Below are 46,906 nucleotides of genomic sequence, written 5' to 3' on the forward strand. Positions count from 1 at the left end.
GCAATCTGGAATGAATTTTGGCTACGTTACTGTGAACGGAGTGAACAGTAACGATCTCATGTATATTTTCTCTCAAACTGCACATCCTATCTCCGAAACTTATTCAATGTAACTGTTCAGTACTCTTGCACTACAGTAGTATTGAATAGTTATCTCAGATTTTTTCAGGAGGGTAACTCTATGACAATTCTTAAATGTTCAGCAATGACCTGTGTTTACAACAAAGAACAGCTCTGTTCAAAGGGTGATATTGACGTGACAGGCGAAAATGCTACTTCTGCAAATGAGACAAGCTGCGGCAGTTTCCGAGAGAGAACCGGCAGTTCCATGAAAGACAGCTATACAGATGACTGTGGCTGCGACAAAATCCAGATCGACTGCAAAGCCCATAACTGTACCTATAATGATAACTGCAAATGTACAGCATCCTCCATTCAGGTAGACGGCTCTAATGCACATGCATCTTCCGATACAAGATGTGACACCTTCCAGTGCCATTGTGGCGCATAATATCAACACCATGGCAACAGGATTTTCACCCGTATATCAGGGATAATGAACTTCCCTGATCCGGTCAAAAAAAGAGACATGTCCATCTATATGGAATATGTCTCTTTTGTCTGTCTGTAAATTATTTCACTGCAAAACAGATAATCCTATCTGTTTCTTAAGAAATCCGGAATCTGGATATCCTTCTTCTGAACAGTGCTTGACGGAGTCTTAGATGCTCCAAATGGTGTGGCATTCATAGTTGGAAGGCTGAAGCTAGGCATGTTCATACCGCTTCCTGCTGCAGTTCCGGCTGTTGCTGTACCTGTCGTTGCTGTGGAAGAAGGTCTTCTTGCACCAAAGGAAGAAGCTGTGCTTCTTTTTCCGAAAGGGGTCTGCTGAAGGTTATCATCATTCAGACCTGTTGCAATCACTGTGATTCTGCAGTAGTCAGCAACTGTATCATCATACATGGCACCAAAGATGATGTTTGCTTCCTCACCTGTAAGCTCCTGTACATAGCTTGCAGCATCATTGGCATCCATAAGAGAAATATCTCCGGAAATATTAATGATAACATGTGTAGCACCTTTGATGGTTGTCTCAAGAAGTGGAGAAGATACGGCCTGCTGTACAGCTTCCATAGCTTTGTCGTCTCCTCTTGCTTCACCGATACCGATATGGGCAATTCCCTTGTCTGTCATTACAGTCTGAACGTCTGCAAAGTCAAGGTTAATCAGAGCCGGCAGATTGATCAGGTCTGTAATGCCCTGTACTGCCTGCTGCAGAACTTCATCAGCCTTCTTCAGAGCTTCCGGCATGGTTGTTCTGCGATCTACAACTTCCAGTAATTTATCATTCGGGATAACGATTAATGTATCCACTGCTTTCTTCAGATTCTCAATGCCTGCAAGTGCATTATTCATACGAGTTCTTGCTTCAAAACGGAAAGGTTTTGTAACAACGCCAACTGTAAGGATACCCATTTCTTTCGCTGCTGCTGCGATAACAGGTGCAGCTCCGGTTCCGGTTCCGCCTCCCATACCACAGGTAACGAATACCATATCCGCACCTTCCATTAACTGTTTTACTTCTTCAATGCTCTCCTCTGCTGCTTTCTGTCCAACCTCAGGCTGGGCTCCTGCACCAAGACCTTTGGTAATCTTCTCGCCAATCTGAAGTACAGTTGGAGCTTTGCACAGAGTTAAAGCCTGCTTATCAGTATTAACACCTACAAACTCTACTCCGCCGATGGCCTCTTCCACCATTCTGTTTACTGCATTATTTCCGGCTCCACCTACACCGATCACTATGATCTTGGCAGATGATTCAGCCTCGTTTGACATAATCTCTAACAACGTACTTCCTCCTTTATTTATACCTGATATCCTTTTCAGTGATTTATATCAAAGTTACATATAGATATATCATATATTTTTTTTGAGAATTAATCAACCATTAATTTTGTTTTTTTATACTTTTTTCACTCTTTTTCGGCAATTCCGGTAAATATGTTGTATCAGTGTACGGAGCCTTCTCTGATCTCAAAGTTTCCATATACTATCAATATCCCTCAGAATCATCCCCCTGATAATCACTGTTATCTTCTGTATAATCACCATATCCATCTGAATCATCTGAGTTTCCGTCGTCATATGATGAATCACTTTCTCCATCTTCTGAAGTTTCAGAACTCTGGTCATCTGCGGAACTTTCATCTCCTGAACCATCTCCCGACTCATCAGATGCCGCATCCAGAGATTCCTGTGTAGGCTTCGGTCCCACATGATTACCGGATTCGTCATACTCACCTGCTCCGGTATAATCCCCTTCCTCATCATAACCGCCATTCCAGTTCTCAATTGCTTCCTCAAGAGCAGTCTTCGGTTTTGCACCTACATAATTACCATCCTCGTCATACTCGCCGTCTCCGGTATAATTGCCATCTTCATCATAACCGCCATTCCAATTCTCAGCAGTAACTTCTTCCTGTTCCAGTTCTTCTTCAAAGGTATTGGACTCCGTAGCCACACTCTCCATATGAAGAATACCTTTTTTTCCCTGAATTTTGGGCAGAATCGCTATCACTCGGTTCATCTTCTCTTCCAGATCAGCATCTTTTCCAAGCTGAACAGTTATATCCCCATAGATGAGGCTGATAGAATAGCTGCTGTCAAACTGGATATGATCGGGGATCATATCATTTTTCTGAAAGATTGTAGACAATGCTACAGCTGTATTCAGTACAGTATCTCCTTTAATATCCAGTTTCTCATCCATCACGATGCTGTTCACCTGAATTCCGTCAAAATACGGAACCGTCTCATCTCTGTTCTGAGAACCCTCCACAAAAATGCCATTTCTGTCAAAATAAATGTAACTGTCAAGATATCGGATGCATCCGACTGTTTTTTTCTCTTTTACGCTGATACAGATGGTATTTCGGTTCAGCTGGGTAACTTTAAATGCATCTACATATGCAATGTCCTCTGTATTTGTAGTGCTGTAGAGCAGTGGTGCAAGGACCGAATTGGAAGCCATCGGTCCCCGAAGCACCATATTCTTTACTTCTTCGTCTGTATAATGGGAAGTGCCCCTCACCTCAACAGTATCTACTTTATAATAGGAAAAAAATACTATCACAGCGACCATAACTCCGGCGCCTATCATACCTGCCAGCATCTTCTTCGTCCTTTTGCTCATAGGAGGTCTTTTCCCATAATTACTTTCTCTCATAAATCCTCAAATCCTCTGTCCCCGGCTGCCATATTCTGCAGCCCAAAGTCCGTAAATCTTCACAGATATGCTCATAGCCCCTGCTGATAAACCCGGCTCCTGTAACACAGGTTTCTCCCTCTGCCATAAGTGCGGCAATGAGCAGGGCTGCACCACCTCTGAGATCTCCTGCCTGTACCTGTGTTCCCTTAAGAGTTTTTCCCCCTCTTATGATTGCCTGGTTTCCGCTTACGGAAATATCTGCGCCCATTTTTTTCATCTGAAAAGCACTGCCAAATCTCCGGTCAAAAATATTTTCCCGTATGGTACTCTGTCCCTGCGCACCTGTCAGTACTGCCATCAACGGAGCCTGCAGATCTGTGGGAAAACCCGGATAAATTTCCGTTTCTACTAAAACAGCCGGTCTGACAGCATTCTTTCCATTGACCTCTAGTGTACCACCATTTACTTGATATTGTCCACCTATTTTCCGATATACTTCCATAAACGACTGCAATTCCTCCACAGGTACATTATGAAGAATAATCTTACTTCTTGCTGCCGCAGCCGCACACAGATAGGTGCCTGCAACAATACGATCCGGAGGAATACGGTAGTCTCCGCTTTTCAGTTCATCCACTCCTCTGATCGTAATTTCACCGGTTTCCTCTCCTTCTATCAGTGCTCCCATTGTTTTCAGATATCTGCAGAGCCAGAAAATCTCCGGTTCTTTCGCACAATTATAAAGATGTGTTACACCTTTTGCAAGAACTGCTGCCAGTATTGCCTGTTGAGCAGCTCCCACACTCGATTTCGGAAACACAATATCCTGCCCTTCAAATCTGACACATTCTCCATCCAGGCCTGATGCATTTTCCCGGACATCCGCGCCAAGTGCTCTCAGTGCCATAAGATGGAGATCTATTGGTCTTTTCCCGATCGTACATCCGCCCGGATACCCTATCCTGCATTTTCTGTTTCTTGCAAGCACCGCACCTGCCAGAATGATCGAAGAACGCATTCTGCCTGTATAGACTGCAGGAATTTCTGTTCCGTCTGCGCAGGAACAATCCAGATAAAGATCATGATCGTCCCACCAGGTCACTGCACCAAGACTTTTCAAAATCTCTTCCATACAGAAAACATCTGAAATTCTGGGGCATCCCCTCAGAATGCTTAGTCCTCTGTGCATCAGAGATGCGGCTATCATTGGAAGTGCTGCATTTTTAGATCCCTGTATAAAAATCTCTCCGCTGAGAGAAGCTTTACCTGTCACATGGATTTCATCCAACCTTTTGCTCCCAAAGAGTCTCTTACTTTACAGTTTATGGCTTTTTCTATTATATGTTACGTCATTCTGAAACCTGTAATTCAATTTATCCTGTCACATTTCCCAACATTCATCGCAAGTCCCATTTCCCCAAGAAGAAACACTGCCGAAGTTCCTCCATAGCTGATAAAAGGCAGCGTAATGCCTGTATTGGGGATTGTATTGGTCACCACTGCAATATTCAAAATAACCTGAAGAGCCAGATGCCCCATAATCCCGCAACAGATAAGAGCTCCGGCCAGATCTTTTGCATGCATGGCAGCCACACCCAGCCGCCACAGAAGCATTGCAAACAGAAAAATCAGAAAGATAGCTCCGGCTGCTCCCATTTCCTCACATATAATCGAAAAAATCATATCATTCTGCGCTTCCGGAACAAATCCAAGTTTCTGCAGACTGTTTCCAAATCCTCTGCCGAATATTCCGCCGCTGCCGATGGCATACAGTCCCTGAATCGTCTGAAATCCTTTTTCATATTTCTCCGGATTTCTCCAGATTGCAAGACGTTCCAGACGATAACTCTCTGCAGCAAGAAAAACAGCTATGAAACCTGCACCTGCGCTGCCAAGCCCGATAAATTCCAGATATCCCGGATTGGATACAAAAATCAGAATTCCACCGATACCCAGAATAATGATCGCTGTACTCAGATTATTTGAACCTACAAGACCAATGATCGGCAGCAGGGTCAATATTGTCCTGCACATAAATCCAAAGCCCCTGGTTGCTTTTTTGGTACGCTCGATCTGCCATGCAAGAAAAAGGATTACAGCAACTTTCGCAAACTCTGAAGGCTGAAAAGATAAAGGTCCAAGATTCAGCCATCTTTTTGAGCCGTTGATCTCCTGACCTACAAAAAGTACTGCGCCGGACAAAAACATTGAAATCAGATATGCCACTGGTCCCAGCCTCAGAAAAAAATGATAATCAATGGAAGAAACCATATACATCACTCCCATACCCAATGCTGTGGCAAATAACTGTTTCTTAAAATAACAGGCAGAGTCGCCGAAACGTACTCTGCCATTATATTCACTGGAGCTGAATAATACTGCCAGGCCAAAAATCACAAGCAGTACTATCAGTACCAGCATCGTCATATCTGTTTTTGATAAATCTGTCGCTCTTTTTCGCGCCATCTGTTTCTCCGCAAAATTATCTATAGCCGGTCACTGCAGCTTCGTCTTTCTCTGCCGGACAGCTATAATTCTTACTTATAGATATTCTACAGATTTCTTACATATTCCTTGAACATATCTCCACGCTGTTCATAGTTATCAAACTGTCCCCAGCTTGCACATGCGGGAGAAAGCAAAACAGCATCTCCAGGCTGTGCTTTCTCCTCACATACCTTTACTGCCTCTTTCAGATCTTCGCAGAGGATGATGTCATGGAAACCATGTTTCTCGGCAGCTTCTTTGATTTTCTCCTTTGTCTGACCGATTAGCACCAGATAACGTACCTTTCCGTCAAATGCCTCAATCCATTCATCATAACCGGACTGTTTATCATAACCGCCGCCGATCAGAAGTGTCGGACGGTTCATTGCCTGGATTCCTTTAATTGCCGCATCCGGGTTAGTTCCTTTGGAATCATTATAATATACAACGCCTTTTTTCTCTGTCACATATTCGATTCTGTGTGCAACAGCTGTAAATTCACAGATGCTCTTACGGATGCTGTCCAAGGATACTCCATCGTAGTAAGCCATTGCAACTGCGGCCATAACGTTCTCAAAATTGTGTTTTCCAAGAAGCTTCAGATCTTCTGTCTTAACTACTTCGATTTCTTTTTCTCCGTCCTTCAGGATGATTTTATTTCCATCCAGATAAATTCCCTCATCCAGTTTACGTCCGCTGGAGAAATATACCACTCGTGGAGTCAGATGTTTTCCAAACTCACGCAGAACCTCATCTTCATAATTCAGCACGCATACATCTTCTGTACCCTGATTCTCAGTGATCAGTTCTTTCACACGTATATACTCTTCCATTGTATGATGACGGTTCAGATGGTCCTCTGTAATATTCAGGATTGCAGATACCTTTGGTGCAAACTCATCAATCGTTTCCAGCTGAAAACTGCTGATTTCTGCAACAGTTACAGAATTTGGCTTCATCTCCAGTGCTTTGGAAGTATATGGGGTTCCGATATTGCCGACTACAAAAACAGACTCACGTGCATCCTGCATAATTTTTCCAAGAAGTGCTGTTGTAGTAGTTTTTCCGTTTGTTCCTGTGATGGCAAGCACTTCACCGTCACCTACTCTGTATGCCAGTTCCACCTCTCCCCATACCGGAAGCCCCTGCTCATAAAAACTCTTTACAAGTGGAAGATCTGTCGGCACTCCGGGGCTTAAAACTACCAGATCAAGACTGTCCTGTACTTCTTTCGGAAGTTCTCCTGCATATACAGTGACCGGATATGTCCCATCTGTTTTATGTACAACTGCGTCTTTATCTGTTTCGGCATTTCCGTCATAGATAACCGGAAATGCTCCTACCTTTGCCAGAAGGTCAGATGCTCCGATTCCGCTTTTTCCGGAACCGAATACAAGTACCTTTTTTCCCTGTAATTCCATAATAATTTTCCTCCCTTTTATCAGCATAACGCTGAAATCTGCTTAGCCAAAATCTTACAGTGCCAGCAGTGCGACCATACACATAACCGCTGTAATAACTGAGAATACCGCAACTACACGTGTTTCAGACCATCCGCATAACTCAAAATGATGATGGATCGGTGCCATCTTAAAAATACGCTTTCCATGTGTTGCCTTGAAATAAGTTACCTGAATGATAACGGAAAGTACTTCTATCAGATAGATCAGACCCACAAGCAGGATAAATAACGGCATCTGCATCACATAAGCCGTACCTGCAACAAAACCGCCCAATGCCAGAGAACCTGTGTCTCCCATAAACACTTTTGCCGGATATACATTAAACAACAGAAATCCCATCAGACCTCCCACAACTGCACCTGTAATCGGCTCGATCCCCGATTTCATTCCAATAGAAACTACTGTAAAAAATACTGCAACGATCAGAGTCACACTGGAAGCAAGACCATCCAGACCATCCGTAAAATTAACTCCATTCACAGTACCGATCACAGCAAAGAAAAGAACCGGAACTGCCAACCATCCAAGATTCAGAAAATGTCCGCTCCAGAATGGGATTCTCATAGTCAGTGAGATATCTGTATACTTAACAATATAAAATACAAAAATCGCAGTCAGAACTACCTGAAGTAAAAATTTCTGCCATGGCAGCAGTCCGTCTGAGCGTTTCAGCACAACCTTCAGATAATCATCCAGAAATCCGATAATTCCAAATCCAAGAGTCAGGAACAGTACCGGAATGATCTTCGGATAATCCCCTACATAAAATAATGCAGTTATCGCTGTGGCGATCAGAAAGATCACTCCACCCATTGTAGGTGTTCCTGCTTTCTTTAAATGGGACTGTACGCCCTCTGTTCTTTCTGTCTGGCCCATCTTCAGTCTCCGAAGAAAAGGAATGATGACCGGTCCTAATACAACGCTGATTGCAAAAGAAATCAGCACAGGGATTACAACTTGAAATTCCATCTTACACCTCATTCATTCTTTCGTTTTTTCCTGAAAGTTTTTTACTTTCAGATTTCTTTTAGTATAAGGCTTTTTTGCTTATTTATCAACCCTGCCTGCGGAATTTCCCTAATTGCCTTCTGCAGAAAAATCAGAAACATCACTTTTTTCAATTCCAAGATATGGCAAGATATTCTCAAAAATACCACGTATCACAGGTGCAGCTACTGTCCCTCCATAATAGATTCCTTTCGGATCATGAATAATACACAGTCCCAGTATCTGCGGATCTTCTGCAGGTGCAAATCCCAAAAAAGAGGAAATATAACGATTTGCACTTCTTGGCAGTGTCTGAGAAGTGGCAGTTTTCCCACCGATGGCATATCCTTCAATTTTTGCATTTTTTCCGGAGCCCTGAGATACTACTGTTTCCAGGATTTCTCTTATTTCCTTCGAAGTCTCTTCAGAGACAATTCCTTCCTTTACCGGAAAAATCAGTTTCTCACCCTCTGTTCTGTCAGGATTTAACACTGCGACTCCAAAATGCGGTGTCACCCGTCTGCCTCCGTTTATAAGTGAACTTACTGTTGCAGCCAGCTGAACAGGCGTAATCTGAAAAGACTGTCCAAAAGAAACCGTTGCCAGTTCCACTTCTCCCATATTTTTCTTCTGATGCATAATAGTTCCTGCCTCTCCCGGAAGATCTGTCCCGGTTTTATCCAGAAGTCCAAACTGTCTGAAATACTTATAATAACGTTCTACCCCAAGGCGAAGCCCCACCTCTATAAACACAGGGTTACAGGAATTCTGTGCACCTTCCACAAAATTCTGGGATCCATGTCCTGTTCTTTTTGCACAGTGGATTCTGCGATCCTCCACCACTTTATATCCGGGACAATAAAAACGGTCCCCAGGTGAAACAACACCAGCCTCCAGTCCGGCTGCCATGGTGATGATTTTAAATGTGGAGCCCGGTTCATAAGTATCATTCAAACAGGGATTTCTCCACATCTGATTCAGTAATTCCTGCTTTCTTTCTGTATTTGTTTTTCCTGATGCTGTCTGCACTGCCAGTTCACTTTGTTCATTGTGATCTTCCGACGGTATTGTTATCCCGGATTCATTTAACTGCATATTCAGATCATCTGTCAGGGTAAAAGGATCATTCAGGTCAAATTCCGGCACATTGACACATGCATATATTTCGCCGTTCTGTGGATTCATCAGCAGGATAGATACACGTTCTGCCTGCTTTTCCTCCATTACTTTCAAAGCTGACTGCTGCGCAAATTCCTGAATATTTACATCAAGGCTGATCATCAGGCTTTTCCCCTCTATCGGTTTTTCCCTTGTCTCACCCAATTTATCAATTTCCACACCCCTGGCATCTGTTGTTGTCAGGATTTTACCCGGCTGTCCCCTCAGGATTTCTTCATATTTCACTTCCAGACCGATAATTCCCTGATTATCACCTCCCGTAAAGCCAATGACTTTTGAAGCCAGACTTCCACATGGATAGTAACGCTTATAATCCTCATCAACTTTCACCCCTGCCAGACTGCACTCTCTTATCTCATCACCTGTACTTTTTTCCACATTTGTCTTTACTATTTCTATGGAAGAGATTTTCTCCACTCTTTTTCTCACTTCTGCCTCATCTATTTTCAGTTTTTCAGACAGCAGGGCGATTACTTTTTCAGGTTCTTTAATCTGACTGTGGATCACAGAAATTGTACATACCGTCCTGTTTGATGCCAGAACTTTTCCCTTTGCATCCAGAATCTCTCCTCTGGCCGCTTTGATCTCTCTCTCTCTTTCGTGAAGTTCTTTTGCTTTCTTATAATAATAGTCTGATCTGAAACACATAAGATATACCAGTCTTCCGATAAGGCCTGTCATCATTAAAATACAGCAGAGTAATACCACCCATATTTTTCTCTTGTGAAACGTCATATTTTTTTTCATAAAAAAAGCTCCGCAGAGATTGTCATAACAATATATGACCATTCTCTGCGGAGCTATAACTATACGTTTTTATTCCAGACCTGCTTCTTCATTGGTAATACCGTCTGTCTCTTCGTCATTATCCTCAGTCGTCTCAGCTTCATCATCCTCCAGAGGTGCAGGTGCATCAGGATTGGATACTGCATCTCCTGAAGAATCTGCATCCGTACTTCCCGAAGCACTGACAAGATTTGTAGACATCTTATAATTGCCTTCCTCATCCAATATGTGATCTCCATTGGCATCCAGCAGATATCCGTTTTCATCAATCCGGTTTCCATCCCAGTCTATCAGATTGCCATCTGCATCCACTAGATTACCGTCACTGTCAAGTTCACTGTCCGATATGGAAGTACTCTTTAAATGTCCCTTAAACCCTTCCCACAATTCTGTCTCCGGCACTGTTCCATCTTCAGATTCATCCGGCACTACATTCAGATACGGAAGAAGCTCCGAAAGGATTCCCTGTGCAATATACTGCGGATAAGTACTGTTTGCCTGATCCTCTACATTCGGTTCATCTACAACTACATAAATTACCACAGCCGGGTCATCTACAGGAGCAAATCCAATAAAAGAAACCAGATATTTTCCGTTTCCTCGCGGGTATTTCTCCGCTGTACCTGTTTTACCGCCTGAACTGTAACCCTGCACTTTGGAATGACGGCTGGTACCCTGCTGTACACTCAATGCCATATAGCTTCTGATATCACTGGAAATCCTGGAGGAAATCGTCTGCTTCAGAAGTATCGGCGAGATTGTTTTTATAGTTCCACCATTACTGTCAAGAACCTTTGTCACAAGATGCGGCTGATAATAATATCCGCCATTGATAACGGAACTCATCGCATTGATTTCCTGGATCATGGTACAGGTAAAACCCTGTCCAAAAGCAGAACATGCAAGTTCTGTTTCCCCCATACTGTCCTTAGTATGGATAATACCTGCGCCTTCATTCGGCAGGTCAATCCCTGTCCTTGTTCCGAAATTAAACAGACTCTGTGCTTTGATAAACTGAGTAGCTCCCATCTTGGCACCAATCTGCATCATTGCATCATTACAGGAGTTTGCAATTACCTCTCCCAGTGTCTCTGTGCCATGTGCGCTCGGATAAACCGCACACTTGATCATAGTATCTCCAAAAGTCTGCGATCCATCGCATACAAATGTATCTGTTTCCTGTATCGCACCCTTTTCCAATGCAGAAGCCATGACGATCGGCTTTACAACAGATCCCGGCTCATAGGCATCTGTGACGCAGAAATTACTCCACATACCATTCAGAGCCTCCACTGTTTCCACATCATTCATCGCTTTGATTTCATCTTCTGTATATACAGCGGAAAGATCTCTCGGATTATTCAGATCATAACGGTCACCACCATCCATGGCAATAATCTCACCGGTGGACGGATTTTCAACAATGACACCTATATTCTTGGCCCCCATTGCCTCTTTAAATCCATTAACATATTTCTCAACAATCTGCTGTGCACCGATGTCAATGCTGGTCTGAATGCTTTTTCCATTCACCGCAGCAATAATAGTCTGCTCCACATCTGAATCATCATTGATATACCCATACTGTCTTCCGTCTACGCCTGTCAGTGTGCTGTTATAGTACCCTTCCAGTCCGATATCTGCCACATCTCTGTCCAGTGCAAAACCAATTGTATCGCATGCTGTTTCATTAAACGGGTAACTTCTCAGATAATCCTCTTCAAACCAGACGCCTTTGATATTTGCCCGTTCCTTTGCCTGCGCTTTAGTAAGACCGGAATCTTCATCCTCTGCCTTATATTTTTCAAATTCTTTCTTTTTGTCCATAGACAGCTGTTTTGTCAGTACCTGATACTGACTCTGGCTGGTTCTTGAATCGGCCAAAAGAGAACGCACTGTTTCTTCATCAATCCCCAGCACCTCATTTAAGGCACGTATTGTTGGCTCTACATAGTCCTCATCTGAATTTACAGTTTTACAGTCCAGGATCACATTATAAACTTTATTGCTGGTAGCCAGTATATTTCCGTTCTTGTCATAAATATCGCCTCTCTTTGCCGGCAGTACCTGGCTCTCATATTTCTGCTGTGCCTGACTTAACACCTGTTTTTTGTATTTGCTTCCACTGGTAGCATTAATATAAGTAATTCTCAGCACTAATATTACCAGAAGCAGTAACACAATTCCAAACAATATCAGCAGCTTTTCTTTCATGTTTTGATTTATTTTTCTCTGTGGTCTTCTTCGACTCTTTCTTCCCGTATTGCTCAATTAATCACCTACTTTGAATCTGGTATATCCTGATACTGTCTTACATAGCTGTTACCCGATGTAGAATAGGTTACTGTCTGATCATCTGACGGATATTTCATCCCCAGTCTTCCCAATGCAGTCTGCTTAATCTTATTCAGATCCACATTTGATGTCACCTGGCTGTAATATGCATCATTGTCTTCTTTTAAATCTGCCAGTTCCTCCTCAAGAGATGCAACTGTACTCATCTTTGCGGTAATCTCTGATTTATAACGAAGATATTTCACAGAGCAGAATAATATCGCCACACATACAACTGCCAGAAACGCTACAAATCCCCAGTTCATTGCAGTCGCCTTCTGCCTGTTCTTCTGTGCTTCTTTACTCAACTGATGTTTCTGCCTTGGTACCTGCGCAGGACTCGCCTGCACTCTTCGGTTTCGATTGGTCTGCTGCCTTCCCGGATTCTGTCTTCCCGGCTGCCTCTTTCTCTCCGGAACTTCTGCAAGACGTCTGACCGTATTTCCGTCAACATACATTCCTCTGTTTGTTCTGGCACTGGTTCTGCTTCTTCTTGCTGTTTCACTCCTGGTCGTTCTCGCCATTTCATGCCTCTCTAATTATAATACTCTCTCAAAAATCCGAAGCTTTGCACTTTTGGAACGCGGATTCTCTTCCATCTCTGTCTCCCCCGGAAGAATCGGCTTTCTTGTGATCACTTTTCCTTTGGATTTCTTCCCGCATACGCATACAGGAAAATCTGAAGGGCAGGTACACGGATTCTCATTTTTTCTGAAAATCGCCTTTACAATTCTGTCCTCCAGAGAATGAAAAGTGATAATGCAAAGTCTTCCGCCATCATCAAGAATATCGATCATTCCATCCAGAGAATCCCGCAGCACATCGAGCTCTCTGTTAAGCTCAATACGGATTGCCTGAAAAGTTCTCTTGGCCGGATGTCCTGACTTCACCTGCATCTTCATGGGAATGGATTCTCTGATAATCTCTGTCAGTTCTCCGGTGGTTGTGATCGGTTTCACCTGTCTGGCGGCAACAATATGTTTTGCAATATTTTTTGCAAATTTATCTTCACCGTAATCACGAATAATACGGTATAATTCTTTTTCTTCATAGCCATTGACAATATCGCCGGCTGTCTGCGTCTGGCGCTGGTCCATGCGCATATCGAGCGGTGCATCTACCCTGTAGGTAAAACCGCGTTCTTCATTGTCAAGCTGATAGGAAGATACTCCAAGATCAAGGAGAATCCCGTCGACTTTATAGATGCCTCTTGCTGCCAGTTCCTGTACCATGTAACAATAATTGCTGCGAATGATCGTCGCCTGTTTATAGGGGGCTAACCTCTCACTCGCAGCAATTATCGCATCCTGGTCTTGATCTATGCCAATAAATCTCCCCTTGGCAGAAAGTTTCCTGCATACCTCACCGGCATGCCCTGCACCTCCTAAAGTACCATCCACGTAGATTCCGTCCGGTTTGATATCCAAACCTTCAATGGTCTCTTCCAGTAATACAGATTTGTGTTTAAATTCCATCTCCGTCTCCTGTCTGGATTTACTTTGCAAGATACTTCAAACGAGACCTGTCAGATTGTGATTCCCATGTCCTGCATGCTCTCTGCAATGCTGTCCATGTCATCATAATCACAGATCTCATTCCATTTTTCTTTGCTCCAAACTTCAATTCTGTCCAGATTACCTGTCAGAACCACATCTTTCTCCAGACCGGCAAATTCGCGCAATGTCTGCGGTACAAGGATTCGTCCCTGCCTGTCCAGTTCACATGTAGTTGCTCCAGCTACAAAGAATCGTGAAAAAGTTCTGGCATTTTTATTTGTAAGTGGTAAAGATCTGAGCTTCATTTCAAAGGATTCCCATTCATCCATCGGATAAATGTAAAGACAGCCATCAAGCCCTCTTGTCAGAACAAACTCTTCCCCTAAGAGCTCCCTGAATTTAGAAGGAATGATCAGACGCCCCTTCGCGTCGATCGTGTGGTTATACTCTCCCATGAACATGTTACTCACCTACTCTCGCAAAATCTGAATCTCCCCTTCAGATTTCTCAGGTGGTAATGGACTCTGCCGTTATTCCCCACTCACCACCACTATTCACCACTTTCTACCACTTATGTGCTTATTCTAAACTATTTAGGCTGAAAAAACAAGGGGGAGAAAAAGATTTTTAAAATTTAGAACTCTGTTAACATTTATGAAACAACCTTATTTTTACGAGAAAAATGGGCTTTTATACACAAAAAGTGGGTTGAATTTCCACTTTCAACCCACTTATCTTTCAGATATATGTTTTTTTACTGTTCTTCTTTTGAATTTGTGGGAGAAGTTCCCACATCTGGCTTTACCTGTTCATCCATCTCCGGCCGAATTTCCGGTTCCGGTTTCATTTCAGAAGTCTCAGGAAACATCTGTTTTTCTTTCACTGACTCATCCAGAAATCTTTTTTTCCTCTGCCGGCGTATAGTATCTCTTTTCTGTGCCATCACTCTGCGTATGATCACTACAGGCATAAAAACAGCAAATAATATAGCGGAAATTACCAGCGAAATCCCCACTTTTGTCCCCGGAATATAAAGCTTATCTGTTCTGAACCATTCAAAGAAAAACCTTCCCAGACCATAACCTGCCAGATAGATCATAAACAATTCGCCTTCATATTTCTTTTTTCGGCGCATGGCCATCAACAGCAGAAATAGCAGCAGACACCACAGACTTTCATAAAGAAAAATCGGCTGAACCTGAATATATGAAATCCCATTTATGGTCAACAGATTATCTCTCATTGCTCCCGAAACTTCTCCTGACCGCACAGCTGAAACCGGTATCTGCATTGCCCATGGCAGATCTGTATATTCTCCGAAAGACTCTCTGTTAAAAAAGTTACCCCAGCGCCCTATAGCCTGTCCCAGAAGTATTCCGGGACACGCAATATCGGCACTCTGCCAGAATGACGTTTTGGTAATCCTGCAAAATACCGCTGCCGCAAGAAATCCAAAGAGCAGACCACCATATAAAGCGTAACCACCATTTCGAAAGTCCAGTATGGCATTCAGATTTTCTTTATAAAATCCCCATGAAAAAGCCACATAAAATAATCTGGAACCTGCCACTGAAACCAGCAGGGAGATAAGTATCATATCGAGATACCTGTTCTGATCTTCCCCATTTCGTTTCGCTTCAAGTGTCACAAGTCCCATTCCAAGAAGAGCACCCACAGCAATCAGTACTCCATATATGGTAAATTCCATTCCAAATATCTGAAATGAGCGTGGCACATAATCAAAGACCAGGCCAAGTCCCGGAAAACGTATCGACATTTCCATAAATCACCTGTTCATCATACATTGAATCGGAATAAGATCACATCTCCATCCTGTACAACGTATTCTTTACCTTCCATTCTTACAAGACCTTTCTCTCTGGCACCTGCATAGGAACCACAGTCCAGAAGATCCTGATAATTTACAACCTCAGCTTTAATAAATCCTCTTTCAAAATCTGTATGGATCTTACCTGCTGCCTGCGGAGCCTTTGTTCCGATTTTAATCGTCCATGCTCTTGTCTCATCCTCACCTGAAGTAAGGAAACTCATCAGTCCAAGGAGATGATAGCTTGCTTTTACAAGTTTCTCAAGTCCTGATTCTGTCAGTCCCAGATCCTCCAGGAACATTTTCTTCTCATCATCATCCAGTTCAGAGATCTCTTCTTCGATTTCTGCACAGATAACGAAAATCTCACTGTTCTGCTCTGCCGCATATTTGCGCACTGCCTGTACATGGCTGTTGCTTTCACCGTCATCAGCCAGATCTCCTTCTGCTACGTTTGCTGCATAGATCACAGGCTTCCAGGTAAGCAGATTATAAGTAGACATCCAGGCTTCTTCATCTTCATTTTCCATTTCCATAGTGATTGCCATCTTGCCATCTTCCAGATGTGTTTTTACCTTCTGAAGGAAATCAAGCTCCTTGGCAGCCTCTTTGTCCATGCGTGCTGTTTTTGTAACTTTTGCAATTCTTCTCTCAAGGATCTCAAGGTCTGAGAAGATCAGCTCCAGATTAATAGTTTCAATATCACGGATAGGATCAATACTTCCATCTACATGGATAACATTGGAATCTTCAAAGCAGCGGACTACATGAACGATTGCATCTACCTCACGGATATTTGCAAGGAACTGGTTTCCAAGGCCTTCTCCTTTGGATGCTCCCTTTACAAGTCCTGCAATATCTACGAATTCAATTACAGCAGGTGTCACTTTCTTAGAATGATAAAAGTCTCCGAGAAGCTTCAGTCTCTCATCCGGCACTGTAACAACACCTACATTAGGGTCAATGGTACAGAACGGATAATTTGCAGATTCTGCGCCTGCCTTTGTCAATGAATTAAATAATGTACTTTTTCCAACATTGGGTAATCCGACGATTCCTAATTTCATATCTCTAAATATCTCCTTTAAATGTATTGATTTTACGGTATTTTCAGATGTTTTTACTGTACTTTCATTATTCTAGCATAACCACTTATTATGTGCAAGTGCGGTATTACCGCGACACGCTTAATCCCGCGACATGATCATAAGCAATGTTCCAGACTGATAGGTAACTTTTGCCTTTTCACTGACAATCTCATTACTCACTGTCAGTCCACTGTCTGCTGTTGTCAGGCGATAATGGTCAAGTGAATATTTAAATCCCTCCAGCGTCAGTCCTGTAACATCTCCTCCAAATGGAAAAAATGACACATATTTTCCAAACTGTTCTGACTTTTTCAGAACTGTTCCGTCTGAAATAAGCTTCATATAATTATACCGATCCACAAGTGTTACTTCTGACCCCTGGTTTTGTGCCAGGACAAGGAGTCCGAAATTCGCCATCAGATGATCTACTCTGTTTCCTGTCACACCAAAGATCACTATCTTTTTCGCACCGGTCCTGATCGCATAATTCATGGCAGACTGTGTATCTGAATCATCTTTTTCCGGTCTCAGGCGGATAACTTTTATTTCTTTTTTCTCATTTCCAAAACCTTTTTGCAATTTCCACTCAGTCATTCCCCCATAGGGAATTTCACTGTCCATACTTCTTTCTTCATGAATTTCCAGAAATTTTTTTCCATCTTCAGACAGACTATCAAAATCTCCAATAACTGCATCCGGCAAAAGCTGATGCTCCAGAAAGAATTCCAACCCTTTATCAGCTGCGATCAGACAAGCTTCATTCTTTTTTAAAAAATCGAGGGCAAAATCACTGTGGATATTGCCCCCGCTTACAATTATCGTATCTATCATGCTCTTCCTCAGTCAATCCTTCTTATGATCTCGTCCATTCGTTCTCTGGCATGCTTTACATTTCCTGCCAGATCATCTTTGAAAACATAAGAACCTGCTACCAGCAGATTCGCACCTGCTGTGAGCACTGTTTCCATTGTCTCATCATTGATGCCGCCGTCAACCTGAACATCTACATCCAAATCCTCGGCCTCGATCAGTTCACGTACTTCCCTGATCTTCTCCGTACATTCTTCCATATACTTCTGACCGCCAAATCCCGGCTGTACAGTCATGATCAGAACCATATCCACATCGCTGAGCATATGGCTTATATCATTTACAGGTGTAGCCGGTTTGATGGAAACCCCCACCTTCACACCTGCTTCCCTGATCTGTTCAATAGTTCTCTCAAGATCTTCACATGCCTCCGCATGTACTGTAATGGAATCTGCCCCACATTCCACAAAATCTCTGATATATCTCTCAGGCTCTGTAACCATGAGATGTACATCAAAAAACAACTTTGATTCCTTTCGGATAGACTTTATCACCGGCATTCCAAAAGAAATACTCGGTACAAAATCACCATCCATAACATCAATATGAAGCCATTCAATCCCCTCTTTTTCCAGGGTTTTGATCTGTTCGCCCAAACGGTTAAAATCTGCCGATAAAATAGAAGGGCACAACTGATACATAATTAGAATCTCCTTTTCTCTTTTAATTCATTATAAAGTCCCAGATAATCTTCATAGCGAAGCTGGCTGATCTTATGCTCTGCCAATGCTGCTTTCACGCCACAGTCCGGTTCATGGATATGTCTGCATCCCTGAAACCTGCACTGTTCTTCATATCTGCGAAATTCTGGAAAATATGCCTTAAGTTCCTGTTCTTCTATATCTGTCAGATATAAAGAAGAAAATCCCGGTGTATCCATCAGATAAGTATCATGTCCCACCGGTATCACCTGAGAATGACGCGTGGTATGCTTTCCACGTTTCAACTTCTTACTTATCTCCCCGGTTTCCATCTGTACATTTTCCTGCAGTGCATTGGTGATTGAAGATTTTCCTACACCGGAAGGTCCTGCAACTACAGTTGTTTTTCCTTTCAGGATCTCATGTATCTCATCCAGTCCCTCTCCATTAAAAGTACTGGAAAAAATCACATCATATCCACAGCTCTTATAAGTTTCATATAAAAACTCCAGTTCTTCCTGTTTTGCAAGATCTTTCTTGTTAAAACATATAACAGCCGGAACATTCTCTTTCTCCATCATGATCAGAAAACGGTCAAGCAGCATAAAATTAGGTTTCGGACTCTCCATCGCAAAAATCACAAAAGCCTGATCCACATTGGCAACGGCCGGACGGATCAATGAATTTTTTCTGGGAAGGATGGCAGTCACACTGCCTTCCTTCTCCTGTTCATCCAAAACCTCTATCTCCACATTATCCCCTACAAGAGGTTTCTGTTTATCTTTTCTGAATATTCCCTTTGCCTTGCATTCATAAATCTCATCATTTTCTGCATAGATGTAATAAAATCCTGCAATTCCTTTGATTATCTTTCCCTGCATGGATCATTCAGCCTTAGCAAATGTAATAGAATAATTTCCGAGTTCCTTATAAGTGCCGTTAATCTGTTCAGACAGATACAAAGTACCCTCGCTGATACCAGGTGCACCTGTGATATTCAGATCATACGGGAACTGGATTACCTGATCTTCCAGAACAACTGAAGCAGTCGGTGTTCCGTTTACATTCTGGATCAGTTCCAGACGTACCGAACCTCCGGAATATCCTGACGGAGTATTCAGAGTCTGTGTACATTTCCATACTTCCCCGGCTGCTGCCGCCGCACTGTTATCTGCTGTCTGTGCCGGAGCATCAGATGATGCAGCAGTATCTGCGCTGTCACTCTGAGCCGAAGGTTCCTGATCTCCGGTACTTACTGTGATCACAACATTTACATTATCCGGATCTTCCCAGTTTCCGGCTTCCGGTTCCTGTGAAATTACTTCTCCTTCTGCCACCTCTGTACTCTTTTCCTCTTTTACTTCCACATTGAGGAACTTGCCAAAAGTAGTAACTGCATCATTCTTTGTCATCCCGACAACACTTGGAACCTCCACACTGTCTCCATAGTCCACGCCTCGACTGACAAGCAGTGTTACGCTATCCCCTGCTGAAACAGAGTTTCCGGCTGCCGGAGTTGTGGAGACTGCATATCCCGGATCTGTAACCGGAGTACCATCATCATTTAATTCACTGTATTCTTTCTGTATCTCAACAGTTAATCCCATATCTTCCAGAGTCTGCTGTGCGTCTACTCCGGTCTGTCCATCCACATCCGGAATTGTGATCTTCTGCGCACCCTTGCTGATATAATACTTAATGGTCGTATACTGCTCTACTTTACTTCCCTTTGGAATATCCTGTGAAGAAATGGTTCCTTTTGCCTGATTTGAAGCCTCCTCGCCCATAGGCTGAATACCCAGTTTCATATCTTTTGTGATATTCTTTGCTTCATCCTCTGTTTTTCCTACCAGATTCGGCACAGTTATCATTCCGTCATCATCTGATTCCGATGTATCTGAGGCCTCAGTTTTTTTGTCTGTATCATTGTTACTTCCAATAAGTCCGGACGCCTTTCCTGCGACCAGAATGATTGCTATCAGAATCACAACACCCATCAGAAGCATTACAATAGTCAGCCCATGTCCGCCTCTTTTTTTCTTTTTCTCAGGCTTATCTGATTTCTTCCCGTGCTTTTTCACTTCCGGCTCATCATCATAATCTGTTTCATTGATTTCTTCTTCCAGAGCCTCAGGTTCTGACTTTGCGATCTGCTTCGGCATATGTTTGATCTCGCCAAGCTCCTTATCTGAGATCACAACTGTTTTTGCTTCGTTATCCACAGACGTCAGCGTTACGAAATCTCCCTGTGGATCGATCAGAGAATGCTTCAGATCTGCGATCACATCCTCCATATTCTGATAACGGCGATCCACGCTTTTCTGTGTACATTTCAGAATGATCTGCTCCAGACTGTGGGGAAGCTCCGGTGTATAAATACTTGGAGGAACAATCTCTTCCTGAAGATGTTTGATAGCAATAGCTACTGTGGTATCTCCGTCAAAAGGAACCTTCCCTGTAACCATTTCATACATTGTGATACCCAGTGAATAAATATCACTCTTCTCATCACTGTATCCGCCTCTGACCTGTTCCGGTGAACTGTAATGAACAGATCCCATTACATTTGAGCTTATGGTATTGGAAGAAGCGGCTCTTGCAATACCAAAATCTGTTACTTTTACCTTTCCATCCATGGAAATGATAATATTCTGCGGTTTTACATCACGATGTACAATCCCATGGCTGTGTGCAGCTTCCAGTCCCATGGAGACCTGGATTGCAATACTGGTTGCTTCTTTTACAGAAAGCTTTCCCTTTTTGGAAATGTACTCCTTGAGAGTAATTCCCTCAATAAGCTCCATAACAATGTAATAAACTCCGTTATCGTCACCAACATCAAATACATTCACTATATTCGGATGTGTCAGGACTGCTGCAGCCTGAGCCTCACTTTTAAACTTGCGGATAAACGTCGTATCCTCTCTGAATTCCGGCTTAAGAACTTTTACAGCAACAAACCGATTCAGCTTATGGTCTTTTGCCTTGTATACGTCCGCCATTCCGCCGGTACCAATTTTTCCTAATATCTCATAGCGTTCTGCTATGATCATTCCCGTTTTTAACATGCTTTCACCTCGTCTGTGAATGGTTCTACCAATACAATTGCAATATTATCCTTGCCGCCATTGCGGTTTGCTTCTCTTATAAGTATCCTGCCTTTTTCATCCAGATCTGTAGATGTGTCAGAAATGATTTCCCTCAGCTGGCTGTCCTCAACCATGTTGCTGAGCCCGTCCGAACACATCAAAACTACATCTCCGGGTTCCAGTTTCAGATCAAAGAAATCAATATCCACTGTTTTCTCTGCTCCAAGTGCTCTTGTAATGATATTTTTCTTCGGATGCTTCCTTGCCTGTTCAGGGTCAAGTTCTCCCATTCTTACCATCTCCTGCACCAGTGAGTGATCCCTTGTTATCTGCTGAATCTTCTCTCCGATCACATAAAGTCTGCTGTCACCTACATTTGCCACATAAGCGTAATGTCCTACGATAGTAGCTGCCACTATCGTTGTTCCCATTCCTCTGAGTTTCTCATCCTGCTGTGCCTGGGCAAGAATCTCGGTATTTACACATTCAATGGCATGACGGATTACCTTTACCGGATTAAAATCCGCATCCTGCCGGATTTCCTCCACCATAGATGTAACCGCATGAGAGGATGCATAATCACCTGCATTATGACCACCCATACCATCTGCAACAACAAACAGATTCGGAAGATTTCCAACCGGGTCAGCAGTTGCGAACACATAATCCTGGTTCATCTTCCGCTTTTGCCCGACATCAGTAGCTGAATATATCCTCATGTCACTTCTCGCTTTCTGTTTTTTCCATATAACTTTTTCTTAACTGTCCACAGGCACCATCAATATCACTGCCCATTTCTCTTCTAATAGTAACATTTATTCCACATTTTTCAAGTTTTATTTTGAAATTCTCCACAGCCTGTCTTGTTGAACGCACAAAGGAACGTTCCTTAATAGGGTTTACCGGGATCAGATTTACATGGCAGTTCATATCTCTGATTCTGCCGGAAAGTTCCCTTGCATCCTCATCGCTGTCATTAACTCCGGCTACCAGACTGTATTCAAATGTGATCCTGCGCCCGGTTTCTTTAAAATAATAACGGCAAGCTTCCAGAACCTCATCCATGCTGTATTTGTTTGCGATCGGCATCAGTTCCCGTCGCTTCACATCATTAGGTGCGTGAAGGGAAAGTGCAAGTGTCATCTGAAGCTTTTCTTTTGCAAGGTCATAAATCTTCGGAACCAACCCACAGGTAGATACAGTCAGGTTTCTCTGACTGATATGAAGTCCTCCTTCTTCTGTCAGGATATGTATAAACCTGAGAAGATTTTCATAATTATCAAGAGGTTCCCCCGTTCCCATGACCACAACATTGGAAACTCTTTCTCCTGTCAGAGCCTGTATCCTGTATATCTGATCCAGCATTTCTGACGGGAGAAGACATCTGGTCAGTCCTCCTATGGTAGATGCACAGAATCTGCATCCCATGCGGCATCCCACCTGAGAAGAAATACAGACAGAATTTCCATGTTTATACCGCATGAGAACACTCTCTATCACATTTCCATCACTGAGACGGAACAGATACTTCTGTGTACCGTCAATCCGGGATGTCTGTACATCTACCATCTTCAGTGCTGTGACAGGATATTCTTTCAGTTTTTCCCTCAGGCTTTTGGAAAGATTTGTCATCTCATCATAAGAAGTAACAAGGTGTTCATGCAGCCAGCTGTAAATCTGCTTCGCACGAAAAGGCTTATCTCCCAGAGTGGTCATCAGTTTCTTTAATTCGTCGATCGTCATTGACTTAATGTCTGTCATTACTTATTTTCTCCTGAATTTTGCAATAAAGAAGCCATCTGTTTTGTGTACTCCCGGCAGAAGCTGAAGATAACCCAGAGCTGTTGTCTCAGAATGTAGTTCTTCCGGAAGATACGGATCAATACTCTCCAGTTTGAACGGATGATTATTCATAAACCACAACATGTTCTCTTCATTCTCTTCCTTTGCGATAGTACAGGTACTAAATACCAGCACTCCGCCCGGTTTCACATATTCTGCCGCATTGTCAAGGATTGTTCTCTGAAGGATTACAATCTCTTCCTGCTTCTGTGCTGTCACCCTGTATTTGATCTCCGGCTTCTTTCCAATTACTCCATATCCGGAACATGGGACATCTGCCAGAACGACATCTGCCTTGAGTTCTGAATCTACATCAAATACCGTAGCATCCATCACATGAGCCTGCACATTAATGCAGTCTGTTCTGTGAATATTCTCTTCGATCATATTCACTTTGTACTGGCTGATATCGCGTGCATCTACTGTTCCGTAATCTCCCATTTTATCTGCAACATGGAGACTCTTTCCACCAGGTGCTGCGCACATATCTATCACATAATCCCCTTTTTGCGGATCTGCAATTTCTGCCACCAGCATTGAGCTTACATCCTGCACCTGGATTTTCCCCTGTATAAATGCATCCAGTGCAAGAATATGGTTATAATTTGAAATTTCATATGCATAGGGAAGATAAGGTGCAGGTTTCACTTCCACTCCCTGATCGACCAAGCTCTCATAAATCTCTTTCTGTGGATATTTATGAGTTCTGCAGCGTACTGTAATCGGTTTCTCAGTGAGAAAATCTGTAAGGATCTTTTCTGTTTTTTCTTCCCCGTAATCCTCAAGCCAACGGTTTACCAGTGTTTCCGGCATAGAATATCTGACAGACAGATATCTGACCGGATTTTCTTCCCTTGAAGGAAGTTTCAGATTTTTCCACTCTCTGGCAATCGTACGAAGAACACCGTTTACAAAAGGTTTCAGGCTGTAAAAGCCTTTTCTCTGTGCCAGCTTCACCGCTTCATTACACACTGCGCTGTCCGGCACACTGTCCATAAACCTGATCTGATAAACTGCACTTCTCAGGATTTCCCTGATCACAGGCTTCATTTTATCTACAGATACTTTTGAATATGAATCAATAATATAATCTATTAAAATACGATATTCCAGTGTTCCTTCGCAGACTCTGGTAATAAAAGCTCTCTCCTGTCTTGGAAGGAACTGATATTTGGAAAGAGCATTGCGGATAGCGATATGGCTGTGTTTTCCCTCTTCCTCGATTTCCAGTAATATCTGTAATATCAGTTCTCTTGTATTTATTCCATTAGTCACGGTCTCTTCCTCCGGCAAGTATGATCAGTCTTAAAAGCTGCAGGATTGATGAAGCAAGTGCTGCAACATAGGTGAGTGCTGCCGCTGTAAGAACCTTCCTTGCACCTTTTACCTCATCGTTTCCAAGCATTCCTGAACTTCCAAGCATTTTCAACGCTCTTGAAGAAGCATTGAATTCTACCGGAAGAGTTACAAGCTGAAAAAGAACCGCAAATGTAAACAAAATGATTCCAACAGTCAGCAGTGGACGGATTGAGAAAATCAGTCCTGCCAGAAACAATGGCCAGGAAAGTGTTGAACCGATGTTTGCAACAGGCACAATTGCAGAGCGAAGATTCAATGGCACATAGTTAGTCGCATGCTGAATAGCATGTCCACATTCATGCGCAGCCACCCCGATTGCAGCCACAGATGTTTTATCATATACATCCTGGGAAAGTGCCAGTTTCTTACTTCCCGGATCATAGTGGTCTGTCAGGCTGCCGGATATGGGTACTACCGTAACATCCGTAATTCCCGACATACGAAGAATCCGTCTGGCAGCATCGGCGCCTGTAAGCCCCGATGCACTGCGCACTCTGCTGTAAACAGAAAACGTACTCTTTACCTTTGCAGATGCCAGTAAAGACAGCACCATTCCGATAATGAGCAGTAAATACGTAGGATCAAAATAATAATATCCGTACATCTAATCACTCCTTATGATCTGTAAAAACAATTCCATTTTCAATGTGATATCCCCGGAGAAAGGCTTCTGTTTCCATACGCTTCTTACCTTCCAGCTGTACCTCTGTAAGAATCAGCACTCCTTCTCCACATGCTGTATGGATCCCCTCTTTATCTGCCAGGAAGATTGTTCCCGGAACAGCATCTGTTTTCTCAGTGCTGACTTTACATTTCCACACTTTCAGAGTTTTTCCATTAAGAAATGTATAAGCACTTGGCCATGGATTCAGGCCGCGTACAAGGCGTTCCAGTTCTTCTGCAGATTTTCTGAAATCCATCAGTCCCATCTGTTTGGTGATCATAGCCGCATAAGGTGTAGGACTCTCCTCCGGCTGTTTTTCAAACTCCGCAGTTCCCTGCTCAATAGATGGAAGTGTCTTGATCAGCAGATCCGCACCGGCCTGCGCAAGTTTTCCAAACAGGCTTCCACCTGTTTCTGTCGGAGAGATCGGAATTACTATCTTTGAAATCATATCACCGGTATCAAGACCTTCTCCCATCTGCTGGATCGTTACACCTGATACTTTTTCCCCGTCGATCACAGCCTGCTGGATAGGCGCTGCTCCTCTGTATTTCGGAAGAAGAGACGCATGAATATTGATGCATCCAAATTTCGGAAGCTCCAGGATTTCTTTTGGAATAATCTGTCCATATGCAGCAACAACTATGATCTCAGGATTGATTTCTTTCAGAATCTCCAGAAATTCAGGGTTATTTCTCACTTTCTCCGGCTGATATACCGGAATATCGTGCATAACGGCTTCTTCTTTTACAGGTGTTGGCAATAATGTCTTACCTCTGCCTTTTGGTTTGTCAGGCTGGGTCACTACTGCTGCCACCGCATATCCGGCTTCTGTCAGTGCATGTAATGACGGCACTGCGAAATCCGGTGTTCCCATAAATACTATCTTCATTTGATTATCACTCCTCATCCTCATCATAGGAAACCTGATGAAGTTCTCCTTCTACCAGTTCTGTATACATATGTCCGTCCAGATGATCGATCTCATGGCAGAAAGCACGCGCAAGAAGACCTTCCCCTTCATATTCTACTTCATTCATATCCTCATCCAGAGCTTTTACCTTTACATAGTTCGGACGTGTTACCTGACCAGCCATTCCAGGTACACTTAAGCATCCTTCATCACCAGTCTGTTCGCCTGATGTTTCAAGGATTTCAGGATTGATCAGCACGATAGGACCCTCTCCTATATCGATCACAACAATACGCTTCAGCATACCTACCTGTGGTGCAGCGAGGCCAACTCCCATTGCATCATACATGGTTTCAAGCATATCCCCGATCAGATCATGAATACGTGGTGTCATTTTTTCTACCGGTCTGCTGACCTTTGCAAGTACTTCGTCGCCCTGTAATCTGATTTTTCTAAGTGCCATTTCTTTATTCTCCTCTTCTTTGATTATGATGTTAGAATCAAAAGATATTTTGCCCCTAACCTGATATCTTGATTATTGTTATATCACGATTTCAGAAATTACTGCCTTCCGGATTTCCCTTCTGCAGCAGATTACTTCAGTAATGAGATTTTGAAAAAATCTGCCATAATTAACTGAAATCAAATTGTATGTATATTTTCCGGAAACCGGAATTTATCTCTATGTATTTCTCCAGCTGGTCTTTGATATGTACCAGCGTTTTATGATCTTTATGTTTTAAATAGATAACCTGTCTGTAAATATCCTTAACTTTTCCAACTGACGCATATGCCGGGCCAATGATATGCAGGTCATTTTCTCTGTATATCCTTTCTATATAAAGTTTCAGATAATACATTGCCTGAACCAGTTTCTCATCTTCCGGACCTGAACCCAGAACTGCCAGCATATGTGCCGCAGGCGGATAATCCAGAAGCATACGGTAACTCATCTCTTCCTCATAGAATGCCTGATAATCCTGCACTGCCGCCGCCTGAATACTGTAATGATCCGGATGATAGGTCTGGATCACTGCCTCTCCCGGTTTTTCCCCCCGTCCTCCCCGGCCGACTGCCTGACAGAGAAGCTGAAAGGTACGTTCCGCACATCGATAATCCTCTGCATTCAGCGAAAGATCCGCTGCTACTATTCCCATGAGTGTGACATCCGGAAAATCATGCCCCTTAACGATCATCTGCGTTCCGATCAGTATATCTGCCTCATGAGCAGCAAAAGCTGCAAGGATCTTTTCATAGCTGCCCTTGGTTCTTGTTGTATCAAAATCCATTCTGAGAGTCCTGACTTCTGGAAAATCTTCCCGCACTACCTTCTCGATCTGCTGTGTTCCTGCCTTAAATCCGCCAATATAAGGCGATCCGCACACCGGGCATATCCGGGGTTTTCCTGTCTCATATCCACAGTAATGACATAAAAGCCTTTCATTATTATGCTCCGAAAGAGAAACATCACAATGCGGACACTTCATCACATGTCCACAGGACCGGCAGGATACAAAACCTGCGTATCCTCTTCTGTTCAGAAAAAGCATTACCTGTTCTTTTTTCTCAAACCGGCCTTTCATCTTTTGCCGGAGTTCTCTGCTCAGTACAGACCTGTTTCCTGCTTTTAATTCCTCACGCAGGTCTACGATAGAAACCCGGGGCAGAGGTCTGCTTCCATATCTTGTTGTCAGCCTGACCAGACTATATTCCCCATTCATTGCCTTACTGTAGGCTTCCACTGATGGAGTAGCTGAACCCATTACCACATTTGCATGTTCTAAAACAGCTCTCCTGATTGCAGTTTCCCTTGCATGATAACGGGGTGTGCTTTCACTTTTATAGCTTGATTCATGTTCTTCATCAATAATGATCAGTCCCAGACTGGCAAATGGCGTAAACAGCGCAGATCTGGGACCGATCATCACCTGGACTTCTCCCTTTTTCGCACGTTTAAACTGATCATAGCGTTCTCCCTGAGACTGTCTGGAATTGATAACTGATACTTTATCCCCAAATCTGGCATAAAATCTGCGTACCGTCTGATATGTCAGAGCAATCTCCGGGATCAGCACGATTGCTTCTTTTCCCTGAGAAAGCGTCTGCTCGATCAGCTTTATATACACCTGGGTTTTCCCGCTCCCTGTCACTCCCTCGATCAGTACAGGCTTCGGCGATGGTTTTTTCCACTCTCTCTGTATCTGCTTTACTGCCGCTTCCTGTTCATCTGTAAGCGGCATTCGCCTTTCTCCGGAAATATCACCTGTATTCAGTGAAGTTCTCATTATCTCATCATATTCTATGCGGATAATCCCCTGCTCCTGAAATTTCTTTACAACAGCAGAAGTTGTCCCCAGTTCTTTCGCCGCATGTGTATAATCCAGTCTTTTTTTCTCCAGAAGTTCCCTCAGAAGTCTTGTTCTGGCTTTAAACCTTGTTTGTTCAAGTTCTTTCAGCAACTGCGCTCCCGCCTCTTCGGAAATATCCAGGCATATATATTTTTTCTCTTTTGCCTTGATTTTCTCCTGGATAGGAAGTACTGTCCTGAGAGCCTGGATCATGGTGGAACCATAATTCTCTCTCATCCAGGCTGCCAAAGCGATCAGTCTGGATTCCGTAGTCTCTTCTCCACTGCAGATTTCACTGATTTCTTTAATCTTTTCGGGAGCAATTTTAGGTTCATCTGACAATCCGATCACATATCCTGTACGCACCCGGCCGGCATTTCCAAAAGGGATGGCTGCCACCATCCCTGCCTTTATTTTCTTCTCCAGCCTTTCCGGTACACGATATTGAAAACTCCGATCCAGTTTATCACTGGAAATATCAATTATTATATCAGCATATATCATGAACTTATTCCTGTTTGACCCGCTACCTATTTACCAGCAAGAATATCTGCGATCAGGACACGTTCATCCATAGGATATTTCTTTCCTTTAATTTCCTGATAATCCTCATGTCCTTTACCTGCCAGAACTATAATATCCCCTGGCTCTCCATGATGGATTGCATAAGCGATGGCTTCTTTTCTGTCCGGAATCTCTACATATTTTCCATCGGTTTTTGCCATACCGATCTTAATATCATTGATGATCGCCTGTGGTTCTTCATCACGTGGATTATCAGAGGTAATGATGGTAAGGTCTGCAAGCTTTCCGGAAACCTCTCCCATCTCATAGCGGCGAAGCTTAGATCTGTTGCCTCCGCATCCAAACAGACATACCAGTCTGTGAGGATGATATTCTTTCAGAGTGGTCAGAAGACTCTCCAGAGCCATGGCATTATGCGCGTAATCGATCATCAGAGTAAAATCATCGGATACTTTTACCATTTCAATACGGCCTTTTACCTTAGCTACTTTTAAGGCTTTGAGAATGTTCTCTTCCGAAACCTTAAAATGACGGCAGATCGCAATTGCTGTCAGTGAATTGTAAATGCTGAATTTACCGGGAATATCTATCTCCACATGAAAATCCAGAAGTCCTTTCAGATGGTAGGAAATACCCAGATATCCTTTACCTCCGACCAGCTTTGCATCTTCCGCACGAAGGTCTGCTTCCGGTGAAAATCCATAAGTTTCCAGGCTGCATGTATGACCTTCAATAATCTTCTCAAAATGTTCATCATCTCTGTTTACAATTCCTACCCTGCACTGTTTCAGAAGCAAGGACTTGCATCTGAGATAATCATCAAAATCCTTATGTTCATTTGGTCCGATATGATCCGGCTCAATGTTTGTAAAAATACCAAAATCGAAAACAAATCCCTGAGTTCTGTGAAGCATCAGTCCCTGGGAGGAAACTTCCATAACCACACAGTCACAGCCGGCTTCTGCCATCTCATGGAAATATTCCTGAATCACATAAGACTCCGGTGTTGTGTTCTTTGCAGGGATCACTTTGTCACCGATGATCGCTTCAATGGTTCCGATCAGTCCCACTTTATATCCGGCATTTTCCAGAATAGATTTTACCATATACGTAGTGGTTGTTTTTCCTTTTGTTCCTGTGATACCGATTGTTTTCAGTTTCTCTGCGGGATATCCGAAATATGCGGCAGAAATAAACGCCATTGCATATCGTGTATCTTTCACAAGAATGACTGTCACATCTTCCGGTGCTTCCACAGCTTCTTCCACGATCAGAACCTTTGCTCCTTTTGCAACTACATCCGGCACAAATTTATGGCCATCCACCACTGCACCGCGGATACAGATAAAAAGAGAGCCCTCTTCTACTTTCCGGGAATCATAAATCACATTTTTTACTTCCTGGTCTGTACTGCCCTGAAGACATGTATATTCCAGCTTTTCCAGTAAGGATATTAATTTCATTTTAATCCTCCATATCATTTCCTGCCTGCCTGAATTTTATACAGCCTCTACGGCCATTTCGTTACTGTTCACTCCGTTCACAGTAACTTAGCCAAAATTCATTCCAGATTGCCTGCGGCAATAGAATTTTGGCTTGTATGTCTCGGGATTTTGGCATATTCATGCCAAAACACCTCGCGGGATAGTGATGTGTGAACAGTAACGCAATTTCTTTAAAGTCAGGCAGAGGTGTTTTACTAAAGCGTATATTCTATATAAGAATAGCACACCTCCCCTGTCGTTTCAACGTTGTTTCTCTACTTCTGCTGTTTTTTTGTCTTCCTGTAACAGAATGCACTGACTCCGGACATGATTGCAAAAATCCCCAGTACAATATACAAAGCCGTTTCTGTCTCATCTCCTGTACGTGGTTTGGAAGCAGTAGTATAAGCACTTCCGGACTTTGAGTCATATCCATAACTCTGGGAAGCCAGAGATGCCGGTTGCGGCGTAACTGTAACAATATTATCAGTTTCCTTTAATTCTACGTTTGCCTTAGATGTCATTGCCTGTGTACCAGTCTCATCAGATGTAACGATTACCTCATTGATCAATTCCTGACTTGCCATATATTGTGGAACAGTCACTGTGGCGTAAAGTGCAAAAGCCTCTCCCGGTGCGATCTGCGGAATCAGAGCCTGTGTGCCTGTGCTGTTTAATGTTACGCCCTCTTTCCTGACAAAGTTTGCCTGAATACCGGCATTTTGGAATCTTTCTGTACTGAGAACCGAATGAAGTGTTCGCTCACCCGTATTCCTGATGCAGATCTGATATGTGATCGTATCTCCCGGATATGCCTGTGTTCTGTCCGCAGTTTTCTCCACCTCAAAAGCCGCCTTTAATGCAATGACTTCTGTTTCGACTGATTTCTGACATCCAATACTTTCTTCCTTTCCCGGATATTTCGCTTTTACAGTTACTGTATGAATAAGCTCTCCTGCCTGCTCTTCTGTAAGCTGTACTGTCATCTGAAGATTTCTGATTTCTCCTGCCTTAAGACCTGAAATAATTCCCTGCATACCATTTGCAGTAAATCCCTCTTCCTGTTTCCATTCGGCTTTTATATTATCCTGAGAAAAAACACTGGATATCTCTATATTTTCCAGAGGTAATTCTCCTGTATTCTCTACAGACAATATATAAGTAAGGTTCTGCCCTGCACGTACCTCTTTCGTCTCCTGCTGTAACCGGGCTGTGATCCCTGTTTTTGCCTCCTGTACGGAAAGCAGAGCTGAAGGAGTTTCTGCAACAGTCCGGGTTTCATCCCCTGATTTCATCCAGAAATACGCACCTGTCCCCTCCCAATCTTTGCAAAGCGGTGCATCCTGGCACAGAGGATAATCTGTTTTTACAGAAGAAATACGATATTCTTCACGCAGAGACACCGGCACTTTCATGGTAAAGATATCTGTTTCCGCATCTGAAAGTGCAGTCTCACAGGTCAGCTTTGTAATCTGGGTTGTCTCACCTTTCTTATTTTGTATCTGTACGGATTCAGCCTGCAGATCATTCTTTAACGCTTCTGCATTTACCTGAAAATATTCTGAAATATATACAGTCAGAAAATATCTGGTTTTATCTTCCCTGATCTCATTTTGGTTCTCCTGCTCACTCTGTTGTGTCTGTCCGGTTTCTGTGTCAGATCCTTCTGCGTTTTCTTCTGCCTTCCGGTATTCTTCGCTTTCTATATCTTCTATATCTATTACTGCACTCTCTAATTCACACTCTGTATTTTCAGAATCCACTTCATCTGTCGTATTTTCTGCTGCTTCTGCTTCTCTCACTTCTCCATCCCATGTACTATTTTCCATCTGCAACTGTCCGTTCTCCGAAGCAGTATTTTCCTGTTGACTTTTGTACAGTTCTTTCAGACCGCTCACTTCCAGTGTCAGTTCTGCCTGAAATTTCTCTTCATCGATCCACTGTGCACTCTGCTTTAAACCCACAGCAGGAACATATAACTCTGCAGCTTCAAATTCTGCTGCTGATACTGCTCCTGCTCCCAAAATCCCGACAGCAGCCGTTATCATGACTGCTTTTTTTAACTGATTCCATATTCTTTTTTTCATTCTCTCATTCTCCTGAATTTTTATTCTATGTCATCTGAGGTACTTCCACTGTCAGAATGATATCGGTACAGTATCTTTCGAGATTATAAGTTCATATCCACAGACATACGCATCTCTCCTCTCTGTTTTGCACAATAAATAAGATTTTCAGAGTTTCTGCTCAGGATTCAAAACCATCTCCCGGACTATCAATAAATAATTGGAAATTTTTGCACCGGACCGGTGCGTGAAAATAAGAATACTGATAACGGCTGTTGCCGATGAATCTACTTTAGCATGTCTATGCTATAAAAACAAGATACCACTTTTTATTTTTCGTATTTGTTTATAATTCTTTTATAAATTTACCGATTGTTTCAGAAATTCGACATACTTTGAACATAATTTTCCCATATAATAAATCTTGGATAGATGAAAAACCACTCTCTATCTCCCCCCTCAAAAAAACAAAACAGCTCTCACAGAAATGTGAGAGCTGTTTGTTTTTTTGTTAATGTTCACTGGTAATATCCTGCGAGGTGTTTTTTGGGTTATTTTCTATTGCAATTCTACTGGCAGTCTTTTATAATGTAGGATATCAATATGATTGAATATTTATGATATCAGTGATAAAAAATTTCAAAAATCTTTATATATAAGATCAACCCACAGATATCATATTTACAGAACATGAAAGAATCGAGGTAATTCCCATGAGCGAAAAAATTACAGTAGTTGCACTGGGCCACAGAGCATTAGGAACCACCTTACCGGAGCAGAAAATCGCTACAAAAAAAGCAGCCAAAGCTGTCGCAGATCTTGTAGAAGCCGGAAATCGTGTAGTCATTTCCCACAGTAACGGTCCACAGGTTGGAATGATCCACACAGCCATGAATGAATTTGGCAAAACACATCCTGACTATACATTTGCACCTATGTCCGTATGTTCGGCAATGAGTCAGGGCTATATCGGATATGACCTCCAGACCGCAATCCGCGCAGAGCTTATTTCCCGCGGTATTTATAAACCGGTAGCTACTATCCTTACACAGGTTGTCATTGATCCATATGATGATGCTTTCGCTGAACCGGAGAAGATCATCGGACGTGTCCTTACAGAAGAAGAGGCTGAAGCCGAAGAGAACAAAGGAAACTTTGTCACTAAACTGGCTGACGGCACTTATAAAAGAATCCTGGCAGCTCCGAAACCGCAGAAAATCGTAGAGCTTGAAACAATCCGCACACTTGTAGATGCGGGCCAGGTAGTAATCGCAGCAGGCGGTGGCGGAATCCCGGTTATGGAACAGGGAATCGATCTTCATGGTGCAAGTGCGATCATTGAGAAAGACCTTTCCAGCGGACTTCTCGCACAGGAATTAAATGCAGATACTCTTCTGATCCTTACCAGTGTTGAGAAAGTAAGTCTGAACCTCGGTCAGGACAATGAAGAATATCTTAATACAATTTCTGTAGATGATGCCAAGAAATATATGGCTGACAATCAGTTTGCCCCAGGCTCCATGCTTCCTAAATTCGAAGCCGGAATCTCTTTTATCGAAAAGGGAGATAACAGAAGAACGATCATCACAGATATTGCACATGCAAAGGATGGATATTTCGAAAAAACCGGAACTATCATTAAATGATTCTATAGCAATCCTCGTAAATAATACATTTAAGAGGATTGCTATATTTTATCTGACAATACAAAAAGACATATACCAGAGCAATACATATCATCTTGCCGGTATATGTCTTTTAATTATCATATTATGATGTCAGATTCAAAAGTTTACCCCTGACCTGATATTACATAGATTTACGTTCCGCAATCTCTGCCATCTTCGCTTCGTTCAGACGAGTATCACCATGCACACGGCTGTAGGAAAGATATCCGTTCATACGGTCAATCTTTGTCAGATTCTTGGAACCGCAGACCGGACACACGTCCATTTCAAGTTCCTCATGTCCGCAGTCATCACAGTAAGCAAGGGAAAGATTTACTCCCTCATAATATCCCAAAGACATGGCTCTGCGGATCAGAGTGCGTATTGCTTCACGATTATAATCGATCGGATAACGTACATACTGAATCTTACCGCCGTTGCACAGCTCCCAGAAACGTCCCTCCAGATCCTGTTTTTCAATCGGAGTTACATCTTCAGTCACATGACAGTGGAAACTGTTGCTTACATAAGGACGGTCAGAAACCCCTTTCACAATGCCATACATCTTACGGAACTGTTCCACCTGAAGTCCACATAAACTCTCTGCCGGTGTTCCGTAAATTGCATAAAGATAACCATCTTTCTCTTTAAATTCATTCACTTTCCTGTTGATATATTTCAGCACATCCAGTGCAAACTGCCCGTCTTCAACAATGGATTTGCCATTGTAAAGTTCCTGAAGTTCATTTAATGCAGTGATTCCGAAGGATGCTGTCATTGGTTTCAGAATCTTGCCAATCTTTTCATTCGGTTTCAGATGTCCACCGTAAAATCCTCCCTCACAATATGCCAGCGGATTGGTTGACGCACGCATCTGTCCCAGATAATCATAGGTACGGATATGCAGATTACGGATCATCTCAAGATAGAAATCCAGCACTTCGTAGAAATCCCTGCTCTCTGCTCTGGCTTTGGCAAGGATCATTGGAAGATGAAGGCTTACCGCACCGATGTTAAATCTTCCCACAAACACAGGAACATCCTTATCATCTGCCGGATACATACCGCCTCTCTCGTACCAGGGGCTTAAGAACGCACGACATCCCATAGGACTTATAACCTTTCCATACTGCTTGTACATACTGGAAATATATCCTTTTCCTGACATGGACAGCCAGTCCGGATACATAGTCTTGGCAGAACAGTCAACCCCTGCCTCAAATACATCCTCACTGATCTTGCCTTTTCCATGGATATTTTCATCATAAAGGAATACGATTTTCGGGAAGAGTACCGGTTTCTTGCGTCCTGCCTTACCCTGTCCGCCTTTATGCACTTCAAGAAGAGAAATACTTGCCATCTTCTCGAACTGCTTTGTTCCAAGTCCAAGAGTTACAGTTACAAATGGATAATCCCCTCTGGAAGATCCGACTGTATTCAGCTTATACTCAATCCCCTGCCATCCCTGGTCAAAATCTCTGCGGACTTTGTCAAGCGCATACTCGATCGCACGTTCTTCACGTCCTGTCCAGCTCTCGTCAGAGTATTTCATAAATTCCTGGATATATTTATCGTAACTCTTCTGTGCATAAGGTGCAAGGATCTTGTCTACTTCCGGTACTGTGAATCCGCCATACTGCTGTGCAGCAGTGCTCAGGATAATATCACCCATAACATCAAACGCAGTATCCAGTGTCTTAGGCTCATTGTACCATACATTTCCCATCTCAAATCCGCCGCTGAGTACAGATGCCACATCAAAGAGACAGCAGTTCATGGTATCCAGACGTGCAGACTGGTCATGAATATAAATATAACCATCTTTACATGCCTGAAGTTCATTACGATTCATAAAAAATTTACGATAAAGCTCTTTGTTCAGTTCATTAAAGATCAGGCTTCGCTTTGTAGCTACAAGCGCACTGTCTGTATTGGCATTACTCTTATCACCAATATAACGGATTGCCTGACTTTTGGTATATACATCATCCATCATATGGATAAAGTCAAGTTTGTAATTTCTGTAATCGCGGTAGCTCTTAGCCACTGCCGGGTTCACTCTCTCAAGTGCTCCCTCTACGATGTTGTGCATCTCCTGGATCTCTATCTCATTCTTTCCCAGTGCCTCCGCATGTTCTTCCGCAAACTGGCAGATAAATTCCTTCTCTTTATCCGAAAATGTGTATAAAATTCTGGCTGCCGACTTATTTACTGCTGCTACGATCTTCTGTGAATTAAACTCTTCTCTCGTACCATCTTTCTTTATAACATATATCATACCTTTCACTCCCATATACAATATATAGTATTTTTTTCTTTCATTCACCACAATTCGCTCTATATGTGGTACGTTTAACAAGTATAGCACAGTCTCTGTCAAAAAGAAAGGGGCAAAAAATTATTCGTCATATTGCCGAATTTGATACATTATCAGAAAATTTTCTTGACCATCCGAAGCCACTGCCGATACCTCATCTCCTGTATACAATTCCACTTTTTCTTTATGCTCCGGTTTATTTTCATTGATTCTTATAAAATAATTTTAACATTTTACCCTGATCTTGCAAAGCTGAAATTGTCAAACGCCTACTTTCCTGTTATAATAGCTGAGTAAAAGACTATAGAAATCCTCTTAAAAATACCTTTGAAAGGATTTCAAAATTGTAGGAGGAATCCAATAATGGAACAGATTAAAATTCCTGACGGGTATCAGTCAGCTTTAAATCTCCATGATACCCAGATTGCCATTAAAACTGTGAAAGATTTCTTTCAGCAGACACTATCACAGAAACTGAACCTGCTTCGTGTTTCTGCTCCTGTTTTCGTAAACCCGTCATCTGGTCTGAACGATAACTTAAACGGCGTGGAACGTCCGGTAAGCTTTGATATCAAAGGCCAGCCGGAGAATGCTGAGATCGTACACTCTCTTGCCAAATGGAAGAGATATGCATTACAGAAATATGGCTTTGCTCATGGTGAAGGACTTTACACAGACATGATCGCGATCAGAAGAGACGAAGATCTGGACAATATCCACTCCGTATACGTAGATCAGTGGGACTGGGAAAAAATCATCAGTAAGGAAGAACGCAACATGGACACACTTATTTCCACAGTACGTGCTATCTACAGCGTTCTCCGCAAGACCGAAAAATATATGGCTGTTCAGTACGATTACATCGAAGAAATCCTTCCGAGAGAGATCGCATTTGTCAGCACCCAGGAACTGGTCGATATGTATCCTGATCTCACTCCAAAGGAACGTGAATACAAGATTGTCAAGGAAAAAGGTGCCGTATTCCTTATGCAGGTCGGCAAAACCTTAACCAACGGAGAACGCCATGACGGACGTGCACCGGACTACGATGACTGGGAATTAAACGGCGATATCCTTGTTTATTATCCTGTTCTCGACATTGCTCTGGAGCTTTCTTCCATGGGTATCCGCGTTGACGAGGATGCGCTTGACAGACAGCTTACCATCGCAGGCTGTGACGACAGACGTGAGCTTCCTTTCCAGAAAGCAATCTTTAACCAAGAACTTCCATATACTATCGGTGGCGGCATCGGCCAGTCCCGTATCTGTATGTTCTTCCTCAGGAAAGCACATATCGGTGAAGTACATGCTTCCCTGTGGCCGGAAGAAGTAATGAAAGAAGCAGCAGCAAAGGGAGTACAGCTTCTGTAAAAAAGCCGTAAACCTGGAATACTAAGAAATCACAGACACACAGATGTGTAAATACACAATGTATATCTGAGTGCCTTATCAGACAAATGTAACGGGGCGAATACAAAAGTGAATATTTTATTTTTTTTAACACCTAAAAGTGATGTAGCATATATATTTGAAAATGAGACTCTTCGTCAGACTCTTGAGAAAATGGAACACAGAAAATTTTCCTGCATTCCGCTTCTGAGTCTGGACGGGAAATATAAAGGAAGTATTTCCGAGGGTGATCTTCTCTGGGGAATGAAAACCTTAAATGTTCCCGGACTGAAAGAAGCAGAGAGCATTTCCATTATGGCAATCCCGCGAAGAGCAACATATAAGGCAGTTCACGCAGATTCTGACATGGAGGATCTGCTGGACAAGGCAATCAACCAGAATTATGTTCCGGTTGTAGATGATCAGGGATACTTTATCGGCATCATCACCCGTAAAGAGATCATCAAATACTGCTACAAAGAACTGAAGAAATATATAAAGGCTTCAGATTCATAAAAAGAGCTGCCGCATTGCAATTTTTCAATTGCTAATGCGGCAGCTCTTTTTATATTCTTTATAACGTCTCAGCAGACTTCAACAAAATTCCTGTTTTTCCTTTTTCTGTGCCAGAAGCTTTCCGAACAATGCTGCCAACACCTGCTGAAACAGAGTTCCGATCATTACCGGAAACATAACTTCACCCGGAAAATATGCAGCTGCGATCACCGCTCCTGCGCTGATATTGCGCATCCCGGTTCCATACATCATGGAAACCGCCGTACTGCGATCCTTTCGGAAGATATACGCCACAAACCAGCCGAGTGCATATCCGGAAGCAGCCAGGACAAGGATTGCCAGTGCAACCTTCACCCTCTGCATATTCATATCCCGGATATATGGTGCTACTTTGGAAGAATTGGACGTTACCACAAATATCAGTGCCAGCTTTGAAAAAGGCGCCAGCTTTCCCGGCCATGTTTCCATTACTTTTCCATCTGTGATCTGATTTAATACCATCGCAACAACAGCAGGAAGCGCAACCATAAATATCAGTCCCCGCATCATCCTGGCAGGATCTATGGTCACCGCAGAGCCCAGCAGGATCTTCAGCGTAGCCGGGATCAGAAAAGGTGCCAGTACTGTATCCAGCACTACCAGAGACAACGACAGAGGACTGTTTCCATCATAAATCGTCACCCACATCAGACTTACCACTGCAGTGGGAACTGCAAACTCCAGTACCATTCCGGTAATCAGCTCCATGTTATTTCCAAAGAACAGATGACCTGCCCCGCAGGCTGCTGCCGGGATTACCACATGGACCAGAAGCATGATAATAAGCAGTGAGCCCGGATGTCGGAACACATTTGCCACATCTTTAAATCTTGACTTCAACGCCCCGGCAAATGTCATAAACGCAAATACGGCCGGCACATAAGGCAGACCGCATTTGGCAATATCAGGAAAACACACCCCCAGCAACAGACAGGTCGGTGTCACCAGGGCCATCCATTTTTCTATAAAACTGTTAAATTTTTTCAGCATCTTATAAAACCTTTGAAAGGAAGTCTTTCAGTCTAGGATTCTTCGGATTCGCGAAAAATTCTTTCGGAGTATTCTCTTCCTGTATCTTACCATCATCAATAAAAAGAACTCTTGTTGCCACTTCTCTTGCAAATCCCATCTCATGAGTAACTACAACCATGGTCATACCTGACTGCGCAAGTTCTTTCATCAATTCCAGAACCTCACCTACCATCTCAGGGTCAAGTGCGGAAGTTGGCTCATCAAAAAGCATCACATCCGGATTCATGGCAAGAGAACGTGCAATGGCAATACGCTGTTTCTGCCCGCCCGAAAGCATATCCGGATATGCATTGGCTTTATCCGGAAGACCTACACGTGCCAGAAGCTCATCCGCTTTCTTTGACGCTTCATCCTTTGTCATCAGCTTCAGTTCTACAGGTGCCAGCATAATATTCTGTTTTACAGTTTTATGCGGAAAAAGATTAAACTGCTGAAATACCATTCCAATCTTCTGACGGTGTCTGTTAATGTCAACCTTCGGATCTGTAATATCAGTTCCCTCAAAGAGGATCTGACCGCCTGTCGGAACCTCCAGAAGATTCAGTGATCTCAGGAAAGTAGATTTACCGGAACCGGAAGGACCAATGACGGCTACTACTTCTCCCTGACAGATATCTGTTGTAATTCCATCGAGAACCTGATTTGTACCAAAAGCTTTCTTCAGATCCTTTACCTGGATCAGTACATTCTTATCGCTCACTGGTTCTTAATCTCCTTTCCAGTTTATTCATACCCCATGTAAGGATTCCAACGATCACAAGGTAAATCGCTGCTGCTGCCATCAGAGGCCAGAACGCATTGTATGTACGGCTCTGGATCAGCATAGCTCCTTTTGTCAGGTCCATCATACCGATATAACCGATGATGGATGTCTCTTTGATCAGCACGATAAATTCATTTACCAGCGCAGGAAGTACATTCTTAAATGCCTGCGGGATAATGATCAGTCGCATGGTCTGGCTGAAATTCAGACCAAGGCTTCGTCCTGCCTCTGTCTGTCCCTGGTCAATGGACATGATACCGGAACGGACGATCTCAGCTACATAGGCACCTGAGTTGATACCAAAGGCAAGTCCGCCTACAATGATCTTGTTAATACTTACAGCACCAAAAATTACAAAGTTCATGATCAGCAGCTGGATCATGGTTGGTGTTCCACGGATTACAGTCAGATAAACTCTGCAGATCGCATTGAGGATCTTAAAGGAGCCTGACTTATCGTGCGCAGAACGAATGATTGCTACAAGGAAACCGATGATCAGACCTACAATTACCGCAAATATTGTGATAATGAGGGTTGTTTTCAGTCCATCCAGAAGCCATAGATAGCGGTCATCTTTAATAAAGTTCAGATAAAAATCTTCTTTTACACTCGCTAATATCATAGGATTATTCATAAAAACCTCTGTTCCGAAAAGAGAGCTGTTGGCAGATCGTCAACAGCTCTGTTATTTGTTATTTTGATACTTATTTCTTTACAATAATTACCTGGCTTGCATCTGCATAGGTATCTGTAAAGTCAACACTTGATTTACGGTCTTCTGTTACAGTCATACCTGCTGCACCGAAGTCTGCTTTGCCGGACTGTACTGCCGGAAGGATGGAGTCAAATTCCATATCTTCAATCTTCAGTTCATATCCAAGCTTATCACAGATTGCCTGAGCGATATCAGCATCGATACCAACGATATCATCACCTTCATGATATTCATATGGTTCGAATTCAGCGTTAGTAGCCATTACCAGAGTTCCGTTGGAACGGTCAACATCTTTCGGTGATTCATATGGAGTCTTACCGGCATCTTCACCAATGTAATTGTCCATGATGCTGTCGATAGTTCCATCCTCTTTCAGTTCCTTGAGAGCTCCGTTAATCTTGTCAAGAAGTTCATCATTGCCTTTCTTTAAGCAGATTGCATATTCTTCTTCCTCGAATGGCTCATCCAGAATCTTGAGATCATCATTATTCTCAACAAATTTCTGAGCTGGCTGTGAATCGATGATCACACAGTCGATCTGTCCTGCCTTTAATGCCTGAACAGCTTCACTTCCCTTGCTGTAACGTTCTACTGTAGAACCATCTTTCTCATAATCAGATGCATCAAGGTCACCTGTTGTACCAAGCTGAACACCGATTGTTGCTCCTGCAAGATCATCTTTGGATTCAACTTTCTGAGCTGCGGATACGCTTCCTGCCATGGAAAATACCATTACTGCACTGAGTGCAAGAACTGCAAATCTCTTTTGATCTTTCATCTTTTTTCCTCCTCGCATCCGAAAGTATATCTACGGCTGCCATCTTTTTACCTTCTTCAGACAACAGCGTATAATTATGCGTTTCGGTTGTATATTTTTGTTTTTAATTTTAACATACTTTCTATAAAATGCAAGGTAAAACTTGAATAACAGATATATTTTCCATATAATGTATAATACATAACTGTTCCGGGAAGGGCAAAATGTTTTTTTACATGAAGGTCACAGAAAAACTTTCCCGGTAAAAGATTCGTAATTTTCACTTTTTCATAACATTTTTTCTATATGATACAAGAGGTGTATAAATATTTAACCAAATAAGGAGGCTTTTCTGATGAAATTTACAAAAATGCATGGTATTGGAAATGATTACGTATATGTAAACTGTTTTGAGGAAACTGTGGAAAATCCTTCCGCAGTAGCCAGATATGTCAGTGACCGTCACTTTGGTATCGGTTCCGACGGACTGATCCTGATCAAGCCATCCAAAATCGCAGACTGCGAGATGGATATGTATAATCTCGACGGTTCCCAGGGTGCCATGTGCGGAAACGGTATCCGCTGTGTTGCCAAATATGCCTATGACTACGGCATCGTAGACAAAGAACATATTTCTGTTGCTACAAAAAGCGGCATCAAATATCTGGATCTTACTGTAGAAAACGGAAAGGTATCCCAGGTTAAGGTAAATATGGGTTCTCCGATCCTGACCGCCAGACAGATTCCGGTAGTGTCAGAGAAGGAGGAAGTTATCAATGAACCTCTGGATGTAAACGGAAAAATCTATTACATAACCGCTGTTTCCATGGGAAATCCCCACGCTATTGTTTATATGGATGATATTGACCATCTGGATATTGAAAAGATCGGCCCGGCTTTCGAGAATCATGTTGCATTTCCGGATCGTGTAAACACTGAATTTGTAGAAGTGATCGATGAACATACTGTAAAAATGCGTGTATGGGAACGCGGTTCAGGCGAAACTCTTGCCTGCGGCACAGGTGCATGTGCGGTAGCAGTCGCTTCTGTTCTGAACGGACATGTAGACGGTGACAGTCCTGTCACTGTAAAACTTCTCGGCGGTGACCTGCAGATTTTCTGGAACAGACAGGAGAATCTTGTTTACATGACAGGCCCGGCTGCCACAGTATTTGACGGTGAAATTGATGTAAGCTTTCTGAAATAAAAAACTGTCTGAAACTGCAGTAAATAACAGACAGCTTATCTGCTTCAGCTGCCGGTCACAATATTACGCAACAAAAAACGGATACACACCATTCAGCTGTGGTTATGTATCCGTTTTTCATCAACTTTTACACTGCAAATTCCAGTATTCTTTCCACAATAAATACCGCAGCACATGCGAATAACGCAACTGTAAGAAGACTTTTCTCCTTATATGCCGCGATCAGTGCCACAATAAATCCCACAGCAGCCGAGATCACACTGTCTGTGGCAAAAAGGATCGCCGGAAATGTCATGGCTGCCAGACATGCATAGGGAACATAGTACAGAAATGATCTGATAAACGGACTTGTGATCTCTTTTCTGGAAAGAGCAAGCGGGAGCATACGGATCAGATATGTAACTGCTGCCATTACCAGAATGTAAATATAAATATTATGACTCATGAACACCCTCCTCCTCTTTCTCATCCTCTATCGGACAGAAGTATGCGGCAGCCCCTGCCACGATCAGTGTAGTAATAATGATCACAAAACCTGACGAAACCTCCGACAGAAACGGAATCACTTTAAACAAAGTGCTGATCAGCATTGCTGCCACGACAACTGCCAGTACTGCCTTATTCTGCTTTGCCGGAGGAATAATAATTGCAAGGAACATACCGTAAATAGCCACGCTGAGTGCACTCATCATAAAATCCGGAAGAAGATTTCCGGAAATTGCTCCTGCCAGGGTTCCAAGTACCCATCCCGGGATTGCCACACACATGGCACCATAATTATAAAATGCGCTTACCTTTCCGGGCTGACTGGCACTGATCCCGAAAATCTCATCCGTCACACCAAATGCTGCAATATAGCGGTGAACCAAAGATTCATCTCTTCTGAATTTCTGAGCAAGGGAAAATGACATCAGACAATATCTCAGATTAATGATCAGCTGTGTCAGTGCCATCTCCCAGTAAGAGCCGCTCATTACCATGATCTCAAGTCCTGCAAACTGCCCTGCTGAAGTCACGTTTGTCAATGAGATCAGCACAGCCTGCCAGATACTCAGTCCATCAGCAACTGCCATCATGCCAAATGTAAACGATACAGCAAAATATCCCAGTCCTATGGGAATACCATCCTTAACTCCTTTTCTGAAGCTTTCACTTCTCATGTTTCTCTCCTCCTGTTACCTTTTGTGATCCTTTGATAACTGTTTAACTCTTTCACAGCTACAACTTTCGTATTTACTGATACACACAGATAACCCGGAGAACAGTATTCTGTCTCCGGGTTTCAGTCAGGATTATCTGATCTGTTTTATTGCATATGCATAAATTCTCTTATAAGTCCTCATAGAATAATGAACACCATCATCTGTATAACCGCGAAATTCACAGCGAGTCGTATAACCACATCTCATCAGATAAGAATAACTGTTGATCCATGTAAAATTCCCGTTCAGTCTCTGTCTGAGTCTGTTATTAAATCCGCGGATCTCAGACTCCTTTCGCGTGGATTTCATTGCCGTATTACATGGATTCACAGACATATAAAATAATTCACAGTTCCTGGCAGTCAGCTTTCTGGATAATCCGTTCATATAAGAAGCATAGTCTGACGCAACGGAATCATAACTGATGGACTCCCTGTTTTTGTGGATCAGGTCATTTACTCCCAGATTGAAAATAACTGCCACCGGCTTCGCATTGTCATCCATCCCGCTTATTTCATTCAGCAGTTCCTTTTCTCCGTATTTTTTCATCCAGTCAAGCCCCTCTCCTGTCTTGCATACAAATCCAACTTTCTTTAAACTGTCAGAACTGCATTGCTGCTTCAGAGTACTGCGAAGCATTGCTGTGCGGGAATCTCCCACAAAAATAATCTTATCATATTTCTCCACACTGTCCGCAAGACCGCCTGCATAAATATCCGGTTCCTGATTCCATTTATACTTCACCGGATAAAGATGAATATTTTTCGTAACCTGAATTTTCTGATATGCCTGATACATTGGATTACAGGTCTGTCCGGGAACTGTTGACCATCCCAGAAATGTATATCCCCTCTTATTCACTTCCACAGGAAGAATCACAGAACCACCGCTTTTCACTTTCTTTTTTGTGATTCCTCCTGAAGTCTCTATTGTAACTGTTTTCGTGGATGTTTTTTTCTTTTGCACTGTTGAATTCTTAGCAGTCTGCATTATTGCCGCCTGTGCTGCAGACGGGGGTGCTGCACATATTAATACACACGCCAGAAAAAATAATAACATTCTTCTTACACACATCTGTCTCTTCTGTTTTCTCATTATTGCCTTCTTTTATGATTTCATATATTATCTGTTATTTTTACCGGTACTTACAGCAATTTCGCTGTCTTTTCTCTTCACCATACTGCTTCGCAGTCAATTTGACCAAACAGTTGTATTTCAGTTTACATCATCTGACAGAAACAGTCAACAGTCTTCGCCACTGCCTTTACATTCTTTACAGACTCCATACAAAATAGAATTCTTACACTGCAGGGTAAATCCATGACTTTCTTCAATATGATGAGAAATTTCTTCCATAAAATGACATTCCAGATGAATGATCTTTCCACATTTTACACACTTCAGGTGCAGATGCTGTTCACATCCCCGTCCCGGTTCTACATACTGATAAGCAGCCTGGCAACCTTTCTCTGCAACATATTTGATCACAGTTCCATCCTTTGCAAGCTTGTCCAGATAGCGGTAAATGGTTGTGATATTTACCTCACTGTCATGTTTCTTCAGATACTCATCCACATCAGCAGCTGTAACCGTATGGTCATTACTGTTTTTCAAATATTCAAGTATTTTTCTGCGGCTTGCTGTCGCATAACTGCTTCCTGCCATAATTTTATCATTCCTCCTAAAATCAGCTTCTTCTGACAGAGCAGACTCGGTTAATCAGAAAACAATTCCTGCAAATTCAATAATAATTCCCCAGAATACACCAAGTCCATAAAGTACTCCCACAATTTTCAGATTCTGAACCCTGTCTCTGTTCAAACGAAACAGAATCAGAAGCCCAACTCCTGCATTTACAAGAAGTCCCGCCATCATCGCCCCGGCTCCGATAATATGATCCAGATATAACTGGGTGATTACTACAGAAGAAGCGCAGTTGGGAATCAGTCCCACTAAAGCTGCGATCAGTTCACCTGCAATCGGTGTTCCTGTAAAAAGTCCTGCCAGTGTCTCTTCTCCGACTAATCCAATGATAATATTTAAAGCAAGAGAAATCAAGAAAATGTACACAAAAACTTTTAATGTGTGAAATGCTGCTGAAGAAATAACTCCATGTTCACAATGGCAGCGTTCTTCTTCACAGATTTCATGAATATCCACATCAGGTTCCTGTTTCTTCAGAATATGTGTGTAAACATACTCCAGCACCAGGCCGGAAAGTATTCCGATCACCGCTTTGCAGGTCAGGATTTTCACAATTGTAACTACAGGAACTGCATTGGAGATCATGATCGGAAACATTTCATCTGAAGTAGACAGATACACCGCGATCAAAGTTCCCACTGTGATCACACGTCCGGCAAAAAGGCTGGATGCCGCTGCCGAAAATCCACACTGTGGGATCACTCCCAGAAGTCCACCCCATACCGGTCCGAATTTTCCGGCTGTACGGATTCTCTTTCGTGCTGCCGCACCTGTCTTATGCTCCATCCATTCCATAAACAGATAAGTAAGAAAAAGAAAGGGTAGCAGCTTGATGCTGTCTATTACTGAATCTAATATAATCTCTGACATATAGTTCTCCTTATATTTGCAAATTCTGCTCGAACGGTACGCCTATTCCGAAATCGGCGGTACATTCATTCT

41 protein-coding genes are annotated in these 46,906 nt (G+C 42.7%); 5 read left to right on the forward strand and 36 right to left on the reverse strand.

Annotated features, from left to right (window positions below):
* The first annotated feature begins 180 nt into the window (after positions 1-180).
* Positions 181-510, forward strand: coding sequence for a DUF1540 domain-containing protein (locus tag LJE12_RS12350; RefSeq protein ID WP_008706523.1), 330 nt, complete (start codon positions 181-183; stop codon positions 508-510).
* 146 nt (positions 511-656) lie between these two features.
* On the opposite strand, the gene ftsZ is transcribed toward LJE12_RS12350, so the two are convergent.
* From ftsZ to LJE12_RS12480, 26 genes are all read right to left on the reverse strand, one after another.
* Positions 657-1,835, reverse strand: coding sequence for a cell division protein FtsZ (ftsZ, locus tag LJE12_RS12355; protein WP_008706522.1), 1,179 nt, complete (start codon positions 1,833-1,835; stop codon positions 657-659).
* A gap of 217 nt (positions 1,836-2,052) precedes the next feature.
* The gene (locus LJE12_RS12360) at positions 2,053-3,192 is read right to left on the reverse strand and encodes a cell division protein FtsQ/DivIB (protein ID WP_173706258.1); all 1,140 of its coding nucleotides are present in this window, start codon (positions 3,190-3,192) and stop codon (positions 2,053-2,055) included.
* 19 nt (positions 3,193-3,211) lie between these two features.
* Positions 3,212-4,495 (reverse strand): UDP-N-acetylglucosamine 1-carboxyvinyltransferase, encoded by a 1,284-nt coding sequence (gene murA / locus LJE12_RS12365; protein ID WP_118573840.1) that lies wholly within the window; start codon positions 4,493-4,495, stop codon positions 3,212-3,214.
* An 80-nt stretch (positions 4,496-4,575) separates the two neighbouring features.
* Entirely contained in the window at positions 4,576-5,673 is a 1,098-nt protein-coding gene (locus tag LJE12_RS12370) for an FtsW/RodA/SpoVE family cell cycle protein (protein WP_055199767.1), read from the reverse strand.
* A gap of 86 nt (positions 5,674-5,759) precedes the next feature.
* A complete protein-coding gene (gene murD, locus LJE12_RS12375; protein WP_022380471.1) occupies positions 5,760-7,115 on the reverse strand; it encodes a UDP-N-acetylmuramoyl-L-alanine--D-glutamate ligase in 1,356 nt (451 codons plus the stop codon).
* Between the two features lie 54 nt (positions 7,116-7,169).
* Positions 7,170-8,126, reverse strand: a complete 957-nt coding sequence (gene mraY, locus LJE12_RS12380) for a phospho-N-acetylmuramoyl-pentapeptide-transferase (RefSeq protein ID WP_020993614.1) — start codon at positions 8,124-8,126, stop codon at positions 7,170-7,172.
* Positions 8,127-8,234: 108 nt separating this feature from the next.
* Entirely contained in the window at positions 8,235-10,070 is a 1,836-nt protein-coding gene (locus LJE12_RS12385; RefSeq protein ID WP_025578130.1) for a peptidoglycan D,D-transpeptidase FtsI family protein, read from the reverse strand.
* A gap of 69 nt (positions 10,071-10,139) precedes the next feature.
* The gene (locus tag LJE12_RS12390) at positions 10,140-12,380 is read right to left on the reverse strand and encodes a peptidoglycan D,D-transpeptidase FtsI family protein (RefSeq protein ID WP_020993616.1); all 2,241 of its coding nucleotides are present in this window, start codon (positions 12,378-12,380) and stop codon (positions 10,140-10,142) included.
* Between the two features lie 8 nt (positions 12,381-12,388).
* Positions 12,389-12,967, reverse strand: coding sequence for a hypothetical protein (locus LJE12_RS12395; protein WP_020993617.1), 579 nt, complete (start codon positions 12,965-12,967; stop codon positions 12,389-12,391).
* Between the two features lie 15 nt (positions 12,968-12,982).
* Positions 12,983-13,918 (reverse strand): 16S rRNA (cytosine(1402)-N(4))-methyltransferase RsmH, encoded by a 936-nt coding sequence (rsmH, locus tag LJE12_RS12400; protein WP_227292198.1) that lies wholly within the window; start codon positions 13,916-13,918, stop codon positions 12,983-12,985.
* A gap of 50 nt (positions 13,919-13,968) precedes the next feature.
* Entirely contained in the window at positions 13,969-14,400 is a 432-nt protein-coding gene (gene mraZ, locus LJE12_RS12405) for a division/cell wall cluster transcriptional repressor MraZ (RefSeq protein ID WP_161233419.1), read from the reverse strand.
* 293 nt (positions 14,401-14,693) lie between these two features.
* Entirely contained in the window at positions 14,694-15,716 is a 1,023-nt protein-coding gene (gene lgt / locus LJE12_RS12410; protein ID WP_227292199.1) for a prolipoprotein diacylglyceryl transferase, read from the reverse strand.
* Positions 15,717-15,736: 20 nt separating this feature from the next.
* Positions 15,737-16,834, reverse strand: coding sequence for a redox-regulated ATPase YchF (ychF, locus tag LJE12_RS12415; RefSeq protein WP_008706507.1), 1,098 nt, complete (start codon positions 16,832-16,834; stop codon positions 15,737-15,739).
* A 120-nt stretch (positions 16,835-16,954) separates the two neighbouring features.
* Positions 16,955-17,686 carry a thiamine diphosphokinase gene (locus LJE12_RS12420; RefSeq protein ID WP_227226846.1) on the reverse strand — a complete coding sequence of 244 codons (732 nt, stop codon included), beginning with the start codon at positions 17,684-17,686 and terminating at the stop codon, positions 16,955-16,957.
* An 8-nt stretch (positions 17,687-17,694) separates the two neighbouring features.
* On the reverse strand, positions 17,695-18,369 hold the full coding sequence (gene rpe / locus LJE12_RS12425) for a ribulose-phosphate 3-epimerase (protein WP_442860797.1): 675 nt from the start codon (positions 18,367-18,369) through the stop codon (positions 17,695-17,697).
* Positions 18,369-19,247 carry a ribosome small subunit-dependent GTPase A gene (rsgA, locus tag LJE12_RS12430; protein WP_025578155.1) on the reverse strand — a complete coding sequence of 293 codons (879 nt, stop codon included), beginning with the start codon at positions 19,245-19,247 and terminating at the stop codon, positions 18,369-18,371. The genes rpe and rsgA overlap by 1 nt, the downstream gene beginning before the upstream one ends.
* 3 nt (positions 19,248-19,250) lie before the next feature.
* A complete protein-coding gene (gene pknB / locus LJE12_RS12435) occupies positions 19,251-21,434 on the reverse strand; it encodes a Stk1 family PASTA domain-containing Ser/Thr kinase (protein WP_227292201.1) in 2,184 nt (727 codons plus the stop codon).
* Positions 21,428-22,174, reverse strand: a complete 747-nt coding sequence (locus LJE12_RS12440; RefSeq protein WP_022380479.1) for a Stp1/IreP family PP2C-type Ser/Thr phosphatase — start codon at positions 22,172-22,174, stop codon at positions 21,428-21,430. The genes pknB and LJE12_RS12440 overlap by 7 nt, the downstream gene beginning before the upstream one ends.
* 1 nt (position 22,175) lies before the next feature.
* A complete protein-coding gene (gene rlmN, locus LJE12_RS12445; RefSeq protein ID WP_022380480.1) occupies positions 22,176-23,216 on the reverse strand; it encodes a 23S rRNA (adenine(2503)-C(2))-methyltransferase RlmN in 1,041 nt (346 codons plus the stop codon).
* A gap of 3 nt (positions 23,217-23,219) precedes the next feature.
* Positions 23,220-24,572 carry a 16S rRNA (cytosine(967)-C(5))-methyltransferase RsmB gene (gene rsmB, locus LJE12_RS12450; RefSeq protein ID WP_055052687.1) on the reverse strand — a complete coding sequence of 451 codons (1,353 nt, stop codon included), beginning with the start codon at positions 24,570-24,572 and terminating at the stop codon, positions 23,220-23,222.
* Positions 24,565-25,260, reverse strand: coding sequence for a zinc metallopeptidase (locus LJE12_RS12455; RefSeq protein WP_055052688.1), 696 nt, complete (start codon positions 25,258-25,260; stop codon positions 24,565-24,567). Before LJE12_RS12455 ends, rsmB begins: the two co-directional genes overlap by 8 nt.
* A 4-nt stretch (positions 25,261-25,264) precedes the next feature.
* Complete coding sequence (gene fmt / locus LJE12_RS12460; RefSeq protein WP_020993619.1) at positions 25,265-26,212, reverse strand: methionyl-tRNA formyltransferase; 948 nt, start codon at positions 26,210-26,212, stop codon at positions 25,265-25,267.
* 7 nt (positions 26,213-26,219) lie between these two features.
* Positions 26,220-26,696 (reverse strand): peptide deformylase, encoded by a 477-nt coding sequence (gene def, locus LJE12_RS12465; protein ID WP_008706495.1) that lies wholly within the window; start codon positions 26,694-26,696, stop codon positions 26,220-26,222.
* A 169-nt stretch (positions 26,697-26,865) separates the two neighbouring features.
* On the reverse strand, positions 26,866-29,085 hold the full coding sequence (gene priA / locus LJE12_RS12470) for a replication restart helicase PriA (RefSeq protein ID WP_227292203.1): 2,220 nt from the start codon (positions 29,083-29,085) through the stop codon (positions 26,866-26,868).
* Positions 29,086-29,111: 26 nt separating this feature from the next.
* Positions 29,112-30,569: a UDP-N-acetylmuramoyl-L-alanyl-D-glutamate--2,6-diaminopimelate ligase gene (locus tag LJE12_RS12475; protein ID WP_227226843.1), complete on the reverse strand. Its 1,458-nt coding sequence runs from the start codon at positions 30,567-30,569 to the stop codon at positions 29,112-29,114.
* A gap of 296 nt (positions 30,570-30,865) precedes the next feature.
* On the reverse strand, positions 30,866-32,677 hold the full coding sequence (locus LJE12_RS12480; RefSeq protein WP_055058134.1) for a DUF7507 domain-containing protein: 1,812 nt from the start codon (positions 32,675-32,677) through the stop codon (positions 30,866-30,868).
* A gap of 692 nt (positions 32,678-33,369) precedes the next feature.
* Here LJE12_RS12480 and arcC point away from each other — a divergent pair.
* The gene (arcC, locus tag LJE12_RS12485; RefSeq protein WP_022380486.1) at positions 33,370-34,302 is read left to right on the forward strand and encodes a carbamate kinase; all 933 of its coding nucleotides are present in this window, start codon (positions 33,370-33,372) and stop codon (positions 34,300-34,302) included.
* 163 nt (positions 34,303-34,465) lie between these two features.
* Here the strand turns inward: arcC and nrdD are convergent, their stop codons facing one another.
* On the reverse strand, positions 34,466-36,601 hold the full coding sequence (gene nrdD, locus LJE12_RS12490; protein ID WP_022380487.1) for an anaerobic ribonucleoside-triphosphate reductase: 2,136 nt from the start codon (positions 36,599-36,601) through the stop codon (positions 34,466-34,468).
* 402 nt (positions 36,602-37,003) lie between these two features.
* On the opposite strand from nrdD, the gene asnA reads away from it, so the two are divergent.
* Both asnA and LJE12_RS12500 read left to right on the forward strand, forming a co-directional pair.
* Positions 37,004-38,011 carry an aspartate--ammonia ligase gene (gene asnA / locus LJE12_RS12495; protein WP_227226842.1) on the forward strand — a complete coding sequence of 336 codons (1,008 nt, stop codon included), beginning with the start codon at positions 37,004-37,006 and terminating at the stop codon, positions 38,009-38,011.
* A gap of 108 nt (positions 38,012-38,119) precedes the next feature.
* Positions 38,120-38,545 (forward strand): CBS domain-containing protein, encoded by a 426-nt coding sequence (locus LJE12_RS12500; RefSeq protein WP_022380489.1) that lies wholly within the window; start codon positions 38,120-38,122, stop codon positions 38,543-38,545.
* A 78-nt stretch (positions 38,546-38,623) separates the two neighbouring features.
* On the opposite strand, the gene LJE12_RS12505 is transcribed toward LJE12_RS12500, so the two are convergent.
* From LJE12_RS12505 to LJE12_RS12520, 4 genes are all read right to left on the reverse strand, one after another.
* The gene (locus tag LJE12_RS12505) at positions 38,624-39,574 is read right to left on the reverse strand and encodes a bile acid:sodium symporter family protein (protein ID WP_227226841.1); all 951 of its coding nucleotides are present in this window, start codon (positions 39,572-39,574) and stop codon (positions 38,624-38,626) included.
* A gap of 1 nt (position 39,575) precedes the next feature.
* A complete protein-coding gene (locus tag LJE12_RS12510; protein WP_008706482.1) occupies positions 39,576-40,316 on the reverse strand; it encodes an amino acid ABC transporter ATP-binding protein in 741 nt (246 codons plus the stop codon).
* Positions 40,306-41,013 (reverse strand): amino acid ABC transporter permease, encoded by a 708-nt coding sequence (locus tag LJE12_RS12515; protein WP_227226840.1) that lies wholly within the window; start codon positions 41,011-41,013, stop codon positions 40,306-40,308. The genes LJE12_RS12510 and LJE12_RS12515 overlap by 11 nt, the downstream gene beginning before the upstream one ends.
* Positions 41,014-41,083: 70 nt before the next feature.
* Positions 41,084-41,872: a transporter substrate-binding domain-containing protein gene (locus LJE12_RS12520; RefSeq protein ID WP_227292205.1), complete on the reverse strand. Its 789-nt coding sequence runs from the start codon at positions 41,870-41,872 to the stop codon at positions 41,084-41,086.
* 334 nt (positions 41,873-42,206) lie between these two features.
* Here LJE12_RS12520 and dapF point away from each other — a divergent pair, with 334 nt between their 5' ends.
* Positions 42,207-43,058, forward strand: a complete 852-nt coding sequence (gene dapF, locus LJE12_RS12525) for a diaminopimelate epimerase (RefSeq protein WP_022380493.1) — start codon at positions 42,207-42,209, stop codon at positions 43,056-43,058.
* 127 nt (positions 43,059-43,185) lie between these two features.
* Here dapF and LJE12_RS12530 read toward each other — a convergent pair whose 3' ends face one another.
* The 5 genes from LJE12_RS12530 to LJE12_RS12550 all read right to left on the reverse strand — a co-directional run bounded on the left by LJE12_RS12530 (position 43,186) and on the right by LJE12_RS12550 (position 46,834).
* Entirely contained in the window at positions 43,186-43,503 is a 318-nt protein-coding gene (locus LJE12_RS12530; protein WP_008706474.1) for an AzlD domain-containing protein, read from the reverse strand.
* Complete coding sequence (locus tag LJE12_RS12535; RefSeq protein ID WP_025578184.1) at positions 43,493-44,218, reverse strand: AzlC family ABC transporter permease; 726 nt, start codon at positions 44,216-44,218, stop codon at positions 43,493-43,495. Before LJE12_RS12535 ends, LJE12_RS12530 begins: the two co-directional genes overlap by 11 nt.
* A 132-nt stretch (positions 44,219-44,350) precedes the next feature.
* Positions 44,351-45,355, reverse strand: a complete 1,005-nt coding sequence (locus tag LJE12_RS12540) for an InlB B-repeat-containing protein (RefSeq protein WP_008706471.1) — start codon at positions 45,353-45,355, stop codon at positions 44,351-44,353.
* A 147-nt stretch (positions 45,356-45,502) separates the two neighbouring features.
* Positions 45,503-45,925, reverse strand: a complete 423-nt coding sequence (locus LJE12_RS12545) for a Fur family transcriptional regulator (protein WP_008706467.1) — start codon at positions 45,923-45,925, stop codon at positions 45,503-45,505.
* A gap of 54 nt (positions 45,926-45,979) precedes the next feature.
* Positions 45,980-46,834, reverse strand: coding sequence for a putative manganese transporter (locus LJE12_RS12550; RefSeq protein WP_118633392.1), 855 nt, complete (start codon positions 46,832-46,834; stop codon positions 45,980-45,982).
* Positions 46,835-46,906 lie beyond the last annotated feature (72 nt).

The sequence above is a fragment of the Blautia sp. DFI.6.71 genome (assembly GCF_020593585.1).
Taxonomy (GTDB): Bacteria; Bacillota; Clostridia; order Lachnospirales; family Lachnospiraceae; genus Blautia_A; species Blautia_A wexlerae.

Bases quoted from the DNA above. Each gene is read 5' to 3' on its own strand.
- LJE12_RS12350 (WP_008706523.1), top strand. From the start codon at position 181: ATGACAATTCTTAAATGTTCAGCAATGACCTGTGTTTACAACAAAGAA.
- ftsZ (WP_008706522.1), bottom strand. From the start codon at position 1,835: ATGTCAAACGAGGCTGAATCATCTGCCAAGATCATAGTGATCGGTGTA.
- LJE12_RS12360 (WP_173706258.1), bottom strand. From the start codon at position 3,192: ATGAGCAAAAGGACGAAGAAGATGCTGGCAGGTATGATAGGCGCCGGA.
- LJE12_RS12370 (WP_055199767.1), bottom strand. From the start codon at position 5,673: ATGGCGCGAAAAAGAGCGACAGATTTATCAAAAACAGATATGACGATG.
- murD (WP_022380471.1), bottom strand. From the start codon at position 7,115: ATGGAATTACAGGGAAAAAAGGTACTTGTATTCGGTTCCGGAAAAAGC.
- mraY (WP_020993614.1), bottom strand. From the start codon at position 8,126: ATGGAATTTCAAGTTGTAATCCCTGTGCTGATTTCTTTTGCAATCAGC.
- LJE12_RS12385 (WP_025578130.1), bottom strand. From the start codon at position 10,070: ATGAAAAAAAATATGACGTTTCACAAGAGAAAAATATGGGTGGTATTA.
- LJE12_RS12395 (WP_020993617.1), bottom strand. From the start codon at position 12,967: ATGGCGAGAACGACCAGGAGTGAAACAGCAAGAAGAAGCAGAACCAGT.
- rsmH (WP_227292198.1), bottom strand. From the start codon at position 13,918: ATGGAATTTAAACACAAATCTGTATTACTGGAAGAGACCATTGAAGGT.
- mraZ (WP_161233419.1), bottom strand. From the start codon at position 14,400: ATGTTCATGGGAGAGTATAACCACACGATCGACGCGAAGGGGCGTCTG.
- lgt (WP_227292199.1), bottom strand. From the start codon at position 15,716: ATGTCGATACGTTTTCCGGGACTTGGCCTGGTCTTTGATTATGTGCCA.
- ychF (WP_008706507.1), bottom strand. From the start codon at position 16,834: ATGAAATTAGGAATCGTCGGATTACCCAATGTTGGAAAAAGTACATTA.
- LJE12_RS12420 (WP_227226846.1), bottom strand. From the start codon at position 17,686: ATGATAGATACGATAATTGTAAGCGGGGGCAATATCCACAGTGATTTT.
- rsgA (WP_025578155.1), bottom strand. From the start codon at position 19,247: ATGCAGGGAAAGATAATCAAAGGAATTGCAGGATTTTATTACATCTAT.
- pknB (WP_227292201.1), bottom strand. From the start codon at position 21,434: ATGTTAAAAACGGGAATGATCATAGCAGAACGCTATGAGATATTAGGA.
- LJE12_RS12440 (WP_022380479.1), bottom strand. From the start codon at position 22,174: ATGAGGATATATTCAGCTACTGATGTCGGGCAAAAGCGGAAGATGAAC.
- rlmN (WP_022380480.1), bottom strand. From the start codon at position 23,216: ATGACAGACATTAAGTCAATGACGATCGACGAATTAAAGAAACTGATG.
- LJE12_RS12455 (WP_055052688.1), bottom strand. From the start codon at position 25,260: ATGTACGGATATTATTATTTTGATCCTACGTATTTACTGCTCATTATC.
- fmt (WP_020993619.1), bottom strand. From the start codon at position 26,212: ATGAAGATAGTATTTATGGGAACACCGGATTTCGCAGTGCCGTCATTA.
- def (WP_008706495.1), bottom strand. From the start codon at position 26,696: ATGGCACTTAGAAAAATCAGATTACAGGGCGACGAAGTACTTGCAAAG.
- priA (WP_227292203.1), bottom strand. From the start codon at position 29,085: ATGATATATGCTGATATAATAATTGATATTTCCAGTGATAAACTGGAT.
- LJE12_RS12475 (WP_227226843.1), bottom strand. From the start codon at position 30,569: ATGAAATTAATATCCTTACTGGAAAAGCTGGAATATACATGTCTTCAG.
- LJE12_RS12480 (WP_055058134.1), bottom strand. From the start codon at position 32,677: ATGAAAAAAAGAATATGGAATCAGTTAAAAAAAGCAGTCATGATAACG.
- arcC (WP_022380486.1), top strand. From the start codon at position 33,370: ATGAGCGAAAAAATTACAGTAGTTGCACTGGGCCACAGAGCATTAGGA.
- nrdD (WP_022380487.1), bottom strand. From the start codon at position 36,601: ATGATATATGTTATAAAGAAAGATGGTACGAGAGAAGAGTTTAATTCA.
- asnA (WP_227226842.1), top strand. From the start codon at position 37,004: ATGGAACAGATTAAAATTCCTGACGGGTATCAGTCAGCTTTAAATCTC.
- LJE12_RS12505 (WP_227226841.1), bottom strand. From the start codon at position 39,574: ATGCTGAAAAAATTTAACAGTTTTATAGAAAAATGGATGGCCCTGGTG.
- LJE12_RS12515 (WP_227226840.1), bottom strand. From the start codon at position 41,013: ATGAATAATCCTATGATATTAGCGAGTGTAAAAGAAGATTTTTATCTG.
- LJE12_RS12520 (WP_227292205.1), bottom strand. From the start codon at position 41,872: ATGAAAGATCAAAAGAGATTTGCAGTTCTTGCACTCAGTGCAGTAATG.
- dapF (WP_022380493.1), top strand. From the start codon at position 42,207: ATGAAATTTACAAAAATGCATGGTATTGGAAATGATTACGTATATGTA.
- LJE12_RS12530 (WP_008706474.1), bottom strand. From the start codon at position 43,503: ATGAGTCATAATATTTATATTTACATTCTGGTAATGGCAGCAGTTACA.
- LJE12_RS12535 (WP_025578184.1), bottom strand. From the start codon at position 44,218: ATGAGAAGTGAAAGCTTCAGAAAAGGAGTTAAGGATGGTATTCCCATA.
- LJE12_RS12540 (WP_008706471.1), bottom strand. From the start codon at position 45,355: ATGAGAAAACAGAAGAGACAGATGTGTGTAAGAAGAATGTTATTATTT.
- LJE12_RS12545 (WP_008706467.1), bottom strand. From the start codon at position 45,925: ATGGCAGGAAGCAGTTATGCGACAGCAAGCCGCAGAAAAATACTTGAA.
- LJE12_RS12550 (WP_118633392.1), bottom strand. From the start codon at position 46,834: ATGTCAGAGATTATATTAGATTCAGTAATAGACAGCATCAAGCTGCTA.